General features: G+C 71.8%; 39 protein-coding genes, 1 tRNA gene and 1 pseudogene (1 of these 41 running past the window's edge). 16 read left to right on the top strand and 25 right to left on the bottom strand.

Annotation, left to right across the window (positions count from 1 at the left end):
* The 3 genes from ACWCQ1_RS34080 to ACWCQ1_RS34070 all read right to left on the bottom strand — a co-directional run.
* Positions 1 to 287: ATP-binding cassette domain-containing protein (locus ACWCQ1_RS34080; RefSeq protein ID WP_451028120.1), on the bottom strand; the 287-nt coding region annotated here is incomplete at its 3' end.
* 4 nt (positions 288 to 291) lie between these two features.
* The gene (locus tag ACWCQ1_RS34075) at positions 292 to 1362 is read right to left on the bottom strand and encodes an ABC transporter permease (RefSeq protein ID WP_165955091.1); all 1071 of its coding nucleotides are present in this window, start codon (positions 1360 to 1362) and stop codon (positions 292 to 294) included.
* Positions 1363 to 1367: 5 nt separating this feature from the next.
* On the bottom strand, positions 1368 to 2387 hold the full coding sequence (locus ACWCQ1_RS34070) for a sugar ABC transporter substrate-binding protein (RefSeq protein ID WP_133048012.1): 1020 nt from the start codon (positions 2385 to 2387) through the stop codon (positions 1368 to 1370).
* Between the two features lie 285 nt (positions 2388 to 2672).
* On the opposite strand from ACWCQ1_RS34070, the pseudogene iolC reads away from it, so the two are divergent.
* The 8 genes and pseudogenes from iolC to ACWCQ1_RS34030 all read left to right on the top strand — a co-directional run bounded on the left by iolC (position 2673) and on the right by ACWCQ1_RS34030 (position 14057).
* A pseudogene (gene iolC, locus ACWCQ1_RS34065) lies at positions 2673 to 3652 on the top strand (5-dehydro-2-deoxygluconokinase).
* Between the two features lie 13 nt (positions 3653 to 3665).
* Complete coding sequence (locus ACWCQ1_RS34060; RefSeq protein WP_358597385.1) at positions 3666 to 4544, top strand: Cgl0159 family (beta/alpha)8-fold protein; 879 nt, start codon at positions 3666 to 3668, stop codon at positions 4542 to 4544.
* A gap of 34 nt (positions 4545 to 4578) precedes the next feature.
* Positions 4579 to 5469: a 5-deoxy-glucuronate isomerase gene (gene iolB, locus ACWCQ1_RS34055; RefSeq protein WP_358597382.1), complete on the top strand. Its 891-nt coding sequence runs from the start codon at positions 4579 to 4581 to the stop codon at positions 5467 to 5469.
* The gene (iolD, locus tag ACWCQ1_RS34050) at positions 5469 to 7346 is read left to right on the top strand and encodes a 3D-(3,5/4)-trihydroxycyclohexane-1,2-dione acylhydrolase (decyclizing) (RefSeq protein WP_358597379.1); all 1878 of its coding nucleotides are present in this window, start codon (positions 5469 to 5471) and stop codon (positions 7344 to 7346) included. Before iolB ends, iolD begins: the two co-directional genes overlap by 1 nt.
* 29 nt (positions 7347 to 7375) lie before the next feature.
* Positions 7376 to 8869 carry a CoA-acylating methylmalonate-semialdehyde dehydrogenase gene (locus ACWCQ1_RS34045; protein ID WP_358597376.1) on the top strand — a complete coding sequence of 498 codons (1494 nt, stop codon included), beginning with the start codon at positions 7376 to 7378 and terminating at the stop codon, positions 8867 to 8869.
* Positions 8870 to 8903: 34 nt separating this feature from the next.
* On the top strand, positions 8904 to 9689 hold the full coding sequence (locus ACWCQ1_RS34040) for a GntR family transcriptional regulator (protein ID WP_358597373.1): 786 nt from the start codon (positions 8904 to 8906) through the stop codon (positions 9687 to 9689).
* Between the two features lie 116 nt (positions 9690 to 9805).
* Entirely contained in the window at positions 9806 to 10843 is a 1038-nt protein-coding gene (galE, locus tag ACWCQ1_RS34035; protein ID WP_358597370.1) for a UDP-glucose 4-epimerase GalE, read from the top strand.
* Positions 10844 to 10877: 34 nt separating this feature from the next.
* Positions 10878 to 14057, top strand: coding sequence for a putative bifunctional diguanylate cyclase/phosphodiesterase (locus ACWCQ1_RS34030; protein ID WP_451028119.1), 3180 nt, complete (start codon positions 10878 to 10880; stop codon positions 14055 to 14057).
* On the opposite strand, the gene ACWCQ1_RS34025 is transcribed toward ACWCQ1_RS34030, so the two are convergent.
* Positions 13993 to 15777: a glycoside hydrolase family 15 protein gene (locus tag ACWCQ1_RS34025; protein WP_358597364.1), complete on the bottom strand. Its 1785-nt coding sequence runs from the start codon at positions 15775 to 15777 to the stop codon at positions 13993 to 13995. The two genes, ACWCQ1_RS34030 and ACWCQ1_RS34025, sit on opposite strands and share 65 nt — an antisense overlap.
* Positions 15774 to 16826 (bottom strand): dTDP-glucose 4,6-dehydratase, encoded by a 1053-nt coding sequence (locus ACWCQ1_RS34020; protein ID WP_358597361.1) that lies wholly within the window; start codon positions 16824 to 16826, stop codon positions 15774 to 15776. The genes ACWCQ1_RS34025 and ACWCQ1_RS34020 overlap by 4 nt, the downstream gene beginning before the upstream one ends.
* 371 nt (positions 16827 to 17197) lie before the next feature.
* Here ACWCQ1_RS34020 and ACWCQ1_RS34015 point away from each other — a divergent pair, with 371 nt between their 5' ends.
* Entirely contained in the window at positions 17198 to 18478 is a 1281-nt protein-coding gene (locus tag ACWCQ1_RS34015; protein WP_451028118.1) for a glycoside hydrolase family 16 protein, read from the top strand.
* Between the two features lie 66 nt (positions 18479 to 18544).
* On the opposite strand, the gene ACWCQ1_RS34010 is transcribed toward ACWCQ1_RS34015, so the two are convergent.
* Complete coding sequence (locus tag ACWCQ1_RS34010; RefSeq protein ID WP_451028117.1) at positions 18545 to 19768, bottom strand: carboxylate--amine ligase; 1224 nt, start codon at positions 19766 to 19768, stop codon at positions 18545 to 18547.
* A 115-nt stretch (positions 19769 to 19883) separates the two neighbouring features.
* Between ACWCQ1_RS34010 and ACWCQ1_RS34005 the strand changes: the two genes are divergently transcribed.
* Positions 19884 to 20954, top strand: coding sequence for an aminoglycoside phosphotransferase family protein (locus tag ACWCQ1_RS34005; protein ID WP_451028116.1), 1071 nt, complete (start codon positions 19884 to 19886; stop codon positions 20952 to 20954).
* Positions 20955 to 21005: 51 nt separating this feature from the next.
* The gene (locus ACWCQ1_RS34000) at positions 21006 to 22217 is read left to right on the top strand and encodes an NAD(P)-binding domain-containing protein (protein WP_451028115.1); all 1212 of its coding nucleotides are present in this window, start codon (positions 21006 to 21008) and stop codon (positions 22215 to 22217) included.
* Between the two features lie 32 nt (positions 22218 to 22249).
* Here the strand turns inward: ACWCQ1_RS34000 and ACWCQ1_RS33995 are convergent, their stop codons facing one another.
* The 7 genes from ACWCQ1_RS33995 to ACWCQ1_RS33965 form a co-directional block, all read right to left on the bottom strand.
* Positions 22250 to 23065, bottom strand: coding sequence for a polysaccharide deacetylase family protein (locus ACWCQ1_RS33995; protein ID WP_451028114.1), 816 nt, complete (start codon positions 23063 to 23065; stop codon positions 22250 to 22252).
* Positions 23062 to 24030: a glycosyltransferase family 2 protein gene (locus ACWCQ1_RS33990; protein ID WP_451028113.1), complete on the bottom strand. Its 969-nt coding sequence runs from the start codon at positions 24028 to 24030 to the stop codon at positions 23062 to 23064. The genes ACWCQ1_RS33995 and ACWCQ1_RS33990 overlap by 4 nt, the downstream gene beginning before the upstream one ends.
* A 35-nt stretch (positions 24031 to 24065) precedes the next feature.
* Positions 24066 to 25361 carry a glycosyltransferase family 2 protein gene (locus ACWCQ1_RS33985; protein ID WP_358597341.1) on the bottom strand — a complete coding sequence of 432 codons (1296 nt, stop codon included), beginning with the start codon at positions 25359 to 25361 and terminating at the stop codon, positions 24066 to 24068.
* The gene (locus tag ACWCQ1_RS33980; protein WP_451028112.1) at positions 25358 to 26101 is read right to left on the bottom strand and encodes a glycosyltransferase family 2 protein; all 744 of its coding nucleotides are present in this window, start codon (positions 26099 to 26101) and stop codon (positions 25358 to 25360) included. Before ACWCQ1_RS33980 ends, ACWCQ1_RS33985 begins: the two co-directional genes overlap by 4 nt.
* Before the next feature lie 140 nt (positions 26102 to 26241).
* Positions 26242 to 27054, bottom strand: a complete 813-nt coding sequence (locus ACWCQ1_RS33975) for a glycoside hydrolase family 16 protein (RefSeq protein ID WP_358597335.1) — start codon at positions 27052 to 27054, stop codon at positions 26242 to 26244.
* A gap of 2 nt (positions 27055 to 27056) precedes the next feature.
* A complete protein-coding gene (locus ACWCQ1_RS33970; RefSeq protein WP_451028111.1) occupies positions 27057 to 27596 on the bottom strand; it encodes a hypothetical protein in 540 nt (179 codons plus the stop codon).
* Positions 27593 to 29287, bottom strand: a complete 1695-nt coding sequence (locus ACWCQ1_RS33965; RefSeq protein WP_358597329.1) for a glycosyltransferase — start codon at positions 29285 to 29287, stop codon at positions 27593 to 27595. The genes ACWCQ1_RS33970 and ACWCQ1_RS33965 overlap by 4 nt, the downstream gene beginning before the upstream one ends.
* 375 nt (positions 29288 to 29662) lie before the next feature.
* Here ACWCQ1_RS33965 and ACWCQ1_RS33960 point away from each other — a divergent pair, with 375 nt between their 5' ends.
* Complete coding sequence (locus tag ACWCQ1_RS33960; RefSeq protein WP_358597327.1) at positions 29663 to 30994, top strand: lipopolysaccharide biosynthesis protein; 1332 nt, start codon at positions 29663 to 29665, stop codon at positions 30992 to 30994.
* Between the two features lie 17 nt (positions 30995 to 31011).
* Here ACWCQ1_RS33960 and ACWCQ1_RS33955 read toward each other — a convergent pair whose 3' ends face one another.
* The 4 genes from ACWCQ1_RS33955 to ACWCQ1_RS33940 all read right to left on the bottom strand — a co-directional run bounded on the left by ACWCQ1_RS33955 (position 31012) and on the right by ACWCQ1_RS33940 (position 37220).
* Entirely contained in the window at positions 31012 to 32130 is a 1119-nt protein-coding gene (locus tag ACWCQ1_RS33955) for a GNAT family N-acetyltransferase (protein ID WP_451028110.1), read from the bottom strand.
* Positions 32127 to 34967, bottom strand: coding sequence for an HAD hydrolase family protein (locus tag ACWCQ1_RS33950; protein ID WP_451028109.1), 2841 nt, complete (start codon positions 34965 to 34967; stop codon positions 32127 to 32129). Before ACWCQ1_RS33950 ends, ACWCQ1_RS33955 begins: the two co-directional genes overlap by 4 nt.
* Position 34968: 1 nt before the next feature.
* The gene (locus ACWCQ1_RS33945) at positions 34969 to 36054 is read right to left on the bottom strand and encodes a GNAT family N-acetyltransferase (protein WP_451028108.1); all 1086 of its coding nucleotides are present in this window, start codon (positions 36052 to 36054) and stop codon (positions 34969 to 34971) included.
* Between the two features lie 113 nt (positions 36055 to 36167).
* The gene (locus ACWCQ1_RS33940; RefSeq protein ID WP_451028107.1) at positions 36168 to 37220 is read right to left on the bottom strand and encodes a phosphotransferase family protein; all 1053 of its coding nucleotides are present in this window, start codon (positions 37218 to 37220) and stop codon (positions 36168 to 36170) included.
* A 206-nt stretch (positions 37221 to 37426) separates the two neighbouring features.
* Between ACWCQ1_RS33940 and ACWCQ1_RS33935 the strand changes: the two genes are divergently transcribed.
* A complete protein-coding gene (locus ACWCQ1_RS33935; protein WP_358597315.1) occupies positions 37427 to 38134 on the top strand; it encodes a TetR/AcrR family transcriptional regulator in 708 nt (235 codons plus the stop codon).
* Positions 38135 to 38168: 34 nt separating this feature from the next.
* On the opposite strand, the gene ACWCQ1_RS33930 is transcribed toward ACWCQ1_RS33935, so the two are convergent.
* The 3 genes from ACWCQ1_RS33930 to ACWCQ1_RS33920 all read right to left on the bottom strand — a co-directional run bounded on the left by ACWCQ1_RS33930 (position 38169) and on the right by ACWCQ1_RS33920 (position 39768).
* Complete coding sequence (locus ACWCQ1_RS33930; protein ID WP_358597312.1) at positions 38169 to 38948, bottom strand: enoyl-CoA hydratase/isomerase family protein; 780 nt, start codon at positions 38946 to 38948, stop codon at positions 38169 to 38171.
* A gap of 146 nt (positions 38949 to 39094) precedes the next feature.
* The gene (locus ACWCQ1_RS33925) at positions 39095 to 39436 is read right to left on the bottom strand and encodes a hypothetical protein (RefSeq protein WP_133048034.1); all 342 of its coding nucleotides are present in this window, start codon (positions 39434 to 39436) and stop codon (positions 39095 to 39097) included.
* A 255-nt stretch (positions 39437 to 39691) separates the two neighbouring features.
* Positions 39692 to 39768, bottom strand: a tRNA-Pro gene (locus ACWCQ1_RS33920).
* A 100-nt stretch (positions 39769 to 39868) separates the two neighbouring features.
* Here ACWCQ1_RS33920 and ACWCQ1_RS33915 point away from each other — a divergent pair.
* The 3 genes from ACWCQ1_RS33915 to ACWCQ1_RS33905 all read left to right on the top strand — a co-directional run bounded on the left by ACWCQ1_RS33915 (position 39869) and on the right by ACWCQ1_RS33905 (position 41859).
* A complete protein-coding gene (locus tag ACWCQ1_RS33915) occupies positions 39869 to 40384 on the top strand; it encodes a DUF309 domain-containing protein (protein ID WP_451028106.1) in 516 nt (171 codons plus the stop codon).
* A 100-nt stretch (positions 40385 to 40484) separates the two neighbouring features.
* Entirely contained in the window at positions 40485 to 41261 is a 777-nt protein-coding gene (gene cobF, locus ACWCQ1_RS33910; protein ID WP_451028105.1) for a precorrin-6A synthase (deacetylating), read from the top strand.
* A 112-nt stretch (positions 41262 to 41373) separates the two neighbouring features.
* Positions 41374 to 41859 carry a hypothetical protein gene (locus ACWCQ1_RS33905; protein WP_451028104.1) on the top strand — a complete coding sequence of 162 codons (486 nt, stop codon included), beginning with the start codon at positions 41374 to 41376 and terminating at the stop codon, positions 41857 to 41859.
* Here the strand turns inward: ACWCQ1_RS33905 and ACWCQ1_RS33900 are convergent.
* From ACWCQ1_RS33900 to ACWCQ1_RS33880, 5 genes are all read right to left on the bottom strand, one after another.
* Positions 41846 to 42592 (bottom strand): cobalt-precorrin-6A reductase, encoded by a 747-nt coding sequence (locus tag ACWCQ1_RS33900; protein ID WP_451028103.1) that lies wholly within the window; start codon positions 42590 to 42592, stop codon positions 41846 to 41848. The genes ACWCQ1_RS33905 and ACWCQ1_RS33900 overlap by 14 nt on opposite strands.
* Before the next feature lie 86 nt (positions 42593 to 42678).
* The gene (gene ykgO, locus ACWCQ1_RS33895) at positions 42679 to 42801 is read right to left on the bottom strand and encodes a type B 50S ribosomal protein L36 (RefSeq protein WP_133048039.1); all 123 of its coding nucleotides are present in this window, start codon (positions 42799 to 42801) and stop codon (positions 42679 to 42681) included.
* A 34-nt stretch (positions 42802 to 42835) separates the two neighbouring features.
* Positions 42836 to 43096 (bottom strand): type B 50S ribosomal protein L31, encoded by a 261-nt coding sequence (locus ACWCQ1_RS33890; RefSeq protein ID WP_133048040.1) that lies wholly within the window; start codon positions 43094 to 43096, stop codon positions 42836 to 42838.
* 55 nt (positions 43097 to 43151) lie between these two features.
* Positions 43152 to 43316, bottom strand: coding sequence for a 50S ribosomal protein L33 (rpmG, locus tag ACWCQ1_RS33885; RefSeq protein ID WP_133048041.1), 165 nt, complete (start codon positions 43314 to 43316; stop codon positions 43152 to 43154).
* A 92-nt stretch (positions 43317 to 43408) separates the two neighbouring features.
* Positions 43409 to 43414, bottom strand: the 3' end of a protein-coding gene (locus ACWCQ1_RS33880; RefSeq protein WP_451028102.1) for a sulfite exporter TauE/SafE family protein. The gene runs 768 nt beyond the window's last position; the window shows 6 of its 774 coding nt (coding positions 769-774); the start codon falls outside the window, past its right edge — the gene reads right to left on this strand; it ends in the stop codon at positions 43409 to 43411.

Raw genomic sequence — 43414 nt, 5'->3', positions numbered from 1 at the left:
TCGCGGGGGGTGGAGAAGCGGACGGGGGCGTTGTCGACGAGGAACTCGCCCTCGGTGTGCTGGTGCAGCCCGGAGATGATCTTGATGAGGGTGGATTTGCCGGCGCCGTTGTCGCCGAGCACACAGGTGACCTGGCTGGGGTGGACCTGGAGGCTGACGCCGTGCAGGGCGCGGATGTTGCCGTAGGACTTGCCCGCGCCTCGCAGTTCGACGATCGGGCCGTCCCCGCCCTCCGGCGGGGTGTCCGCGAGGATCGCTCCGTGGGTTCCGGTTCCGTTGTCTGTCATCGGGTCACCTCCGGGTCATGGTGCGCTGGACCCACAGATTGATCAGGACGGCGCCGAGCAGCATGACGCCGAGGAAGGCCTTGAACCAGTCGGGGTTCCAGCCGGCGTACACGATGCCCTGCTGCACCATGCCGAACATGAACGCGCCGAAGACCGGGCCGATGGCGGAGCCGTAGCCGCCGGTCAGCAGACAGCCGCCGATCACCGCGCCGGAGATGTAGATCAGCTCGATGCCGACGCCCTCGCCGGACTGGACGGTGTTGAACGAGAACAGCTGGTGCATGCCGACGAACCAGGCGCCGAAGCCGACCAGCATGAACAGGGAGATCTTGGTGAAGGCCACGGGGACACCGACGGCGCGGGCGGAGTCCTTGTTGCCGCCGACCGCGAAGATCCAGTTGCCGTACCTGGTGCGCAGCAGCACCCAGGTGGCGATCGCCGCGAACAGCAGCCACCAGAACACGGTGATCTTCACCTGCACGCCGCCGATGTCGAAGCTGGAGGCGAACACGTCCTTGGCCGTGTTGAAGCCGTCCATGTTGCTGATGTCGTCGGTGGCGACGTTGCCGGTGACCAGCTTGGTCACCGCGAGGTTGACGCCCTGGAGGATCAGGAAGGTGCCCAGGGTGACCAGGAAGCTGGGCAGACCGGTCTTGACGACCATCCAGCCGTTGAAGAAGCCGATGGCCAGGGACACGATCAGCGCGGCGACGACGCCGACCCAGACGTTGAGGGTCAGCTGGTAGGCCGTCATGCTCGCGGTCAGCGCGGAGGTGATCACGCCGACGCCGGACGACAGGTCGAACTCGCCGCCGATCATCAGCAGGGCGACCGGGATGGTCACGATGCCGAGGGTGGAGGACTGGTAGAGGATGTTCGCCATGGCGCTGGCCTCGCGCACCGGCGGGGCGGCGATCAGGAAGAACACGTAGACCGCCACGGCACCGAGGAACACACCCACCTCGGGCCGGGCCAACAGGCGTACGGCCAGGGGACGTTCGGCCGTGCGGCCGTCGGTCTCCTTGGAGCCGGGGGCCGGCGGTGTCTTCACCGCCGGCTCGGCGTGCTGGGTCATACTCGTCACCTGGTGCCCTTCGCGGCGAACTGCGCGACCTGGGCGACGTTGGACTTGTCGACGAAGGCCGGACCGGTCAGCACGGGCTGCTCACCGCCGCCGCTGTAGTTGCCGTTGTTCTTGTAGAGCCACAGCGAGTCGATCGCCAGGTAGCCCTGCAGGTACGGCTGCTGGTCCACCGCGAACTGGATCGTGCCCTTGCTGATGGCGGTGGTGAGGTCCTTGTTCAGGTCGAAGGTGGCGACCTTCGCCTTGGAGCCGGCGTCCGACACCGACTGCACCGCGGTCAGCGCGAAGGGCGCGCCGAGCGTGGCGACGTAGTCGATGGAGGTGTCCTGCTTCAGCTTGGCGGTGATGGTCGACTTCACGGACGGCATGTCCGTGCCGTTGACGTTGAGGACCTCGGTCTTGCCGGAGAAGGTGCTCTTCAGGCCGTCGCAGCGCTGGGTCAGACCGATGTTGCCCTGCTCCTGGACGACACAGACGGCGTGCTTGGCGCCGAGCGCGTTGAGCTTCTTGCCGAAGGCCTCACCGGCCACCGTCTCGTCCTGGCCGAAGAACTCCATCAGGCCGAGCTTCTTCCAGTCGCTCACGCCGGAGTTGAGGCCGACCACCGGAATGTTGGACGACTTGGCCTTGGCGATGACGGCCTTGAGGGCGTCCGGCTTGGCGAGGGTGACCGCGATCCCGTCCACCTTCTGGTCGATCGCGTTCTGCACGAGGTTGGACTGGTTGCCCGCGTTCGGGTCGGCGGAGTAGATCAGCTTGATGTTGTCCTTGGCCGCGGCCGCCTCGGCGCCCTTGCGGACGATGTCCCAGAAGGTGTCGCCGGGCGACTGGTGCGTGACCAGCGCGACGGTCATGCGGGGGGTGTTGGCCTTGCCGGCGGAGGCCGCCGCGCCGTTGTCCTCGGACTTCTTGCCCCCGGAACTGCTGGAGCAGCCGGCGAGGGTCAGGGCAGCCGCCGCAGCCACCGCGACGACGGGTACGAGTCTGCGGGAGCGGGGGTGAGAAGAGCGGTCCATCTTTCCTGGCACCTCACTGTGCTTTCGGGGGAAAGGAAGGGATCTCGAAGATCCAGAGCCCGGGATCTTGGCATGTTCGGGTCGTCCGCCGCAAACGCGGCGGTTGCGTTGGGACGGGATCAAACCCCCGGCCGCGCCCGGTGTCAATACTTTGTTAAGACATCATTTCACGAGCTAGTCCGAATGTAAGTACAAACTATTGACAGCGCCCTCGTCCGGGGCCTACACCTGGGAGGCGGCAGGCCCCTTGGGACCCGCGTCCCCAGTCCCGTCCGAGGAGCACACATGGCCGAGTCAGCCCAGCCCTTCGACTTGATCACCATGGGCCGTATCGGGGTCGATCTCTACCCCCTGCAGTCGGGTGTGGCCCTGCCGCGGGTCGAGACCTTCGGCAAGTTCCTCGGCGGTTCGGCCGCGAACGTCGCGGTCGCCGCCGCCCGGCTCGGCCGGTCCACCGCGGTGATCACCCGCACCGGGGACGACCCCTTCGGCGCCTTTCTGCACCAGGCGCTGAAGGAGTTCGGCGTCGACGACCGCTGGGTCGCGCCCGTCGCCGCGTACCCGACACCGGTGACCTTCTGCGAGATCTTTCCGCCGGACGACTTCCCTCTTTATTTCTACCGGCAGCCTAAGGCCCCTGACCTGGAGATACACACCGGGGACCTGGACTTCTTCGCCATTCGGGCGAGCCGCGTCTTCTGGATCACCGGCACCGGCCTGAGCGAGGAGCCCAGCCGCTCCGCCACGCTGGCCGCCCTGAAGGCCCGCGGCAGGACCGGCGTCACCGTCTTCGACCTCGACTGGCGGCCGCGGCTTTGGGGTGACACAGCCTGGAAGGACCCCGGGGAAGCCCGGCCCTACTACGCGGAGGCCCTGCGGCACGCCACCGTCGCGGTCGGCAACCTCGACGAGTGCGAGGTCGCCACCGGCGTGCGCGAACCGAGGGCCTGCGCCGAGGCGCTGCTCGCGGCCGGTGTGCAGCTGGCCGTCGTCAAGCAGGGCCCCGAGGGCGTGCTGGCGGTGCACCGTGACGGCACCACCGCCGAGATCCCGCCGGTCCCGGTGGAGGTGGCCAACGGACTCGGGGCGGGCGACGCCTTCGGCGGGGCGCTGGTGCACGGGCTGCTGTCCGGATGGGAGTTGGCCGAAACCATGCGGTACGCGGGCGCGGCCGGGCCCTGGTCGCCTCCCGCCTCGCCTGCTCCTCCGCGATGCCCACCGAGGCCGAGGTCGAAGACCTGCTGGCGCGAGCCCCTGTCGCCTGAAACGGAGCCTTCCTTGACCCTCAGCATCCCCGACCTCGTCTCGGTCCGGGCCCGGCACCCCGAGGCGATCGCCGAGGCGGCCGCCCGGCGCAGGCGCCGGCCGCTGCTCGGCGACAGCGGCCGCCTGATGATCGTGGCCGCCGACCACCCGGCCCGCGGCGCCCTCGGCGTCGGCGGCCACCCCCTCGCCATGGCGGACCGGCGGGACCTGCTGGAGCGCCTGTGCGTGGCGCTGTCCCGGCCGGGCGTCGACGGGGTGCTGGCCACCGCCGACATCCTGGAGGACCTGCTGCTGCTCGGCGTGCTCGACGACAAGGTTGTCATGGGCTCCATGAACCGCGGGGGTCTCGCGGGCGCCGCCTTCGAGCTGGACGACCGCTTCACCGGCCACCGCCCGGAGGACATCGCCCGCCTCCGCTTCGACGCGGGCAAGCTGCTGCTGCGCATCGACTACGCCGACCCGGGCTCGCTGACCACGCTGGAGGCCACCGCCCGCGCGATCGACGCCATGGCGGAGCGCCGGCTGCCGCTGTTCGTCGAGCCGTTCGTCTCCCACCGGATCGACGGCAGGGTCCACAACGACCTGTCCGCCGAGGCCGTCACGAAGTCCATCGCCATCGCCTCGGGCCTCGGCGGCACCTCCGCCTACACCTGGCTGAAGCTGCCCGTCACCGAGGACCCGGACGCCATGGGCGAGGTCCTGGAGACCTCCACCCTGCCGACGGTCCTGCTGGGCGGCGAGGTGGGCGAGGACCAGGAGGGCGCCTACGAGCGCTGGCGCAAGGCGCTCAGACTGCCGACGGTGCTGGGGATGGTCGTCGGCCGGTCGCTGCTCTACCCGGCCGACGGCAGCGTGGAGAACGCGGTGGACACGGCTGTCGGGCTGCTGTGACCGCGGCTGTCATGACACGGACGAGGAGTGCCCTATGACCTACCACCTTCCCGCCGGAAAGGCCCTCGGCGGCCCCTACGTCGTGGACGTCACCCCCGAGAAGGCCGGCTGGGGTTACTCCAGCCTGCGCGTGCTGGAGCTGCCGCCGGGCGGCACGCACTCCTTCGACACGGGCGAGAGCGAGTGGATCGTGCTGCCGCTGAGCGGCGGCTGCACGGTGACGTCCGACGACGACTTCGGCCATGACATCTTCGAACTCACCGGCCGCGAGAGCGTGTTCGGCGCGGTCAGCGACTTCGCCTACGTGCCGCGGGACGCCCGTACGACCGTCACGAGCGCCGGCGGCGGACGGTTCGCGCTCACCGGCGCGCGCTGCACCCGCCGGCTGCCCGCCCGCTACGGGCCGGCCTCCTCGGTGCCGGTGGAGCTGCGCGGCACCGGGAACTCCTCCCGCCAGGTCAACAACTTCGGCGCGGCAGGCGTCTTCGAATGCGACAAGCTCATCGCCGTCGAGGTGATCACGCCGGGCGGCAACTGGTCGTCGTTCCCGCCGCACAAGCACGACGAGCACCGGCCGGGCGAGGAGTCCGTCCTCGAAGAGGTCTACTACTTCGAGTTCGCGGGCCACGACGGCATCCCCGGCCTCGGCTACCAGCGTGTCTCCCCCTCCGGGCACGGACGGGGCACCGACGTCCTGGCCGAGGTCCGCGACGGCGACGTCGTACTGATCCCCGACGGCTGGCACGGACCGTCCATGGCCGTGCCCGGCCACCACATGTACTACCTCAACGTCATGGCGGGCCCCGAGCCCGAGCGCGCCTGGCTGATCTGCGACCACCCCGATCACGCCTGGATCCGCGACACCTGGGCCGGCCGGCCGGTCGACCCCCGCCTCCCCCTCTACACGGCACCGGAGAAGTCCTGATGAGCACCCCCACCCGCCGCCTGACCGTCGCCCAGGCCCTGGTGCGGTTCCTGTCCGCCCAGTACACCGAGCGCGACGGCGTACGACAGCGGCTGATCGCCGGCACCTGGGGCATCTTCGGCCACGGCAACGTCGCCGGCCTCGGCCAGGCCCTGCTGGAGGCGGGCGAGGACACCATGCCGTTCCACCAGGGCCGCAACGAGCAGGCGATGGTGCACGCGGCCGTCGCCCACGCCCGCCAGCTGGACCGGCTCTCCGCGCAGGCGGTCACCACCTCCATCGGCCCCGGCGCCACCAACCTGGTCACGGGTGCCGCCCTCGCCACCATCAACCGCCTCCCGGTCCTGCTCCTGCCCGGCGACTACTTCGCCACCCGCGTCGCCGACCCGCTGCTGCAGCAGCTGGAGCACCCGGTGGAGGCGGATCTGTCGGTGAACGACACCCTGCGCCCGGTCTCCCGGTACTTCGACCGCGTCACCCGCCCCGAAGCCCTGATCCCCTCCGCGCTGAACGCCATGCGCGTCCTCGCCGACCCGGTGGAGACCGGCGCGGTCACCCTCGCCCTCCCCCAGGACGTCCAGGCCGAGGCGTACGACTGGCCCGAGGAGTTCTTCGCCGAGCGCGTGTGGCACGTACGGCGTCCCGCCCCCGATCCGCAGGAGCTGGCCCAGGCGGTGGCGGCGATCCGGGGCGCCGAGCGTCCGCTGATCGTCGCGGGCGGCGGCGTCCACCACAGCCGGGCCGAGGACGCGCTGAAGGCGCTGGTGGACGCGACCGGCATCCCCGTCGCCTCGACCCAGGCGGGCAAGGGCTCGCTGCGCCACGACCACCCCGCCGACCTCGGCGGCATCGGCCACACCGGCACGGCGGTCAGCGACGACATCGCCCGCGGGGCCGATCTGGTGATCGGTGTGGGGACCAGGTACACGGACTTCACGACCGCCTCCAACACGCTCTTCCAGCGGCCGGACGTCCGCTTCGTCAACCTCAACATCGCGGCCTTCGACGCTCACAAGCTGGCCGCCCGCACGGTGGTCTGCGACGCGCGCGCCGGGCTCACGGCGTTGACGGAGGCGCTGGCCGGTCATCGTGTGAACCCGGTTTACGAGGACGAGTACGGCGCCGGAAAGGAACGCTGGGAGCAGGTCGTCGAGGCCGCTTTCACCGCCGCCGACGACAGCGCCGTCCCGACCCAGACCCAGGTGCTCGGCGCCCTGGACGCGGTCGTGGGCGACGAGGACGTGGTGATCAACGCGGCCGGTTCGCTCCCGGGTGACCTGCACAAGCTGTGGCGGGCCCGCAGCCGGCGCCAGTACCACCTGGAGTACGGCTACTCCTGCATGGGCTACGAGATCCCGGCCGGCATCGGGGTCCAGCAGGCCGCCCCCGGCACCCCGGTCTGGTCCCTGGTCGGCGACGGCACCTATCTGATGATGCCGACGGAGATCGTCACCGCCGTCCAGGAGGGCCTGCCGGTCAACCTGGTCCTCATCCAGAACCACGGCTACGCCTCGATCGGCGGCCTGTCCGAGTCCGTCGGCGGCGAGCGCTTCGGCACCGCCTACCGCTACCGGGCCGCCGACGGCACCTTCTCCGGTGCCCCGCTCCCCGTCGACCTGGCCGCCAACGCGGGCAGCCTCGGCATGGACGTCCTGCGCGCCAAGACGGTCCGCGAACTGCGCGAGGCGCTCGCCGCGGCCCGCGCCTCCGACCGCCCCACCTGCGTGTACGTCGAGACCGACACCGCCGCTCCGAGCGCTCCCCCGGCGGAGGCCTGGTGGGACGTGCCAGTCGCCGCGACCGCCTCCCGCGAGGCCGCCGTACGGGCGCGCGAGGAGTACGACCGCCAGGCCGCCGGCCGGCGCCGCCACCTCTGAACCCCCGCCCCGTGAAAGGCCCGTGCACCATGAAGACCATCACCCACTGGATCGGCGGCAAGCCGTTCGAGTCCGCCTCCGGCCGCTTCGGAGCCGTCTACGACCCGGCGACCGGCGCGCAGGAGAAGCAGGTCGGCTTCGCGACCGTCGACGAGGTGGACGCCGCCGTCGCCTCCGCGAAGGCCGCGTTCGAGACCTGGGGCAGCTCCTCGCTGGCCGGGCGCACCGCGATCCTGTTCAAGTACCGGGAACTGCTGGACGCGCACCGCGACGAGATCGCCTCGCTGATCACCGCCGAGCACGGCAAGGTGCACTCCGACGCGCTCGGCGAGGTCGCGCGCGGCATGGAGATCGTGGAGCTGGCCTGCGGGATCAGCGTGCAGCTGAAGGGCGAGCTGTCGACGCAGGTCTCGACCCGGGTCGACGTGGCCTCGATCCGTCAGCCGCTCGGCGTGGTCGCGGGCATCACGCCGTTCAACTTCCCGGCCATGGTGCCGATGTGGATGTTCCCGCTCGCCATCGCGTGCGGCAACACCTTCGTGCTCAAGCCCAGCGAGAAGGACCCCTCGGCCTCCTTCCGCCTGGCCGAGCTGGCCTCCGAGGCGGGCCTGCCCGACGGTGTGCTGAACATCGTGCAGGGCGACAAGGTCGCCGTGGACCGCCTGTTGGAGCACCCCGACATCGAGGCGGTCTCCTTCGTCGGCTCGACACCGATCGCCAAGTACATCCAGCTCAAGGCGGTGGAGCACGGCAAGCGCGTACAGGCCCTCGGCGGCGCCAAGAACCACATGCTGGTGCTGCCCGACGCCGACCTGGACTTCGCGGCGGACCAGGCGATCAACGCCGCCTACGGTTCGGCCGGTGAGCGCTGCATGGCCGTGTCCGTCGTGGTCGCGGTCGGCGACACCGGCGACGAACTGGTCGCGAGGATCGCCGAGCGCGCGAAGAGCCTGCGGATCGGCCCCGGCGACGACCCGTCCTCCGAGATGGGCCCGCTGATCAGCCGCGAGCACCGTGACAAGGTGGCCTCGTACGTCTCCTCGGCCGCCGAGCAGGGCGCGGAGGTCGTCGTCGACGGCACCGGGTACACCGTCGAGGGCCATGAGGACGGCTTCTTCCTCGGCGTGTCGCTGCTCGACAAGGTGCCGCTGACGGCGGACGCCTACCGGGACGAGATCTTCGGCCCCGTGCTGGCCGTGGTGCGCGCGGAGTCGTACGACGAGGCCATCGAGCTGATCAACGGCTCGCGCTGGGGCAACGGCACCGCGATCTTCACCCGGGACGGCGGCGCCGCCCGCCGCTTCCAGCTGGAGGTCAGGGCGGGCATGGTCGGCGTGAACGTCCCGATCCCGGTCCCCGTCGGCTACCACAGCTTCGGCGGCTGGAAGGACTCCCTCTTCGGCGACCTGCACGTCTACGGCAACGACGGCATCGCCTTCTACACCCAGGGCAAGGTGATCACCACGCGCTGGCCGGACCCGGCCGACTCGGGCATCAACCTCGGTTTCCCCAGCCACTCCTGACGTCACGTCAGATTCACCGGAGGGAGGTGCGTCCATGGCGAGGACCCGTGGCGCAACCCGTGCCGCGACCGCTCCCGCGCTCGAATCCCTGGACTTCGCGCTGGACCGGGGCAGCCCGGTACCGCTGTACTACCAGCTCGCGCAGCAGCTGGAGGCGGCGATCGAGCACGGGGCGCTCGCCCCGGGCAACCTCCTGGGCAACGAGATCGACCTGTCGACCCGCCTGGGCCTGTCCAGACCCACGGTCCGGCAGGCCATCCAGTCCCTGGTCGACAAGGGCCTGCTGGTGCGCCGCCGGGGTGTCGGCACCCAGGTGGTGCACAGCCAGGTCAAGCGCCCGCTGGAGCTCTCCAGCCTCTACGACGATCTGGAGGCGGCCGGCCAGGGCCCGACCACGCGGGTGGTGCGCAACGAGCGCGAGGCGGCCTGTGCCGACGTCGCGGCCGCGCTCGGTGTCGCGGAGGGCAGCGAGGTGATCGCGCTGGAGCGGCTGCGCCTGACGCACGGCCAGCCGGTCGCGTTGCTGTCCAACCACCTCCCGGCGACCCTCCTCGAACTCGACAGCGAGCGGCTGGAGTCGACCGGCCTGTACCGGATGATGCGCACCGCCGGCATCACCCTGCACAGCGCCCACCAGACCATCGGCGCCCGCTCCGCCACCGCCGAGGAGGCCGGCCGCCTCGACGAGAAGGAGGGCGCCGCCCTGCTGACCATGCAGCGCACGGCGTACGACGACACCGGCCGCCCCGTCGAGTACGGCACGCACATCTACCGGGCGTCGCGGTACGCGTTCGACTTCCAGCTGCTGGTGCGGGCGTAGCGGGCACGAGGGCGGGCCCGTCCGAGGCCCGTCCGCCCTTGACTGACCGGGGGTGGGCCGGAACAATCGTATGGATACATCGTAAATGTACGATGCCTACGAAGGGCCGAGCGCCCATGAGCGCACCGTCAACAGTCCTGGTCACCGGTGGGGCGGGCTTCATCGGCAGTCACACGTGCGTCGACCTGCTGGACCACGGCTACGAGCTGATCGTCGTCGACGACTACTCCAACAGCACGCCGCAGGTCTTCTCCCGGGTCGAGCGGATCGCCGGCCGTTTCGTCGGCACCGTCTACGAACTGGACATCCGGGACCGGCACGCCCTGTCGTCGGTCTTCACCCGGCACTCCGTGGACGCCGTGGTGCACCTGGCCGCCGCCAAGTCCCCGAGCGGGTCCCTGAAGCGGCCCGTCGAGTGCTACGACACCAACGTCGGCGGCACCACCTCCCTGCTGTCGACCATGCACGAGCACGGTGTGCACCGTCTGGTGTTCGCCTCCTCCTGCGCGGTCTACGGCGACGCCGGCCCCGGTCTGCTCGACGAGGCCACACCCGCCCGGCCGGTGACGCCGGACGCGGCCTCGAAGTGGCTGTGCGAGCAGATCCTGGCGGACGTCTGCCGCCGCTGCCCCGAGTACACGGTGCTGTGCCTGCGGTACGCCAACCCGGCCGGCGCGCACCCCAGCGGGCTGCTCGGCGAGGATCCGCCGGGCGGACCCGAGAGCCTGATGCCCTCCGTCGCCCGGACCGCCGCCGGCCGCCGGAACCTGGTGGACATCCACGGCGGGGACTACCCCACCCCCGACGGCACCGCGATCCGCGACTACATCCACGTCATGGACACCGTCGAGGCGCACCGCGTGGCGCTCGACCACCTCGTCGGCGCCCCCGGCATGCGGGTGTACAACGTCGGCCTGGGGCAGGGCAGTTCGGTCCTGGACGTGGTCGCGGTCTTCTCCGAGGTGTGCGGTGCGCAGGTGCCGTACCGGATCGGTCCGCGCCGGGACGGCGACGTCGCCGGACTGGTCACCGACGCGAGCGCCGTCACCCGGGCCTGGGGCTGGCGGCCCACCCGTGACCTCACCGACATGTGCCGGGACGCCTGGCGGTTCCAGCAGCTCAATCCCCATGGCTACGCGGACTGTTCCCAGTGATGCGGGGACGGTGCCCGCCCGGAGGCGTGTGCCGATGACGCGGACCCACCGGTCGATGACCGCCTACACCGTCGTCGTGGCGGGTCTGACCTGTGTCTCCATGACCCTCGCCGACGCGCACGTCGTGGTCGAGGCCCTCATCGGCCTGGGCAGCGCCGCGGCTGTCCTCACCGGCGTGCGACTGCACCGCCCCGCGCGCTCCTGGCCGTGGCTGGCCCTCGCCGCCGGACTGCTGGTGTTCACCGCGGGTGACACCTACTACGACGTGCAGGACCAGTACTTCCGGGCGCTGGACCCCTCCCCCGCGGACGCCTGCTATCTCGCGGTGTACCCCCTCTTCGCCGCGGGCCTGTCCGGCCTCGTCCGGTACAGCTGTGGCCGACGGGACCTGCCCGGTCTGCTGGACGCCCTGATCGTCACCGCGGGGCTGGGCCTGCCGGTGTGGATCTACCTGGTGCAGCCGCTCGCCGCGCTGGACGGGCTCACCTGGCAGCAGCGCGCGATCAGCCTCGCCTACCCGCTCGGAGACCTCCTGCTGCTGGCCATGCTGGTCCGGCTGCTCGCGGCCGGCCCGGGCACCCTCCACAACCGAGCCGTGCAACTGCTCGGCCTGGGCATGCTGACGCTGCTCGCCTTCGACATCACCTACGGGATCCTGCGGCTCGACGAGAACCAGCCGCCCGACACCCTGCTGGACGCCGGCTGGATCGTCTTCTACCTGACCTGGGGGCTGGCCGGCCTGCACCCCTCGATGGCCCGGCTGACCGATCCGGAGCCCCGGGCGGAAGCCCTGCGGCCGCAGTGGCGCAGGCTCGTCGTACTCACAGTCGCCACGCTGATCGCACCCGGCATCCTGGTCATCGAGGAGCGGACGGGCACCGTGCGCCACGCGACCGTGCTGGCCACGTTCTCGGCCATGCTGTTCCTGCTGGTCATCCTGCGGCTCGCGGGCATGGTCGTCGCCCACCGCAAGGCGGTGTCACGCGAACACGCGCTGCGCGCGGCGACCGCCTCCCTCGTGGCGGCCATGGCCCCGCGCGAGATCGCGCGGGCCTGCGACACCGCGGTCACGGCCCTGGTGGGACCGGACGTGCCCCATCTGACCCTGCTCGTGCCGCCCGCGCGGTCCCGGCACCTCCACGGGCTCCTCGCGGGCGCCGACGCTCCCGGGGATCCGCGGGCCGGTCCTCGCCACGGCTGCCGCCTGGTCCCCGCCGACCGCCTCGGTCCGGACCTCGCCCCCGCTCTCGGCGAGCTGCCGTACGCCCTGGTGTGCGCCGTCGGCCAGCCCGACCGCAGGGCCGGTGACGACCTCCCGAGCATGCTGCTGGCCGCGGGACCCGAGCGCCGGCTCGCCGACGTACGGGGTTCCGTGGAGATCCTCGCCTCGCACGCGGGACTGGCCGCGGACCGCATCGCCCTGCGCCGGGAGATCGTGCACCGGGAGAGCGAGGCGTACTTCCGCACGCTGGTGCGCAGTGCCTCGGACGTCATCCTGATCGTCAACGACGACACGACCGTGCGGTACGCCAGCCCCTCCGCCGAGGCCGTCCTCGGCAGCGCCGCCCTGACCGGCACGGCGCTGCGGGAACTGGTGGACCCCCGGGACCGCGACCGGGTGGAGAGCACCCTCATGGCGCCGGACGGCGACGCGCACCAGGAGAGCCACGACCACTGGCGGGTGCTGCGCGGAGGCGGCCACATCGAGGTGGAGGTGCGCTGCCGCGATCTGCGGCGGGACGAGACCGTGGGCGGACTGGTCGTCACCCTGCGGGACGTGACCGAACAGCGCCGGCTGCAGCAGGAACTGACCCAGCGGGCCTTCCACGACCCGGTCACCGGCCTGCCCAATCGCACCCTGCTGCTGGAGCGGACCCACCGCGCGCTGCTGCGCGGGCGACGTGAACCCGCGCTGACCTGTCTGCTCTTCATCGACCTGGACGACTTCAAGAACGTCAACGACACCCTGGGGCACTCCTGCGGCGACCAGCTCCTGAAGGCGGTCGGCGAGCGGCTGGAGGGGACGCTGCGCCGTACCGACACGGCTGCGCGGCTCGGCGGCGACGAGTTCGCGGTGCTGATGGAGGACGCCAAGCTGCCGCTGGACGCCGAACTGCTGGCGGCGCAGGTCATCCAGACCCTGAGCCGGCCCTTCCGGCTGTCCGGCGAGACCGTGAACGTCTCCGCCAGCGTGGGCGTGGCCACCGCTCTCGACACCACGGACGCCCAGGAGTTGCTGGCCCTCGCCGACGTGGCCCTGTACGCGGCGAAGGCGGCGGGCAAGCGCCAGTGGCGCCGCTTCCGGCCCCAGCTGCGGACCCGCATGACGCAGCGCCAGGATCTGCGGGTGCGGCTGGACGACGCGATCGCCCGGGACGAGTTCGCGCTGCTGTACCAGCCCGTGGTGGACCTCGTGACGGACGAGGTGGTCGGCTTCGAGGCGCTGGCCCGCTGGCCGCACCACCGGCACGGGCCCGTACCGCCCAGCCAGTTCATCCCGCTCGCCGAGGAGACCGGGCACATCACGCCGCTGGGTGCCTGGGTGCTGCACAGCGCCGCCGCCGACATGGCCCGGCTGCAGCACGAGGTCGGGCGCCCTGCGCCGCCGTACGTCAGTGTGAACGTCTCCGGTCGTCAGTGGCAGGAGCAGGGCTTCGTGGACGAGGTCTCCCGCGCCCTGGACACCCCGGGCCTGGCCCCGGGCTCACTGCAGCTGGAGCTCACGGAGTCGGTGCTGATGCGACGGGACGAGCAGATCGACGGGCTCGTCCGGGAGCTCAGGGACCTCGGTGTGCGCATCGCCGTGGACGACTTCGGCACCGGGTTCTCCTCGCTGCGCTATCTGCACGACTTCCCCGTGGACGTCCTCAAGATCGACAAGTCGTTCATCGACGACATCCCCGAGGACGCCCGGCAGGTCAAACTCGTGGAGGGGATCGTCCGCCTCGCGAGCACGCTGGAGGTGCAGGTGATCGCGGAGGGCGTCGAGGTGTCGCGGCAGCGCGACCTGCTGACCGCCATGGGCTGCCGGTACGGACAGGGTTTCCTGTTCGCGCGGCCGATGACGGTGCAGGAGGGGGCGGCGGTGGTGCGGGACGGACGCGCCCTCAGCGAGGGGTCGGGGGCCCTCGGCGAAGGGCCGGGAGCCCTCAGGGACGGGTCGGAGCGAGGGACGACAGGGCGAACGCCGTCTCCACCAGCGCGACGTGGCTGAACGCCTTCGGCGCGTTGCCCAGCTGGCGGCCCGCGTCCGGGTCCCACTGCTCGGCGAGCAGGCCGACGTCGTTGCGGATGGCGAGGACCCGTTCGAAGACCTCCCGGGCCTGTCGCGGATGTCCGGTCGCGGCGAGGCTCTGGGCGTACCACAGGGAGCACGAGACGAACGTTCCCTCGGGGTCGCGGATGCCGTCCGGGGTGTGCTCGGCGGCGTACCGTCGCACGAACCCTCCGTGGTCCAGCCGCCGCATGGCGCGCACGGTGCCGCGCACCCGCTCGTCCCCGGCGGGCAGGAAGCCGAGGCGGGGAATCAGCAGCGCCGAGGCGTCCAGGGCCGAGGAGCCGTAGAACTGCACGAAGGACCTCTGCCCCCTGTCCCACCCCTTGCGGCAGACGTCCCGGTGGACCTCGTCCCGCATGGCCCGCCACACACCGGAGGACCCGTTCCTGCCGAGCAGCACCCCCATGCGCACGGCACGGTCGGCGGCCACCCAGGCCATGACCTTGGAGTGGACGAACTGCCTGCGCGCTCCCCGCACCTGCCACATCCCCTGGTCCGGCCGGCGCCAGTGCCGCTCGAGGTGGCCCATGAGCACCTCCACCAGGTCCCACACATGAGCCGGCATGGGGATCCCGGCGCGCAGCGACAGCCAGAGCGTGTCCATGACCTCGCCGTACACGTCCAGCTGGAACTGAGTCATCGCGGTCCCGAACCGGACCGGCCGCGAACCCTCGTAACCGGTCAGCCACGGCGCCTCGGTCTCCGTCAGGAGCCGTTGGCCCTCGACGCCGTAGACGGTCTGCAGATGGTCCGGGTCACCCGCGACGGCCCGTACGAGCCAGTCCAGCCAGGCCGTGGCCTCCTCCCGGTAGCCGCTGCGCAGCAGACACGACAGGGTGACGGTGGAGTCGCGCAGCCAGCAGTACCGGTAGTCCCAGTTGCGCTCGCCCCCCACGCAGCCGGGAAGCGACGTGGTCGGTGCCGCGACGACGCCGCCCGTGGGGGCGTACGTGAGCGCCTTGAGGGTGATCAGGGAGCGCATCACCGCCTCGCGCCACGGTCCGGCGTAGCGGCACCGGGCGCTCCAGCGTCGCCAGAACTGGCTGGTCTCCTTCAGCGCCGTCTCCGCCGGTACGTACAGCGGTGGGGGCGGCTCGGTCAGGTGCGACGGGGACCAGACGAGCGTCAGGGCGAGCCTGCGGCCGGCCGTGACCACGAAGTCGTGCACCGTCCGGTCCGCCCGGTCGGGCCCGTGCACCGGCCCGTCGGCGTGCAGCCAGACGGCGTCCGGACCGGCGACCGCGACCGTGCCGGACTCGCCGACCCGGATCCACGGCAGCACACGGCCCTGGTGGAAGCGCAGCCGGAGTTCGCTGCGCACGGTCACCCGGCCCCACAGGCCCTCCACCATGCGGACCAGGCACGGCGACTGCGTGCGCGGGGGCATGAAGTCGACGACCCGCACGGCGCCGGCCGCGCTGTGCCACTCCGTTTCCAGGATCAGGGTGTCCCCACGGTAGGTCCGGCGGGTGCACCGGCCGCCGGCGACGGGTGCCACCCGCCAGAACCCGTTGTCCCGGGTGCCGACGAGCGCGGCGAGACAGGCCGGCGAGTCGAACCGGGGCAGGCACAGCCAGTCGACCGATCCGTCCCGGCCGACCATGGCGGCGGTTTCCAGGTCGCTGATGAGGGCGTAGTCCTCGATGGGCGCGTTCATGACGGGAGCCGCTCGTAATCGCACCGCTCGGAGTCGCACCGATCGGAGTCGCCGCGCCCGTGGTCGCACCGGCCTGCGGGGGCGTGCCGCAGCAGCGGCTCCCACCAGGAGCGGTGCGTCCGGTACCAGTCGACCGTCTCCTCCAGGCCCGTGACCAGGTCCTTTCGGGGCGCGAACGCGAGCTCCGTGCGGATCTTCGTGCAGTCGACCGAGCGACGGTGGTCGCCGTCGGGCCGGCCGTCATCGACGAACCGGACCATCCCCGGGTCGGCCCCGCAGACGCCCAGCACCAGCCCGGCGAGCTCCCGGTGGGAGAGTTCGTCGCCGGCGCCGACGTTGTAGACCTCGCCCGGGCGTCCGCCCCTGCGGACCAGTTCGATGCCGCGCACCTGGTCGTCGACGTGCATCCAGTCGCGGACGGTGAGCCCGTTGCCGTACAGCGGCACGGGGCTGTCCTGAAGGACGTGGGTGATGATCAGCGGGACGACCCGCTCGGGGAACTGATGGTGCCCGTAGGCGGTCGAGCACCGGACCACGCGCACGTCGATGCCGTGGGTACGGTGGTACGCCAGTGCCAGCAGGTCGGACCCCGCCCTGGAGGCGGCGTAGGGCGAGTTGGGCCGCAGGGGGGCGGTCTCGGGCCAGGAGCCGGCGCGCACGGAGCCGTAGACCTCGGCGGAGGAGATGTGGACGAACCTGCGCAGCCCGTGCCGCAGCGCCGCCTCCAGCAGGGTCTGCGTCCCCAGGACGTTCGTACGGACCGCGGGAGCGCCGGCGGCGAAGTGCACCACCTGGTCGTGCGCCGCGGCCAACGCGTCGACGAGGTCCCGGTCGCAGATGTCGCCGCGGACGAAGGAGAAGCCCCGCGTGTGACGGACGTCGTCCAGGTTGGCGGGATTGCCGGCCCCGGTGAGCTTGTCCAGGACGGTCACCGCGACGTCCGGGGGGCCGCCGGGACCCAGCATCGTGCGCACGTAGTGCGAGCCGACGAAACCGGCTCCGCCGGTGACGAGGATGCGGGTCGGAAGGATGGTCCTGTTCCGCGCCATGATCACCGCCAGATTGATCTTTAATGCGTATGTTTACACCGTATACGTAAATCATCCGCCCGGAATCCCGTCGAGTCAACCCCGCCGGCGGACCATTGCCGCCGCCTTCCAACTGCACGCCGCGCGGGGCGATTCAGTACCTTTGACCGAATTATCCTCCGGTGTGTCAGACGTCACTGGAACCGGCCGGGCATCTGCAACTCGGGGGAACCACAAGCATTTCCGCGAAATGTCGGCATGCTTCGACGCGGAACGGCCCTTGCGCATGAAATCCGCCTCGCGCAGAGTCCATGACCGTTCAGCCCGCCATTGCTTCGCGCATGAGCAGGCTCAACTGCCGAAGCCTGGGGGGCGAAAGGGTCACACCGTATATGCCGACAAAACACACAGCTGTCATTGCGCGACACCGCCGCCCGTTTGCCGCGCGCACAAAGGCGGGCGGTCTTCTGCTCGCCACCGCCGTCCTCGCCGGCGGCGCACTCGTCCAAGCGGCACAGGCCAAGGCGTCGACGGCGCCGATCGTCGTCGACTCCCTGTCCGTCTCCGCGACGCCGGACGGGCAACTCAAGGCCACCACCAGGGTGCACGCCACAAAAGCGATCAAGGTGCAGGCCCTTGCCGTAGCCGCGCGTTCCGCCGGCGGTGGAGCCTTCGACTTCCCCGGCGCCGCCCCGGCCACCCTCAGCACGTCGCCCACCACCTACACCTCGGGCAGTCGCGCGTTCCCCGCCGGCACCTACACGTATTTCGTCTCCTACAAGGTGCACGGCAGCTGGTACCGCCTTTCCCCGGTGAATTCCTTCACCACCGGAGGCGGTTCGGCCTCCACTCCGTCAGGAACACCGACGGCGACGGCCTCCCCTTCCCCCACCGTCCCGACGCCGACCCCCACGCCTACCCCCACGCCGACGTCGACGGCCACCCCCACGGCCACACCCACGGCCACGGCGTCCTCCTCGGCCTCCGACGCACCGCTCGGCGTTCCAGGGACGTGGCGCAACGTATTCGACGACGAATTCAACGGCACGGGTCTCGACGGCTCGAAGTGGAACCCGAACTGGCTCGGATGTTCCGGTTGCACCACCAAGCCCGTCAACTCAGGCGAACTCTCCGCCTATTCGCCCTCGCAGGTGAGCGTCAGCGGCGGAAATCTCCATCTGAAGGCCGTCCAGCAGTCGGCGACCGTCAACGGCACGACCTATCCGTACGTCTCCGGCCTGGTCGAGAGCAACGGCAAGGCCCAGTTCACCTACGGTGCTTTCGAAGCCCGTATCTACACCCCCGCGTCCGGTACACAGATCGCGAACTGGCCCGCCTTCTGGACCGACGGGCAGAACTGGCCCACCGACGGGGAGATGGACGTCATGGAGGGGCTGGGCGGCTCGGCCTGCTACCACTTCCATTCCCCGGCCGGCGGTCCGGGCGGCTGCGCCTCCGGCTCGTACACCGGATGGCACACCTACGGCGCCGAATGGGCGCCGGGCTCTGTCACGTACTACTACGACGGCAAGCAGGTCGGACGCATCACGACCGGAATCACGTCCGCTCCGATGTACCTGATCCTCAACAACGCCGTCAGCTCCACGCACGGCGGACCCACCCAGGTCCCGGCCGACATGATGGTCGACTACGTGAAGGTCTGGCAGCACTGACCGACCCGGCACTGCCCCAGGCGCCGGCCCGCCTCCCACGGGCCGGCGCCGCTCGTCTCCCGGCGCTCAGGGAACCGTGCGGTCGTGTTTCGAACTCGCCAGCCGGCGGGCCACCGCCCCCGTGAAGCGGATCGCCTCGACCACCGCCGGCAGGGGGTCGTCCAGGCTGAGCCAGGCACGCTCCGTGGGCCTGACGTGCAGGAGGTCGGGGGGCAGCCGGCGCTCCGTGCGCAACCATGCCGCCGCCGAGGGCAGATCCAGTTGCCCCGCGACGAAGATCCGCCCTTCGACCTGGGGACCCTCGGGTATGTCCCGGCCGGTCAGATCGAGATGCATCGCGCGGACGACATCGACTCCGTGGACGTTCTCGAAGAGACGGAACTGGGCGCCGGTACGGGGGTTGAAGTCCACCAGTTTGTACTGCGCGTCCCTGCGGTCGTAGCGCCAGTCGAGGTCCGCCACCCCGCTGTAGCCGATCCTTCGGCACAGACGGCCCGCCAGCTCGGCCAGCTCCGGGTTGCGCAGCGCCACCGCTCGGGTGGTCACTCCCGCGTACGGAGGCCAGGACCGCATCTTCAGGCCGGTGAACAGGACCCGCGGCACACCGCCCGGCCCACAGTGGAGATGGGTGATCCAGTCCTCCGCCTGCCGCCTGGGGATGTACTCCTGCATCAGGACGGGCGGCAGCGCGGTCCGGAAGCGGTCGAGCAGTTCCCGCTCGTCGCGCACCACCGTGGTGCCGCAGACGGCGGGGGTGCGCAGACGGCTGAACGGGCCCAGGTTCTTGAGCACCAGCGGGTAGCCGAGTTCTCGCCCCGCGTCGACCATCTCGGCACGGTCGGCCGGGGCCAGTGACCGAGGCGTCGGGACTCCGCTCTCGGTACAGGTCCTGTGCATGGTCGCCTTGCCCGCAAGAAGGCGCGGCAGGCCGGCCGGCACGGGGGGAAGCAGGAACCACTCCGCCAGCCGGTCGGCGTGCTCGGCCAGCAGCACCGCCGCCTCGTCGTCGGTCGGCACCGGTACACACCGCCTGCCGATCGCTCGTCCGATCGAAAGCAGCGCGTCCCTGAGCCGTTCCGGCTCCTCCGCCCCCGTCGTCGGCAGGACGAACCCGCGGGTCACATGGCGGGAGAGCGCGACCGGAGTGAAGCGGTCCTCGACGATCGCGTACACCGGCACCTTCAGCCGCCCGACCGTGCGGACGACGCCCAGGCTGCCGTGATGCTGCGGATAGCGGCCGACTTTGACGAGAAGCACGGGCACCTCGTCGTCGAGCAACAGGACCACCACGCTCCTTTCGAAAGGAACCGGCGCGGGAGGGGTTCTACCATGAGGAGGTGATATGTCGTATTTCTTTCATTATCCCGAAAAGCGAGGACACCGCTAAACGCCGAAGAGGCGCGACATGAGGCCACCCGGCATGCCCCGGCTGAGCGGTCTGCTGCCCCTGTACTTCCCCCGGCTGTTGGGGGGCGTGGACGACCGCCTCAGGGCCCGGCATCTGGTGCGGGGCATGGGCAGGTGCGACATCACCGTGGTCCGGCGCCCGTCCCGGATCCAGGGGAATCTCCTGGTGTTCGGGCTGCGGCAGGGCTCGCGGGACCTCGTCGTCAAACATCCGCGAGACGGACGGGGGGCCGCCGTCGTCGCCCGCGAGCGGAGGGCCCTGCAAGAGCTCCGCGCCGACGAGCGACTCGGCCCCTGGCGCCCTCTGCTGCCCCGGACGATCGACTCCGGACCGCGGCTGTCCGGAACGCTCGTGCAGAGCAGACTGCCGGGTACCCAGGCGGAGCGGCTGATCCGGGACGACCCGCAGGACCCCGGCCGGGCCGCCGCGCCCGCCCTGCGCCTGGTGGCGGACCTGAGGCGCGCGACGGGTCGTCGCCGCTCGGCGGCCGAACGCACCGCCTGCTGGTGCGCGCCGCAACTGGCGGTCCTCCGCGCGGAGATCCCGGCCTACGGCGCGGGCCGCGGAGCGGCGGCACTCCAGGCGCTGCGCCGTCGACTGGACGCGGCACTGGCCGGCGCCGTGCTCACCGAGGGCTGGACCCACGGCGACTACCACGCGGGCAACGTGCTGCTCGAAGGCGACCCGCTCCGGGTCAGCGGAGTCTTCGACTGGGGCAACGCGCAGGTGGACGGTCCCTGCGAGATCGACGCCTACACCTTCGTCCTGGCCCTGCGCAGCATGCTCACGGGGCGCCCGCACGGTGTCATCGTCGCCGACACGCTGCGCGCCGGCCGGCTGCCCGACGGCGACGCGGCGCTTCTCGCACTGGCCGGAGTGGATCCCGACCGGGACATCGGCGACCCGTCGGCCCTCGCCCTGCTGACCTGGCTGTGGCACGTGGCAGGCAACCTCCGCAAGTCGCCGAGGTTCGGCCGCAGTCACTGGTGGCTCACCGCGACCGTCGCCCCTGTCCTGAGGGAGAGCTGCCAATGGGCCCGCGTCGCTGACGCACACCTTCATCGCTGATTCCGTCAACGGGCGCACCGCGCCCCGTGCAAGCCCCGAGGAGGCGTGCGCATGCCCGCTAAACCCGTCGTCGTCATCGGTGCCGGTCCCTACGGGCTGGCGACGGCCGCCTGGCTGAGCGTGGCCGGGGTACCACGACGCGTCTTCGGCGACCCGATGGAGAGCTGGTGCACGCACATGCCGCAGGGCATGTATCTCAAGTCGGTCCCCACCGCCTCGTCCATCTCCGCGCCGGAGTCCGGATACCGCTTCGAGGACTTCCGTGTCTCCCGGGGGCTTGCACCCGTGGGAGACCGGTACCCCATCCCCGTCGAGGAGTTCATCGCCTACGGACGGTGGTTCCAGGAGCGCCGGGTGCCCGAGGTGGAACGGCGGAAGGTACGCACCGTGCAGGCCGTGGACGGACTCTTCGGTGTCACCCTCGACTCCGGCGAGCAGTTCCTCGCCCAGCAGGTGGTGATGGCCACCGGACAGGTCTCCTTCGCCCACGAGCCGCCGGAACTGCGCGGGGCCCTCCCCGACGGCCTGGTCTCCCACGCCTGTGAGCACCGTGATCTGAAACGCTTCGAGGGGCGGCGGGTCGCCGTCCTCGGTGCCGGGCAGTCCGCCCTGGAGAGCGCCGCCCTGCTGCACGAGGCGGGCGCCTTCCCCACCGTGGTCGCCCGCGCCGGATCCCTGGCGTTCGGATCCCCCCCGGCCACCGACCGGCCGGCCGGCCGGCCGCGCCCCGTACGGCTGGCGAAACCCGGCTCACCGCTGGGTCCCGGATGGTCCCTGGTGGCCTGCAGCTACGGCGGAGGCGCCTACCGGCATCTGCCGGAGGGGGTACGGATACGGCTGCTCCATCGCGTGCTCGGACCGTCCGGCGCCTGGTGGCTGCGGCAGCGCGTGGAGGGACGCGTCCCGGTGCTGTGCGGCCGTACGGTGCGCTCCGCGCGAGCCGAGGACGGGACGGTGCGCCTCGATGTGGTGGACGCAGCCGGGGGCGGGGAGACGCTGCGGGCCGACCATCTGCTGCTCGCCACGGGCTATCGCGTGGACGTCGACCGGCTGGGCCTGTTGTCGTCCGAACTCCGCCGGGAGGTGGCGACCTTCCGCGGTGCTCCCCACCTCTCGTCGGGGATGGAGTCATCCGTGCCCGGCCTGTTCTTCACCGGCCTGGCCGCCGCCGCGACCTTCGGCCCCGTTCTGCGGTTCGTCGCCGGCACGGGACTCGCCGCGCGCAGGGTCGCCCATGGGGTCGTCGCGGGCACGGACCGGTGACCGCGGCCCTGTCGATGCCGTCGCCGGTCCGGTCAGGCCGGAAGAGCCCGGTACGGTCGCCCCACGGACGCCCTCAGCCGGCGGTACGCCCGCCATCCCCGGGTGCGCACGCCCTCGGCGAACGGCGCGACGGGGGCGCCCTCGCCACGGGTCCACTGTCCGAAGCGCTCCCGGCTGGTGTCGGCCCGCACCATGAGCCGGGCGAACCACAGCGGGTCGTCCCGGGGCGAGCTGTGGGCCGAAGCGGCTCGGATGGCGGCGGCGGAGGTCCATCCCGACTCCCCCACCAGCGCGCGGACGCGGCTGCTCGAGTAGCCGTGCGGGTAGGCGAACGCGTCGGGGGCGTGACCGAGGGCGTCCTCGAGCTCCCGCTTGCATCCGCCGACTTCCTCCCGCACGGCCTTCCGCGGCAGGGTGTCGAGTTGCGGATGGGTCCTGCTGTGACCGCCGATCTCGAATCCGGCCGCATCCAGTTCCCGGACCTGGGCCCAAGTCAGCATGTCGACCGACGGAAAGGGTCCGCGGCGAGACCGCTGTCCGGGGATCCTCAGGGCGCCGGTGGTGACATACAGCGTGGCCGGCAGTCCCCGGGCGTGGAGCAGCGGAGCCACCGTGGAGGCGAAGTCCGCGTATCCGTCGTCGAAGGTCAGCACGGCGGACCGGGGCGGTGGCTGGGGTCCTCCGAGCAGCGCCGCCACCAACTGCCCCAGCGGGACCAGGCGCAGACCGCTGTCGGCGATCATGTCCAGTTGTTCCACGAACGTGCGAGGAGTCACCGTGAACGGCGCGAGCCATGCCGGGGGGTCGTCGGACACGGCGTGATAGAGGAAGACGGGTATGGCGTTCATGACCTGTCCGCGTCCCGTGTCCCCGACGAGCGGAGCCGTCCGACGAGGTAGCCGGTGCCGGTCGCGCAGACCCCCGCGGACAGCGCCCCCAGAGTGCGCACGGCACCGGGACGCCCCGTCCGCCGCAGGTTTCTGACCAGGGCCCGCGGAATGGTGGAGCGCAGGTAGGCGCGCTCACTGGTCAGCGCCGGCCCGCTGCCGTCGTACCGCGCCACCAGCGCCTTGGACCGTCCCTCGCCGTAGCAGCGGGACCGGAAGTACGACCAGCGGGTGCGGGCCTCGGGGACCCGGTGGCGCACCGCCGCCGCCGGCTCGTACAGCAGGACGGCGTCAGGTCGGCGGGCCGTGATGCGCAGACACAGATCCGTCTCCTCGCAGCCCGCGGTCGGCCGGTCGCTCACCCTGCCCAGGCTGTCGAGGAATCCGCCGACCGCGAGCAGCTCCGTTCTGCGGAAGGACATGTTGGCCCCGATGAAGTTGCGCACGGGAGCGGCCTGTTCGGGCAGTCCCTGGTACGAGCAGCCCACCACCCAGTCGAACTCCGGCGGGAACCACACCGGGCGCCGGGTGGACCAGCGCGGCCTGACCAGTCCGCCCACTCCCACCACCCTCGGGTCGTCGTACGGTGCGAGCAGGCGGTCGGTCCATTCCGGTTCCGCCGCCGCGTCGTCGTCGAGGAAGGCGACCACGTCGCCGTGCGAGACCGCGACGCCCGTGTTGCGTGCCCCGGACAGGCCGCGGGGGCCGCTGCTGGGCACCACCCGGACACCCGGCAGCTCCCTCGCCGCCCGCTCGTACAGCGGCCGGCAGTGGTCGACGACCAGCACGATCTCGTCCGGGGGGTTGTGCTGGGTCCGCACAGAGGTGACGGCGGCCCGCAGGTCGTCCCACCTCTCGAGGGTGTAGGCGCAGACGACGACCGTGAGGGTTACGGAGGGTCGGGAGGGGGGCATCGCGTCGTTCATGAGGACCTCTTGTCCGGTCCGGGCGGAGTGCGGAGTCAGGGGCGGTCGCCGGTGAGACGTCCGCGCAGATAGCCGAGGGGTCCGTACGCCATTCCGCGCAGTTCGAGGAGTGCGAGGCGTCGTGACCAGCCGGCCTCGGGGTCGGCGCCGCGTGCATGCGATCGGGCCAGGGCGTGGCGGATGCCACCGGGGAGCCTGCGCAGCAGGGTCGGCAGCCTGCGCGGATCCCCCGCCATCGCCGCCGTGAGGTAGGCGGTGAGTCCTGCCCCGTATCCGAAGGCCTGTGCGGTCACGGCGTCCGGTGTCCGGCGGTGCCGGTGCCAGACGACGGCATCCGGCTGGTAGGCCAGTGTGTGACCGGCGCTCAGGACCTCGAAGAAGGCGAGCAGATCGTCGCCGCCACGCGCAGGGGTTCCGGCGCCGGTGGCGGTGTCGAAGCCGCCCAGGGAGCGCAGTACGCCGGCCCGGAAGGCCATGTTGGCGCCGGAGCCGAAACGCCCGGCGGTGAAGGGGAAGAGCGGATCGGCCGGGGGCTCCGAGAGTGACCATGCGCACGGCGTGCAGCCCTTGGCGAAGCCTCCCTGGCGTTCGAGCGCGGCCTGTGCCGGCGTCTCCAGTTCGGCGGGGACGATCAGTCCGGTGACACACCCGGCTCGCGGTTCCCGCACGAACGTCTCGGCCAGGGCGGCGAGCCATCCGGAGTCGACGAGTGTGTCGTCGTCCGTGAAGGCGACGACCGATCCGGCTGTGTGGGCGAGTCCCCGGTTGTGGGCCCGGGCCAGTCCGGCGACGGGTTCGCGGACGTAACGGACCTGTCCCCGGAACTGCCGGCGGACCAGGGCTTCGGCCGCGCCGTCGGCCGGAGCGTTGTCGACGACGACGATCTCGAACCCGGGGTAGTCCTGCCGCAGCAGCGAACGGAGGCAGTGACGCAGTTGCTCCGGGCGGTCGTGTGTGGCCACGACCACGCTGATGAAGGGCGCCTGCGCCAGCGCGCGGCGCCTCGCGGCCTGGCACGGGGGCCACGCGGCGGTGCGGGCGTCGGAGGCCTGCGCTCGGTCCGCCTCCTGATGCCGGGCGAGCTGTTCCGCCAGGTCCCCGTGCGCCGCCCGGCTGACCGCTCGCCACAGGCCGCCGGGGCCGGCGGCGTTCACCGCGTCGACCATGCCCAGCGGATGGCCGTGGAGTCGTACGAGGGCGCGCACCGGCCCCTGCGGCTCCGCCGTCAACGGACCGGCGGGGGAACGCAGTTCGCCCGGGCGCCCGAGGTCGACGTCGACGACACGGATTCCGTACCGGACACCGCCGGGACGCACCGCGACGGAGGTCATGACGCGGTGCGCACGCTCGCGGCGGAGGACTGCGCACCCGGCCGCTCCGAGATCAGGGTTCGCAGCACCCGGCGGCCGTCCGTGATGGCGTGCAGGTTGGAACGGCCGTTGCGCCGGGGCAGTTCGAGGCTGGGGACCTCGGCGATGCGCAGCCCGGAACGCAGGGCGTGCACGATCATCTCGGTCTCGATCTCGAATCCGGTGGCGTGCAGGTCCAACTGGTCGAGGAAGCTCCTGCGGAAGGCGCAGAAGCCGTAGCACAGGTCGGTCAGGGACGCGTGGTAGAGCCGGTTGACAGCCGCCAGCAGCATCTGGTTGCCCAGCCGCCTGATGGGGGTGATGTCCAGGGAGCCGCCGCCCTCGACGAACCTGGAGCCCTTGACGAAGTCGTAGCCGTTCTGGAGGAAGTGCAGGTAATGAGGGATCTCGGTCGGCGACATGCTGCCGTCGGCGTCCATCATCACCACGTTGTCGCCGGTCGCCGCGAGAAAGCCCGCACGCAGGGCGTTGCCCTTGCCCGGGCCGTTCTGCCGGACGAAGCGCACGGCGGGCAGGCAGTGGCGGGCCATGGGGACCGTCGCGTCGCTGGAGTCCCCGTCGACGAGGATCACCTCGTCCACGCACGCCGGGATCTGCTCGAAGACCCAGGGGATGTTCCGGGCCTCGTTGAGCGCCGGAACGACCAGGCTCACCGTGGCCCCCTGCCTGCCCCCACTGCTGGTGATCCAGTCGCTGTACACGATCTCGCACCTCCGCAACTACGCCATATGCTTACGCCGTATATTTCTACTTTCGTACCGGTTTGGGCATGCGTCAAGTGCGTCCGGCGGTAATTCCTCGAGTGCCGCGGTCCCTGGGCCGCGCGGGGGCCCTCGGCCGGTCACTGCTGCCAGACCCGCACCCAGTCGACCTTCATGCGGGCCTCCCGCACCGAGGGCGGCGGAGAGTGCGGAAGCCCGACCGCCAGATCGACCAGGACCTCCATGGGGACGTTCGGGACACGCTCGGGATCGGTCACCCGGAGCCGTGCGACGCCGTCCACGAACCAGGTCAGCTCATGTCTGGTCCACAGCAGCGCGAACACGTGATACCCGGCGGGGAAGTCCTCCGGGCCGTAGGTCCCCCGCTCCGTGCGTCGCGCGCCGTCCCCGCCCCGCCAGTGGGTGGACATCAGGACCTGCCGGGTGCTTCCCAGGAACTCCATGACATCCAGCTCGGGCGGGGTGTGCCGGGAGGCGGGCATCATCCAGAAGGCCGGGAACATGCCGGCCTGGGGGGGAATCCTGATGGCGGACTCGAAGTATCCGTAGGTGAAGGTCCTGCGGGGGCGGCCGTCCCAGTGGTCACGGCCGGTCGAGATCATGCCGGAGGTCCAGGGGTAGGTCTTGCCGTCGCTGCCCCGGGTGGGTCGACGGACAGCGGTCAGGGAGAGAGCGCCGTTGTCCACGGTGACCTGACCGGGCAGGTACCACTGCTCCTCGTGGTTGCTGCTGTTGGTGCAGCCGTGACGGTTCCAGTCGTAGCAGGTGGCCCAGCGGCGCGTGTCGAGGGACGAACCGCCGAACTCGTCATGGAAGACCAGCTTCCAGTGACCCGGCGCGGGCGGAGGCCTGCTCGTTCCGCCGTGGCCGCAGGCCGTCGCCACCAGCAGCGCGGCCACGACGAGCGCCCGCCGGCCCCGGCCGACCCGCACGGCTATCGCCGGCCGCCGGGACGCGCCGGCCGACCCGTGGCCCGGCTGTCGCTGGACGGGGCGGAGCCCGAGGGTGCTCCCTCGGGCGGAGGCGGCCGGGAGGGGTCGGCCGGGGGTACCGAGGGATCGGGAGCCGGATCCCGCCGCGAGGCCCGGGCGCGTCCGCGACCACGAGGTAGGGGCAACAGGGCCAGCGCCGAGGTGATGAAGGCCAGCGTCGCCAGGGCCCGGAGGGTCGTGAAGACCCCGTTCAGATAGAGGGGCACGACGACCAGGACCGCCAGCGCCAGGCTGACCACCACGACCAGGACCGCCAGCTCCAGCAGGGGCGCCCGACCGGTCTCGCGCCCCACCGGCGGCCGCGCCCACCGGCTGGCCGCCAGCCCGGGGCAGACCAGCAGAAACGGCGTCACCACCAGGACGCGCAGGACACTTCCGGCCGGAAGTCCGCTCGCGGCCACGGCCAGCCAGCCGGACACCGCGAGACCGCACCGGAGCCGGAGCGCCCAGCGCGGCGAGGGGCCGGTGCGGAGCAGGGTCATCGTCCTCCTCCCTCGCCCGGGTTCTCGTAGCGGTAGACCACGGCGTCCTTGTTGTGGAAGACGGTCGTGAAGCCGTGCGCCTCGGCGATCTGGGACTCGAGCCGCTGCACGGTGTCGGCGGGCAGCGTCCCGTTCAGATAGCACTCGGCGGCCTGCGCCCTGCTCAGCACGATGTAGGCCGGCTTCGCGGCGGTGGTGTGTGCCAGGAAGGGCTCCAGGCCGGCCAGCGGATTCCGGGCCAGCCGCTGCCGGTCGCTGAGTTCCTGCTCGTCGAGCTGGACATGGGGGTGCTTGTCGTAGTGGGCGTCCAGACCCGGAACGGCGGACGTCACGGAGACGATGAGGGACCCGGGACGCGTGGACGTGACGAACCGGCCGGCGGAGACCTCGTCCTTGGTGAAGTAGTTCGCCGCTTCCTTGCCGTAGTAGCCGAAGAGCAGACCGCCGAGCAGGGCCAGCAGCACCGGGGTGACGGCGAGGACACGCAACAGCGGTCTGCGCTCCCACGGGAAGAACAGCGCGGCGACGAGGAGGGCGGCCGCGGGCAACGCGAACAGATAGGCGCGGAAGATCATCTCGCCGCCGTAGGCGTTGGCGACCAGGAGCGGCAGGGGGGCCAGGACGAGAAGCGGCAGACCGGTACGGCGGGTCCACCGGCGAGTCAGGAAGGCGACGGCCGCCAGCAGGAAGACCGCCGCGGACAGCCCACGGTCGACCCAGGACACCTCCACCTGGCCGGGCGCCGCGGTACCCAACTGGGCCAGTCCGGACACCACGTTGGCGTCGGGCTGCACCAGCGCGCCGAGGAACTGGTGCAGGTTGGAGGAGACATAGGGTCTGGCGACGGTGGTGTCCCACAGCGCCGTCAGCAGCACCGCGCCGGCCGCGACCGGCACCACCACGCGCCGGTTGCGGCGCGGAAGGGACAGCGCGACCAGTGAGCTGATCATCATCAGGGGCGTGAGGGGGTGCGAACAGATGATCACACCCTCGAGCAGCAGCGCGACGGCGAACCTGCCGACGGTCCAGCCGATGGGCGTGGCGGCGGGGAGCCGGCGCGCCGAGGAGGGCAGCTGCGCCATGACCAGCGCGATCAGCGTCACGAAGAACAGGAACGCGAACGCCTGGGGAGCGAAGTAGTCCTGTCCCACCCAGGAGCACGAGTAGTAGATCCACGCTGCTCCCCAGATCAGCCGCCTGTCCCGCGTCACCGCCCGGTAGACCAGCAGCAGGGGGGCGAGCAGCAGCGCGTTGAAGACCGGAGGGGTCCAGGCCGCGTAACCGAGCGCCGAGTCCAGGCCCGTCGCCTGGAGGAAGAACGCGTTGAGCTGGAAGAAGCCGGGCCACTGGTTGTAGAGCTCGAGCTTGCCCGCGTTGGGGACCGTACCGCCGTTCCTGATCACCGCGTCGACGATCGCGACGTGCTTCCAGGCCCAGCCGTAGCGCAGGGTCGGATAGAGCAGCGAGGGGGTGGCGTGGATGACCGCGATCAGCCCCAGGACGTAGCCCGCGAACCAGCCGTTGGGCGTCCGCCGGTCGGAAAGCGCCGTGCAGAAGCCGAGGGCGAGCAGACCGAGGGCGACCCAGAACACCACGGGCAGCACCTGCAGCAGCCCCAGGTCCTTCATGCGGCTGAGGTCCACACCCCGCAGGGAGGCGAGCCACAGGCCGAGCGAGACGGGCAGGGCCACCCGCACCCACACCTGGCGCGTTGTGTACGGCCTCCCCCGCTGCCGCGCCGTGGGCGCACCTGCCGGACCGGACCGTCGGGCGTCGGCCTTGGTACGCGGCCCTGTTCGATGACCGCTCGTCTGCGTCGGGTACCTGCCCATGCGGATGCCTCCCGCAGAGCGGCTGGAACATGTGTGCCGAAAAACAGCTGGACATCACGTTACTTTCATTCGCCGCGACCGGCAGTTCGTGGCGGTTCGCGCCGACGCCGCTCCGGTCGCAGCCCGGTCCCTTCCGACTTAGGCTGGCGGAACGAAGCCCGGAAGCACGACGATGCATAGGCGCCGCATGGAGTCACGGCAGACGCTGACAGCAGCCACAGACGGGCGCGCACAATGAGTTCGGGCCTGGGCAGACGCCTGCGGGGTGCCGACGGGGCGGCGGGGCCGCAGTCCAAGGACCAGTTGCTGCGCAACGGCCATGTGCTGACCTTCAACTCGGTGCTGACCGCCGCCCTGGGGGCGGGCTACTGGGCGTTCGCCGCCCGGAACTACGACGCCGACACGGTGGGCCGCAACTACTCGGCGGTGTCGGCGATGATGCTGCTCGCCGGCGTGGGCCAGCTCAACCTGACCAACGTGCTGCTGCGGTTCGTCCCCACGGCGGCGGGCCGCACCCGGCGGCTGGTCACCAGGGCCTATCTGGCGGCCTGTGCCACGACCGTGCTGCTCGCAGGGGCTTTCCTGCTGTTGCAGCCGGTGCTCTCACCAGGGCTGCACTTCCTCCACGACCCGCTGCTGGGGCCGTGCTTCGTGCTGGCCAGCGCGGCGTACGCGGTCTTCGTCATCCAGGACGGAGTGCTGACCGGACTGCGGCGCACGGACTGGGTGGTGCTGGAGAACGCCGTGTTCTCCGTGGTGAAGATCGTGCTCGTGGGGGTGCTGGCCGTCGTCCTGCCGTCGAGCGGGATTCTTCTGTCGTGGACGCTCGCCATCGCCGTCGCCGTCACCCTCACCAACGGGTTCCTGTACGCGCGGGCCTTCCCCCGGCACGCCATGACCGCGCTGGACGAGCGGGCCGACGTCAGCAGGCCGACGAGCGGCTACATCATGGCGGACTACGTCGCCGCGCTGTTCTGGCTCGGCGCGACCGCCCTGCTGCCGGTCCTCGTCCTCAACCGGCTCGGCCCGGACCAGGCGGCGTACTTCTCACTGGCCTGGCTCGCGGGATTCTCGCTCTACCAGTTGAACGCCAGCATGGGCGAGTCGCTCATCGTGGAGGCGGCGAACGACCCGGCCCAACTGCTCAAGCAGTGCCACAAAGTACTGCGGCACACCGGGATGCTCCTGGTGGCGAGCACCGCGGTGCTCTGTCTGGCGGCGCCGCTCCTGCTGCGGGTGTTCGGCCCGGACTACGCGCGCAACGGCTCGGGCCTGCTCCGCCTGGTGGCTCTCTCGGCCATCCCGAACCTGGTCGTGATCGTCGCCGTCAGCGCCTGCCGGGCCCAGCGTCGGCTGCACATGCTGATGGGCCTTCTCGCCGTGGTCTGCTCGCTGTCCACCGGCCTGTCACTGGTGCTGCTGCCGGTGCTGGGGATCGCCGGTGTCGGGGCGGGATGGCTCATCGCGCAGACCTTCGTGGCCCTGTTGCTGTGGTGGCAGAAGCCGCTGTGGCTGCCTGTGGGCCGGTCGGCACCACAGGCCGCCCAGGACCGCGACGCCGCCTGACCGGCGCCCGGGCGGGTCTACCGGCCGCCGGCCGTCCCCGGGCGGTGGTCGACCGCTGCGCGAAGGTGGTCCATCCGGCCCCGCAACCGGGTCAGCAGCGTCCGCTCCAGCCGGTACTCGGTGAGGCGGTGCGGCTCGGCTCCGACACGGGTCTTGAACTGCTCCAGCGAGGCGACTCCTCCGGACTCGCCCATCTCGTAGTAGCGACAACCCGCCTCGCAGGCCTGCTCGATGGAGCGCAGCAGAAGGATCTGGTTCGCCCGCAGCGGGCCGGCGGCCTCCACGTCGCTGAAGCCGCGCCAGTAGACGCAGACCTCACGATGCAGGAGCACGATCACCGCGGCCAGGGGCCGCCCGCGCACGCCGGCGACGAAGATCCGGCAGGCGCCCGGCAGCGCGGCGGCGATCGCGTGGAACTTGGCGAGCGGCTCGGCGCGCTTCCCACGGGCGCGCACCAGGGCCGGGGGAAGGTTCCGCTCCCGGGCCCGCCGGTCGAGCCACCGGAGGTAGAGGTCGTAGAAGCTCTCGACCAGCTCCGGCGAACTCCCGCTCTCCACCGTCATCCCGGCCCGCTCAGCCCTGCGCTCCGCGTTGCGCATGTTCCCCCGGGTGTTCTTGGACCACCGCTGGGACCAGATGGCGTCCATGCCGCCGTCGAGGTCGAGGACGTGCACGGTCCGGGGGACGGGGACGACTCCCGGTGGCGATGCGGGCCAGTCGTGTGCCGCGCGGAACGAGGGACGGACACTGGTGCGCAGGGCATGGTCGGCGACGAGGTCCTCAAGGACCAGGTCGACCTCGTCGGGGCGCACCCCTCCGGGTGCCAGGATGCCGCCGGTGCCCCAGCCGGGGGGCAGCGACGCCCGTACGGTGAGCGGGTGCGGCCGGGCCGGGCGGCAGACCATCGGCAGGACGAGCTCTCGTCCCTCACCGGTCCGGTAGAGCCGACCGGCGTCGTGCCAGCCGCTGACGGCGCAGACGCAGTCCACCCATTCCGGCAGATGGAAGGCCATGGCCCCGGGATCGGCCGCGAGCACCCGTGACCAGGCTTCACGCGGGATCGGGCTGACGGCCCGTACCGGCCCGTCGCCGGCAGGGACCTCCCACACCCGGGATCCGCTCTGTCCTGTCGTCACCTCGGCCTCCTCAGGGCGTGGAGCGGCGAGGCGTGTCCCCCGCCCGCTGTGAAGGGTGAGCCGGCCGTGCCCGCGGACGAGTACCGGGCCACGGCCGCCCGTGCGTGTGCGAGGCGGGCCAGCCGGAGGGGCATGCCGGCCCGGCCTGCCTCGGGCACCGCCAACAGCGCCGTCAGGGCCGTGTCACCGAGGGACAGCGAGGGAGGGCGGCAACGGGGGCAGCCGCCGGGGCGGTGTCCCAGCAGTCGCCCCGCCGCGTCGGCCAGCCCCGCCTGGCAGGGCCGGCGCAGCACGGTGAGCCCCGCCGCACGTACCGCAGGGGCGGCGTTGCCCGGGGCGAGACCGTTGCGCGCCCACCGCAGCAGCGGAATGTCGGTGGCGCTGTCACCCACGGCCAGCGCGGGTCGTGTCCCGGCGGGCGCACCCAGTGTCCGCAGAAGCGTCGCGACGCCCGTGGCCTTGTCGACGCCCGCGGGAACGAAGTCGGTCTGCATCTCACCTTGCACCACGGTGAAGCCGGCGGCTTCCGGACGGCCGGTCACCTCTCGCACGGTCGCGTCGTCGAGCGCCGTGCGGTCCGCTCCGGTGCCTCGGCAGGCCCGCACGCACCGCACGTACTGCGGGTCCAGCGTCACGGACGGCAGTCCCGACAGCAGACCGGCCAGCGCGGAGGGATCGGGACCAGTCACTACCGGGGTCACGCTGTCGCGTTCGGTGTCGTAGACGACGGCGCCGTACTCCGCCACGCCACCGGGCAGTCCGTACGTACGGCAGCGGTCGCGCACCTCCGGTACCGGTCGTCCCGTGGCGAGCAGCACCCGGTACCCGTGGGCGCGCAACGCCCGCAGGGCGAGCATCCCGGCGGGTGCGGGTGCCGGGGCGCCGCACAGGTCCGTCTCCAGAACACCGTCCACGTCCAGAGCGCACCACGCCCCGTGCGCCGACGGAGGTTCGAGACCGGGGTCGGGGAGCTCGAGGTCCCGCAGATAGAGGGTGGCCAGATACTCCTGGACCGCGCGCGCCCGTGCCCGCCGGGCGGTGGCCTCGTCCACGCCGGTGCGGGCGCCGGAGCGGCCGAGCCGCTCGGCGTTCCAGCCGTGGACGGCCTGGTAGACACACCACCGGGCGGCCGGAATCCGGCTGCCGGTCAGCCGTTCGTAGGCGGACTGCAGCTGGTCGGCGTGCGGGAGCAGGGCCTGCGCCGCACCCGCCAGGTCGTAGGCCGCGTCGTAGGCGGCGAGGTCCAGATGGCTGAAGCAGCCGTCGTCGAAGTCGGCCTTGGTCCATCCGCCGGGGTCGGGGCACCACCGTCCGAACGCCATGTGGCCGTCCACCAGCGAGGCGGACGAGGTGTGCAGCAGGTCGCGCAGCAGCGGGTCGATCAGCAGTGGCCGCAGCGGTGCCGCCAGCCGCCCGCAGCGGTCGGCGAACAGCCGGGCGCCGGCCTCCCAGACCGGCTGACACCCCCTCAGCATGACGCTGCGGTCGGCCGCGAGCGGCACACGGGCCCGGCGCTGGACGACGTAGCGGACGACGTCCGCGGCCGGAACCTGCCGTGTGCGGGCGAGGTCCGGACGCGGGCCCGGTTCTTCGGCCGGCCGTTCGCTCAGGAGCACTCCGTCGTGGAATCCATGGACCCGGGGCACCAGTCCGTCGAGGGCCTCGGCGACCGACAGCGCGTGGCGCCCGAGGTAGCCGGTCCCCGCTCCTTGCGCGACCAGGCGCAGCTCCGCGTCCCCGGTGGCGGAGCGAGTCCGGACGGTGAACGGCACCTCGACGTGGGACCAGCGGGACGGCAGCCCCGGCTCGTCGGCCGACAGGCTGAGCACATCGTGGTCCGGCAGCAGTTCCGCCAGACTCCGGCGCAGACCCTGCTTCCGCAGACGGTCGCGGATGTGCCAGTCGTCCGGCGGCAGCACGACACTGGGAAACCGGGTCAGGAGCGCGGGGGCCGGCCGGTCGGCGAAGGCGGCGTAGAGCATCACCACGCGCTCCGCGGGCAGGCCCGCCCGCGACAGCCCGCGTGCCACGGCCACCAGGCTGCCGCCGGTGGACGGCGGATCGTCGATCAGCACGGCCAGCGTGCCCTCCCGCACCGCGGAGCGCAGGGCCGCGATGTCCGCGCGCGACGACGCTCCGCCGGGTCGTGTGGTGCGGACCGTGACGTGCGCGTACCCGTCGGCGCGCAGGGCCGCCCCGGCGAGCGGCGCCAGATAGCTGCCTGACGTACGCAGGCCGATCACCAGGATCCGCGTGCCGCGGTCCGGGTACCGGTCGGTGAAGCGGGTGACGAGTTCGACGACGTCGCAAGGATGCTGGTCGAAGCTGCGGAAGCAGGAAGGGGGACGCAGGACGCTGCCGTCGAGCAGTGCGGCACCGGACGGCGGCACCTCGGTGCCCAGACGCTCCAGCAGCGCGCCGACCCGCCCGGAGAACGCCTGCGGGTCGCCCTCGGTCGTGGCGTCGGGCCGGGCCGCGACGGCATCGGCCAGGGCGTCCGTCAGCCGACGCGTGACCGACAGCCACTCCCGCAGCCGGCGTGTGGCGGGCGACAGGTCGGCTGCGGTCACCGCGCCGTTCAGCGCGAGCCGCAGCACCTTTCCGGCGGCCGTGCCGTCGAGTTCCGACGCGGCTCGACTGAGCAGCCAGGGAGTACCGGCCAGATGATCCTCACAGACCTGGGTGAGGCCGGCGGCGAAGAGGAACGCGTCCAGCGGATCGCCACGGCATGCGGCCTCCAGGAGTCCGCGATGCAGTTCGGTCGCGTCGGCGTAGAGGTCGGCAACCGCCTGCCGGGGCGGGGTCGCACCTCCGGCGTCCACTGGGGGGCGGGACATGTCAGGCGTCCTTGAATCGGATGGCGCGTTTGACGACCGTCCGCAGCCCGCGCTCGGCCGCGGAGACGGGCAGCCGCTCACGGACGTAGCGAGGGGAGGCACAACTGTCCGCTCCGAACCCCTCCTTGAAATGGGCCAGTGAGGAGCCCGGGGAGGACTCACCCATGTCGTAGCTGCCGCAGCCGGCCAGACACGCTTCCTCGATCGCCAGCCGGTTGAGCAGGGACGTGGCCCGGACGGGATGGGCCAGCTCACGGTCCATGGCCGCGCGCCAGAACTTGGCGTGACGGCCGTGCCGAAGCACGACGATCGCCGCGGCGGGCCGGCCGGCGTACCAGGCGACCCAGATCGAACACGCTTCGCCGAACCCCGCGGCCACTGCTGCGAGCCGTTGACTGGGGAAGGCTCTCCTCCTGCGCCATCGCGCCAGCGTGAGCGGCTCGTGCTGCTGCGCGGCCCAGCGTTCGATCGACTTCTCGTACAGCTCGTGGAAGACCGGAACCAGCCGGCCGGCACGGTCGACCTCGACCTCGACATCCGACTTCTCGGCCCGGCGGACGTCGCGCCGCACCCGCGTGTGGAACCGGGACTCCCACACGGTGTCGAAACCGCCGTCGAGACGCACCACCTGCGTCATGTGGGACTCCGGCCGGAAGTCGGCCGGGGCGGCCTTCTCCCACACCTCCGTGTCCCCCGGCCGAAACCGCACGCCGACCCGGAGCGCGTGGCGCCCGGCCAGGTCGTCGAAGAGCGCCCGCGCCTTCGCCGGGCCGACGCCCCCGGGGGCCAACGGCCCTCCGATCCCCCACTCGGCCGGCCAGGACTCCTCCGCGCCCAGCCATGGCGGGCGCCGCCGCCTTCTGACCAGCGGGAGCACGATCCGGCTGCCGTCCTCGAACTCGTACAGCCGGCTGGCCTCCTGGTACGGCCCCGTGGCACACAGACAGTCCAGCCAGGTCGGGGTCTGGGTGACGTGCGTGTCCACGTCCCGCGACGCGAGTTCCCACCAGACCTCGCGCGGTGCGGGGGTGGTGATGCGCGCGGGGCCCGCGGCGCCGTCGATCAGGAGTTCAGCGGGTGCGTTCACAGGCTTCTCCTGCAGAGGCGCGGGTACCGCAAGCACGACTTACGGGGCGAACCCCCGCGCCTGTCCACCCATCGATTTTAGGGGCGACGAAAAGATCGGGCATCTCGGGCATCTCAGGGCACACCGCCCGCCCCCACCTCGGTGAGCACCGGCACCACATTGTCGGCGACCCACCGCCGACTGCGCCCGTAGCGGGACGATTTCGCCACATTTCCGGCGACGTGCCACAGCCAGGTCAGCAACGTGAAAGCGGTCTCGCCCTCGGGGTCGGAGGCGAGAGCCCCCGCCTCGGCCAGTACGCTCCGGTCCTCCGGCAGCAGGGACGCGCGGCGCACCACATCGGCGACGACCTGCCCGAACTGGCGCCCTTCGAGCTGATGCCGCATGGTCAGCACGAAGGTGTGCTCGTCGAGGACCGACGGACCGTCCGGGAGGGCACCGGCCCAGTCGATCACCCCGCACAGCTCCCCGCGCCGCCGGGTCACCAGCACGTTTCCGGGGTGGAAGTCGCCGTGCGTCCACGCCACCAGCAGCCTGCGCCCGGCCAGCCCGCGCACCAGACGGTCGCGCAGTACCATCATGGCTTCCGCGCCCTGCCCTCGGCGGCACCAGCGGACCTCTTCGGCGAGGACGGCCAGTCGTGGCTCGACCCAGTCGCCAATCCGGGAGGTGATCTCCTCCCTCCGTCCGGTGGCCCGGTGCAGTTCGCGGATCGCGTCGAGCGCGGACACGGTGACCGACCGGGCCAGCCGGGGTGAGCGCTGCAGCAGCGTGTCGCCCTCGACGCCGGGCAGCCAGCTCTCGACCACCAGCGGCAGGGGTCCCTCCAGCCGGCACTCCTCCACCACGGGCAGCAGTCGCCGCCATGTTCCGAGGCCTTCCTCATGGGCCAGTCGTCGTACGGCCTCGCATTCGCCGGCCAGCGACACGGCCGCTCGGCGGCTGCGGGGGTGCTTGACCAGGACGGGCGCCTGCGCCGCGCCGTCGAGACGGAACACCAGGAGATCGGAGAGCGTCCTTCGCGGCCCGCGCGGATGGCCGTAGGCCGCGCCGTCCGCGCGGAGGGAGTCCGCCAGCCGACGGGCGATGACGAGGTCGACGGGACGGGTCAGCAGACCGGCGGACTGGATCGGCAGAAACCCGCGCAGCTCCGCTGCAAAACCCATCCGGCTCTCCTCTCAGCCAGACAGTCCGTGAACGTTGTGCATGTCCATTGTCGTCGCGTTCGCGACGCCGAGCCAGTCGTCCTGTCGGCCGCCGCCCGCCACCCCACGACACGCGCGGTCGCTCCGCGGTTGCGTCTGCCGGGGGGCAGGCGCATTTACACTGTATACGGACGCGTGGCCTCCTGGTCACGGGCGAGGAGGCACGCATGGCACGCGACTCTGGAACAGGGCAGGCACGACGCGCGAGCGACCGCGGTCGCTACGGCCGGCTGAGCCGGGAGCGGGTGCTGGCCAGTGCGCTGGCGCTGGTGGACCGCGAGGGCCTGTCGGCACTGAGCATGCGACGGCTGGGCGCCGAACTCGGCGTGGAGGCGATGGCCCTCTACCGGTACGCGGAAGGCAAGGACGGTCTGCTGGACGGTCTGGTGGAGGCCCTCTATCTGGAGCTGGAGGAGCGGCTGGCCGCCGAGACCGAGGCGGTCGACTGGCGGGCCGGCCTCCATCGCGTCGCCCGGGCGACGTACGACGTCTGCCTCGCCCATCCCCAGGTGGTCCCCCTGCTGACCACGCGCATGCTGGCCGTCCCGCTCGCCCGCCGGCCGCTGGCCGTGCTGAAGGACCACGAGCGGGTGCTCAGGCTGCTCAAGGAGGCCGGGCTGGACGAGGCCCGTACGGCCAACGCCTTCCGCGCCTTCACCGCCTGGCTGCTCGGCTACGTCTCCGTGGAGCTGCGGCCGGTGATCGACAACCCGGACGAACCCGATCCCGCCTTCCGTCTGGGGCTGCATCGCATGCCGCCCCAGGAACTGCCCGGCCTGCGGGAAGCCGCGCCCACCCTCATCGAGCCGGGTGGAGCGGAGGGGCTGGCGGCCGGGCTGGACGCACTGCTCGACCGTTTCGCCGGGGCCGCCTGAGCAGGCAGGTCAGGTCAGGTCAGGTCAGTGCACTCTAGGCGCGCCCGCCACGAGCTGCGCTCGCGAACAGCCGCGCCGATGTCGCCCCCTCCGCCGCCATCTGCAGCACCGCGTCCCTGTCGGCGGGCCGCAGCAGCGACCGTGTCGCCGTAAGAGCCGCTGCCGGGGCGGCGAGGAGGGTGGTCAGCTGCTCCGCCACGCGCGTGTGCAGGTGCTCCCGGTCCTCCACCACCTCCGTGACCAGGCCGAGCCGCGCCGCCTGCGCGGCGGACACGCGCTCGCCCAGCAGCAGGAGTTGGGCGGCGCGCTGGGGGCCGAGGCGCTGTGGGAGCAGCAGGGTGCCGGCGCCGTCCGGGGCCAGACCCTGGGCGACGAACGGGTACTTCAGGTGGCTGCGGCGCGTGGCGTAGACGAGGTCGAAGTGGAGCAGGGCCGTAGCGGCGCTTCCGACGGCGGCCCCGTCCACGGCGGCGACGAGGACGGTGTCGCTGCGCAGGACGGCCTTGTGGAACTCGGCGAGCGGTGAGCACAGGCCGAGCGCCGTCTCCTGGTCGGCGGCAAGGTCGTCGAGGTCGCTGCCGGAGCAGAAGTCCTCACCGGCGCCGGTGAGGACGACGACACGTACGCCGGGATCGGCGTCCGCCTCGGCGACGGCATCGGCCAGGGCCCGGTACATCGCCAGGGTCAGGGCGTTGCCCGCCTCGGGGCGGTCGATGGTGATCCTGACCAGCGCCCCGGTTCGATCGACCCGGATGGCGCCGGTGGACTTCGTGGCGGGTGGGCCGCCCGTCCGGACGCAGCGGTCTGGAGTCACGTCGCCTCCCTCTGGCTCTGTTCAACGAAGCTAGCCCGCGCCGAAGCTGGCTGTCAATGACAGAGTCAGGTGGCGGGAGGGTCTCCCCTCGACCGGGGCCCTGGGGCAGACCGGAGACCCCGGTCCCGGCGAAGGCCGTGGTCCGCTCAGCCCCGCGACGCCAGTACCACCGCCACGCAGGCGATCATGGCCACGGTGATGAGGACCATCGCGATGAGGGTGCCGCGCAGCCACTGCCGGATCCGGACGTGGTGCTGCGCCTCCACCGCCTGGACGCGCTCGGCGATGTGATCGGTGACCATGCGGGCGACGTACGTCTGCTCGGCGAGATACCACCGCTCGATGTCGCGCTTCTGCTCCGGCGTCAGCCCCTCGGTCCGTGCGGTGAAGTCCGCCACGCGCCGCTGCGCCGCTCCCACATGAGCCTCGCGGTACAGAAAGGTCTCGATGTCGCCCAGGCCGCGAGCGGCCTCCTCACGTGCGTCCATGGTGTACCCCCGACGGAAACGTGAACTCCACATGATCATGCCGCGGCCTCCTCACCCGCCCGGCGCGCGCCGGAGCCCTGAGCCACACCGCTCGTGACCAAAGCGTCCCGCGGATACCGCACGGAAGCCAGAGGACGGGGTCCGACACCAGACAGACGCCGTGGAGCCCGGGAATGTGACATGTGGGGGCGGGCGGCGACATGAAGAAGGCCGTTTCCTCATGGTGAGGAAACGGCCTCCGACCCGCATAAGAGCTGGTCGGGACGACAGGATTTGAACCTGCGACCCCTTGACCCCCAGTCAAGTGCGCTACCAAGCTGCGCCACGTCCCGGTGCGTGCCGCGCGGTGAACCGCGTGATCACGCGAACAGCACTTTACCCCACGACGGGGGCGGCCCCGAAGCGGGCCGTGGGGCGCGGCACAATCGGCGTATGGGCAGCGCATCCGCAGGGCGGTCGGTGACGGGACGGGACCGGGACAGGGAGGGCCGGGCCCGCAACGCCCGGCCGCGGGACGGGCTGGGGCGGCCCCTGCCGTACGGCGCGGCCGGGGTGCAGCGGCAGCCGGAGGGAGTCGTACGGACTCCGCCGCAGACCGTCGCCGAGGCGCAGGAGCTGCTGGACGCGGGGAAGCCGTTCCACGCGCACGAGGTGTTCGAGGACGCCTGGAAGTCGGGGCCGGAGGAGGAACGGCAGCTGTGGCGGGGGCTCGCGCAGCTCGCGGTCGGGCTCACCCACTCCGCCCGGGGCAATCGCACGGGCGGTCCCCGGCTGCTGCGGCGCGGTGCCGACGCCGTGGAGGAGTGGGCGGCGGGTGCGGGGCAGCCGGAGCCGTACGGGATGGATCTGGCGTCTCTGGCGGGCTGGGCCCGGGAGCTGGCAGAGGCCGTCGAGCGGGGCGGTGAACTCGTCGACGCGGCGGCGCAATCACCCCGGCTCCGCGGCTGACCCCGGCCTCGGGGCTGTCCCGTGGCAGGGCGCCGTCCCTCCTGGTCACCGGGGCGGAGGCGGTGTCCCCGTTGTCAGTGGTGTGCGGCAGACTCGGGGCGTGCGAAAGATTCATGTCATCGGTATCGGCGCGGGCGACCCCGACCAGCTGACCCTGCAGGCGGTCCGGGCGCTGCGTGACACGGACGTGTTCTTCGTCCTGGACAAGGGCGAGGTGAAGAGCGACCTGACACAGCTGCGCCGGGACATGCTGGAGGCACACCTGCCGGACGGGACGTCGTACCGGGTGGTCGAGGCGCGGGACCCGGACCGGGACCGTACGGCGGGCGGCGCGGCCTACTCCCCCGCCGTCGGTGACTGGCGCAGCGCCCGGGCCGGCATCTACGAGCGGCTGATCGCCGACGAGCTGGGCGAGGAGGAGACCGGGGCGTTCCTGGTGTGGGGGGATCCCGCGCTGTACGACAGCACGATCGGGATCCTCGAGGAGGTGCTGGAGCGGGGCGCGGTCGATTTCACGTTCGACGTCGTGCCCGGCATCAGCAGCGTCTCGGCGCTGGTCGCCCGCCACCGGACCGGGCTCAACCGGGTCGCCCGGCCCGTCCAGATCACCACGGGGCGACGGCTCGCCGAGGGCTTCCCGGAGGGGGTGGACGACGTGGTGGTGATGCTGGACGCCCACCAGACCTTCCGGCAGTACGCGGACCAGGACATCGACATCTACTGGGGCGCCTACATAGGCACCCCCGACGAGATCCTCGCCTCCGGCCCGATCGCCGAGGCCGCACCACGCATCGAGCGGCTGCGCGCCGAGGCCCGGGAGCGCAAGGGCTGGATCATGGACACGTATCTGCTGCGCAGACATCCCGGGGAGCGTTAGGCGGGGCAGCGGGAGCTGAGTTTGACGTCGGACACCGTCGCCCGGCGCCGCGCGCCCGGCGGCACCGGAAAACCATGTGCCGCGCGGACGCGGCGGTGGTCATACTCGGCGCATGTCCGCCTCACCCGTCCGGTTCCGCGACCCGTGCAGCACGGTGTACCACTTCAGCGCGTCGCTGCTCGTCCGCTGCCCGCGCTGCGACCGCGTCGCCCACTTCGAGCGGCGGCCGGGCCGCACGCCCGACGCCCGTGGGGTGAGGTACCCGGAGCGGCGTGTGGTCTGCCGGTCCTGTGGTCTGAGCCGGATCGACACCGGCCCCGCCTGCCCGGCGGCGCGCGCGAGCCGAGCCTGCCACCGGCCGCCGCTGTGGCTGCGGGCCGGCACCAGGCACGGTGAGCTGTGGGCGTACAACCTCGGACACCTCGACCTCATCCGGCGGTTCGTCGCCGCCGACCTGAGGGAGCGGGCACCCTGGTACGAAACCGGGCCGAAGATGACGCTGGTCGCGCGGCTTCCCACCTGGATCAAGAACGCCAAGAACCGCGCCGAGGTGCTGCGCACGATCGACCGTATGCGGGCGTCCGTCACGACAGGCTGAGGTCCAGCCGGTCGAGGGCGGCGGCCACGTCGGGCACGGGAGTGACGCCGTCCGGCAGCGGGGGGCGTCGTACGACCACGACGGGCAGCGCGAGTTCACGGGCGGCCGTGAGTTTCGCCGCCGTCGCCGCTCCCCCGCTGTCCTTCGTGACCAGGACGTCGATCAGGTACTCACGCAGGAGCGTGGTCTCGTCGGCCACGGTGAACGGGCCGCGGCCCAGCAGTACTTCGGTGTGCGGCGGCAGAGGCGGCTCGGGCGGTTCCACCGAGCGTACGACGAAGTGCAGGTCGCCCAGGTGCGCGAAGGTCGCGAGACCCAGACGTCCGGTGGTCAGGAAGATCCGGCGGCCGAGGCGGGGCAGCAGGTCGGCGGCGGCCGCCAGGGACGGGACCGGGTGCCAGTGGTCGCCGGGGGCCGGCCGCCAGCCCGGGCGGCGCAGCACGACGGCGGGCACTCCGGTGGCCGCCGCGGCCCGCGCGGCGTTCGCGGTGATCGTCCCGGCGAACGGGTGCGTGGCGTCGACCAGCGCGTCCACCCGCTGCTCCCGCAGCCACTCGGCGAGCCCCTCCGCCCCGCCGAACCCGCCGACCCGTACCTCCCCGGCCAGCGCGCCCGGCCGGCTCACCCGCCCGGCGAGCGAGGTGGTGACGCGTACACCGGGCCGTGCGGCGAGGACGGCGGCCAGTTCGCGGGCCTCGGTGGTGCCGCCCAGGACGAGGACGTGGGGGGACATGGGAGGGAGCGTACGAGATGGCCGGGGGACGCGGAACGGCCGCCCGGCGCTGGTGCCGGACGGCCGTCCTGTGCGGGAAGTCCGCGTCAGCCCTGGCGGGCCTTGAAGCGCGGCTCCTTCTTGTTGATCACGTAGACCACACCGCGTCGGCGCACCACCTGGGCGCCGGGCCTGGCCTTCAGGGAACGCAGGGACTTGCGCACCTTCATGGAACTGTCCTCCTCGTGTCGCTCGTCGGGCGCGTCAGGCGCGGGCCGCGGCGGTACGGCCGTAGCGGCGCTCGAAGCGTTCGACTCGGCCGGCGCTGTCCAGGACGCGCGCCCTGCCGGTGTAGAAGGGGTGGGACGCCGACGAGATCTCGACGTCGATCAGGGGATAGGTGTTGCCGTCCTCCCACTCGATCGTCCGGGACGAGTCGGCGGTGGAACGGGTCAGGAACGCGGCGTCCGCGGCGCGGTCGCGGAAGACCACGAGCCGCGAGTCGGGATGGATGCGGGGCTTCACGGGGTTACCTCCTCGGGAACCGCGGGCCCGACGGTGCGGGCCCGCTCCGGCTGGTTCAGCGCTCCTCGCGGAACTCGACGTGCGCGCCGGCCACCGGGTCGTACTTGCGCAGGACAAGCCGGTCGGGGTCGTTCCTGCGGTTCTTGCGGGTCACGTAGGTGACACCGGTTCCGGCCGTCGACTTCAGCTTGACGACGGGGCGCGCGGTACTGCGTGCCATGAGGTCCTCCCTTCGCCCATGCCCCGGACCTTTGATCCAGGCATGTCAATCACATGCGGTGTAACAGCACCGGCCCACGCCGCATTCCCGGGTCAGCG

This window comes from Streptomyces sp. NPDC002144, from assembly GCF_053593695.1.
Note: the sequence above shows the minus strand (reverse complement) of the source record. Positions and strands in the feature narration are given on the sequence as shown.

Bases quoted from the DNA above. Each gene is read 5' to 3' on its own strand.
- ACWCQ1_RS34075 (WP_165955091.1), bottom strand. From the start codon at position 1,362: ATGACCCAGCACGCCGAGCCGGCGGTGAAGACACCGCCGGCCCCCGGC.
- ACWCQ1_RS34070 (WP_133048012.1), bottom strand. From the start codon at position 2,387: ATGGACCGCTCTTCTCACCCCCGCTCCCGCAGACTCGTACCCGTCGTC.
- iolB (WP_358597382.1), top strand. From the start codon at position 4,579: ATGACCTACCACCTTCCCGCCGGAAAGGCCCTCGGCGGCCCCTACGTC.
- iolD (WP_358597379.1), top strand. From the start codon at position 5,469: ATGAGCACCCCCACCCGCCGCCTGACCGTCGCCCAGGCCCTGGTGCGG.
- ACWCQ1_RS34045 (WP_358597376.1), top strand. From the start codon at position 7,376: ATGAAGACCATCACCCACTGGATCGGCGGCAAGCCGTTCGAGTCCGCC.
- ACWCQ1_RS34040 (WP_358597373.1), top strand. From the start codon at position 8,904: ATGGCGAGGACCCGTGGCGCAACCCGTGCCGCGACCGCTCCCGCGCTC.
- galE (WP_358597370.1), top strand. From the start codon at position 9,806: ATGAGCGCACCGTCAACAGTCCTGGTCACCGGTGGGGCGGGCTTCATC.
- ACWCQ1_RS34030 (WP_451028119.1), top strand. From the start codon at position 10,878: ATGACGCGGACCCACCGGTCGATGACCGCCTACACCGTCGTCGTGGCG.
- ACWCQ1_RS34025 (WP_358597364.1), bottom strand. From the start codon at position 15,777: ATGAACGCGCCCATCGAGGACTACGCCCTCATCAGCGACCTGGAAACC.
- ACWCQ1_RS34020 (WP_358597361.1), bottom strand. From the start codon at position 16,826: ATGGCGCGGAACAGGACCATCCTTCCGACCCGCATCCTCGTCACCGGC.
- ACWCQ1_RS34015 (WP_451028118.1), top strand. From the start codon at position 17,198: ATGCCGACAAAACACACAGCTGTCATTGCGCGACACCGCCGCCCGTTT.
- ACWCQ1_RS34005 (WP_451028116.1), top strand. From the start codon at position 19,884: ATGAGGCCACCCGGCATGCCCCGGCTGAGCGGTCTGCTGCCCCTGTAC.
- ACWCQ1_RS34000 (WP_451028115.1), top strand. From the start codon at position 21,006: ATGCCCGCTAAACCCGTCGTCGTCATCGGTGCCGGTCCCTACGGGCTG.
- ACWCQ1_RS33995 (WP_451028114.1), bottom strand. From the start codon at position 23,065: ATGAACGCCATACCCGTCTTCCTCTATCACGCCGTGTCCGACGACCCC.
- ACWCQ1_RS33990 (WP_451028113.1), bottom strand. From the start codon at position 24,030: ATGAACGACGCGATGCCCCCCTCCCGACCCTCCGTAACCCTCACGGTC.
- ACWCQ1_RS33985 (WP_358597341.1), bottom strand. From the start codon at position 25,361: ATGACCTCCGTCGCGGTGCGTCCCGGCGGTGTCCGGTACGGAATCCGT.
- ACWCQ1_RS33970 (WP_451028111.1), bottom strand. From the start codon at position 27,596: ATGACCCTGCTCCGCACCGGCCCCTCGCCGCGCTGGGCGCTCCGGCTC.
- ACWCQ1_RS33960 (WP_358597327.1), top strand. From the start codon at position 29,663: ATGAGTTCGGGCCTGGGCAGACGCCTGCGGGGTGCCGACGGGGCGGCG.
- ACWCQ1_RS33950 (WP_451028109.1), bottom strand. From the start codon at position 34,967: ATGTCCCGCCCCCCAGTGGACGCCGGAGGTGCGACCCCGCCCCGGCAG.
- ACWCQ1_RS33940 (WP_451028107.1), bottom strand. From the start codon at position 37,220: ATGGGTTTTGCAGCGGAGCTGCGCGGGTTTCTGCCGATCCAGTCCGCC.
- ACWCQ1_RS33935 (WP_358597315.1), top strand. From the start codon at position 37,427: ATGGCACGCGACTCTGGAACAGGGCAGGCACGACGCGCGAGCGACCGC.
- ACWCQ1_RS33925 (WP_133048034.1), bottom strand. From the start codon at position 39,436: ATGGACGCACGTGAGGAGGCCGCTCGCGGCCTGGGCGACATCGAGACC.
- ACWCQ1_RS33915 (WP_451028106.1), top strand. From the start codon at position 39,869: ATGGGCAGCGCATCCGCAGGGCGGTCGGTGACGGGACGGGACCGGGAC.
- ACWCQ1_RS33905 (WP_451028104.1), top strand. From the start codon at position 41,374: ATGTCCGCCTCACCCGTCCGGTTCCGCGACCCGTGCAGCACGGTGTAC.
- ACWCQ1_RS33900 (WP_451028103.1), bottom strand. From the start codon at position 42,592: ATGTCCCCCCACGTCCTCGTCCTGGGCGGCACCACCGAGGCCCGCGAA.
- ykgO (WP_133048039.1), bottom strand. From the start codon at position 42,801: ATGAAGGTGCGCAAGTCCCTGCGTTCCCTGAAGGCCAGGCCCGGCGCC.
- rpmG (WP_133048041.1), bottom strand. From the start codon at position 43,316: ATGGCACGCAGTACCGCGCGCCCCGTCGTCAAGCTGAAGTCGACGGCC.